This is a genomic window from Thalassotalea euphylliae, from assembly GCF_042682785.1.
Lineage (GTDB): Bacteria > Pseudomonadota > Gammaproteobacteria > Enterobacterales > Alteromonadaceae > Thalassotalea_F > Thalassotalea_F euphylliae.
In genome coordinates, this window is sequence record NZ_JBHUIB010000004.1 from 1 (window position 1) to 57,163 (window position 57,163).

General features: G+C 42.3%; 59 protein-coding genes and 2 rRNA genes (1 of these 61 cut by a window edge). 38 read left to right on the forward strand and 23 right to left on the reverse strand.

What is annotated here, in order from left to right; all coding sequences use genetic code 11:
• The 4 genes from rrf (ACFSJY_RS13135) to ACFSJY_RS13150 form a co-directional block, all read left to right on the forward strand.
• Positions 1-105, forward strand: a 5S ribosomal RNA gene (rrf, locus tag ACFSJY_RS13135); the annotation flags it as partial.
• Positions 106-208: 103 nt separating this feature from the next.
• Positions 209-323: ribosomal RNA gene (gene rrf / locus ACFSJY_RS13140) — 5S ribosomal RNA — on the forward strand.
• A gap of 50 nt (positions 324-373) precedes the next feature.
• Positions 374-1,339, forward strand: a complete 966-nt coding sequence (gene epmA / locus ACFSJY_RS13145) for an elongation factor P--(R)-beta-lysine ligase (protein ID WP_386035045.1) — start codon at positions 374-376, stop codon at positions 1,337-1,339.
• Between the two features lie 75 nt (positions 1,340-1,414).
• Complete coding sequence (locus ACFSJY_RS13150) at positions 1,415-1,798, forward strand: MerC domain-containing protein (protein WP_386035047.1); 384 nt, start codon at positions 1,415-1,417, stop codon at positions 1,796-1,798.
• Between the two features lie 14 nt (positions 1,799-1,812).
• On the opposite strand, the gene glnG is transcribed toward ACFSJY_RS13150, so the two are convergent.
• From glnG to glnA, 4 genes are all read right to left on the reverse strand, one after another.
• Positions 1,813-3,213 carry a nitrogen regulation protein NR(I) gene (glnG, locus tag ACFSJY_RS13155; protein ID WP_386035049.1) on the reverse strand — a complete coding sequence of 467 codons (1,401 nt, stop codon included), beginning with the start codon at positions 3,211-3,213 and terminating at the stop codon, positions 1,813-1,815.
• Positions 3,210-4,277, reverse strand: coding sequence for a nitrogen regulation protein NR(II) (gene glnL / locus ACFSJY_RS13160; protein WP_386035051.1), 1,068 nt, complete (start codon positions 4,275-4,277; stop codon positions 3,210-3,212). The genes glnG and glnL overlap by 4 nt, the downstream gene beginning before the upstream one ends.
• Positions 4,278-4,375: 98 nt before the next feature.
• Complete coding sequence (locus tag ACFSJY_RS13165) at positions 4,376-4,885, reverse strand: DUF4124 domain-containing protein (RefSeq protein WP_386035053.1); 510 nt, start codon at positions 4,883-4,885, stop codon at positions 4,376-4,378.
• Positions 4,886-5,025: 140 nt separating this feature from the next.
• The gene (gene glnA / locus ACFSJY_RS13170; RefSeq protein WP_386035055.1) at positions 5,026-6,432 is read right to left on the reverse strand and encodes a glutamate--ammonia ligase; all 1,407 of its coding nucleotides are present in this window, start codon (positions 6,430-6,432) and stop codon (positions 5,026-5,028) included.
• A gap of 328 nt (positions 6,433-6,760) precedes the next feature.
• Between glnA and typA the strand changes: the two genes are divergently transcribed.
• Entirely contained in the window at positions 6,761-8,578 is a 1,818-nt protein-coding gene (typA, locus tag ACFSJY_RS13175; protein ID WP_386035057.1) for a translational GTPase TypA, read from the forward strand.
• A 323-nt stretch (positions 8,579-8,901) separates the two neighbouring features.
• A complete protein-coding gene (locus ACFSJY_RS13180) occupies positions 8,902-9,105 on the forward strand; it encodes a hypothetical protein (protein ID WP_386035059.1) in 204 nt (67 codons plus the stop codon).
• 13 nt (positions 9,106-9,118) lie between these two features.
• Here the strand turns inward: ACFSJY_RS13180 and ACFSJY_RS13185 are convergent, their stop codons facing one another.
• Complete coding sequence (locus tag ACFSJY_RS13185) at positions 9,119-9,778, reverse strand: DUF2959 domain-containing protein (RefSeq protein ID WP_386035061.1); 660 nt, start codon at positions 9,776-9,778, stop codon at positions 9,119-9,121.
• A 2-nt stretch (positions 9,779-9,780) separates the two neighbouring features.
• Positions 9,781-10,002 (reverse strand): hypothetical protein, encoded by a 222-nt coding sequence (locus ACFSJY_RS13190; protein ID WP_386035063.1) that lies wholly within the window; start codon positions 10,000-10,002, stop codon positions 9,781-9,783.
• An 88-nt stretch (positions 10,003-10,090) separates the two neighbouring features.
• On the opposite strand from ACFSJY_RS13190, the gene ACFSJY_RS13195 reads away from it, so the two are divergent.
• From ACFSJY_RS13195 to ACFSJY_RS13220, 6 genes are all read left to right on the forward strand, one after another.
• Positions 10,091-10,975 carry a virulence factor BrkB family protein gene (locus tag ACFSJY_RS13195; protein ID WP_386035065.1) on the forward strand — a complete coding sequence of 295 codons (885 nt, stop codon included), beginning with the start codon at positions 10,091-10,093 and terminating at the stop codon, positions 10,973-10,975.
• A gap of 33 nt (positions 10,976-11,008) precedes the next feature.
• Positions 11,009-11,980 carry a prolyl aminopeptidase gene (pip, locus tag ACFSJY_RS13200; RefSeq protein ID WP_386035067.1) on the forward strand — a complete coding sequence of 324 codons (972 nt, stop codon included), beginning with the start codon at positions 11,009-11,011 and terminating at the stop codon, positions 11,978-11,980.
• Positions 11,977-12,414 (forward strand): D-aminoacyl-tRNA deacylase, encoded by a 438-nt coding sequence (dtd, locus tag ACFSJY_RS13205; RefSeq protein ID WP_386035069.1) that lies wholly within the window; start codon positions 11,977-11,979, stop codon positions 12,412-12,414. The genes pip and dtd overlap by 4 nt, the downstream gene beginning before the upstream one ends.
• Positions 12,415-12,520: 106 nt before the next feature.
• Positions 12,521-12,859 carry a hypothetical protein gene (locus tag ACFSJY_RS13210; RefSeq protein WP_386035071.1) on the forward strand — a complete coding sequence of 113 codons (339 nt, stop codon included), beginning with the start codon at positions 12,521-12,523 and terminating at the stop codon, positions 12,857-12,859.
• A 414-nt stretch (positions 12,860-13,273) separates the two neighbouring features.
• Positions 13,274-14,341 (forward strand): uroporphyrinogen decarboxylase, encoded by a 1,068-nt coding sequence (hemE, locus tag ACFSJY_RS13215; RefSeq protein ID WP_386035073.1) that lies wholly within the window; start codon positions 13,274-13,276, stop codon positions 14,339-14,341.
• 280 nt (positions 14,342-14,621) lie between these two features.
• Positions 14,622-15,293 (forward strand): alpha/beta hydrolase, encoded by a 672-nt coding sequence (locus ACFSJY_RS13220; protein ID WP_386035075.1) that lies wholly within the window; start codon positions 14,622-14,624, stop codon positions 15,291-15,293.
• 140 nt (positions 15,294-15,433) lie between these two features.
• Here the strand turns inward: ACFSJY_RS13220 and pyrE are convergent, their stop codons facing one another.
• Both pyrE and rph read right to left on the reverse strand, forming a co-directional pair.
• Positions 15,434-16,075 (reverse strand): orotate phosphoribosyltransferase, encoded by a 642-nt coding sequence (gene pyrE, locus ACFSJY_RS13225; RefSeq protein ID WP_386035077.1) that lies wholly within the window; start codon positions 16,073-16,075, stop codon positions 15,434-15,436.
• A gap of 23 nt (positions 16,076-16,098) precedes the next feature.
• On the reverse strand, positions 16,099-16,812 hold the full coding sequence (gene rph / locus ACFSJY_RS13230) for a ribonuclease PH (RefSeq protein WP_386035079.1): 714 nt from the start codon (positions 16,810-16,812) through the stop codon (positions 16,099-16,101).
• A gap of 139 nt (positions 16,813-16,951) precedes the next feature.
• On the opposite strand from rph, the gene ACFSJY_RS13235 reads away from it, so the two are divergent.
• From ACFSJY_RS13235 to ACFSJY_RS13280, 10 genes are all read left to right on the forward strand, one after another.
• Positions 16,952-17,425: a thioredoxin family protein gene (locus ACFSJY_RS13235; protein ID WP_386035081.1), complete on the forward strand. Its 474-nt coding sequence runs from the start codon at positions 16,952-16,954 to the stop codon at positions 17,423-17,425.
• A 3-nt stretch (positions 17,426-17,428) separates the two neighbouring features.
• Positions 17,429-18,070, forward strand: coding sequence for a gluconate 2-dehydrogenase subunit 3 family protein (locus tag ACFSJY_RS13240; RefSeq protein ID WP_386035083.1), 642 nt, complete (start codon positions 17,429-17,431; stop codon positions 18,068-18,070).
• Entirely contained in the window at positions 18,067-19,779 is a 1,713-nt protein-coding gene (locus ACFSJY_RS13245; protein WP_386035085.1) for a GMC family oxidoreductase, read from the forward strand. Before ACFSJY_RS13240 ends, ACFSJY_RS13245 begins: the two co-directional genes overlap by 4 nt.
• 75 nt (positions 19,780-19,854) lie before the next feature.
• Entirely contained in the window at positions 19,855-20,718 is an 864-nt protein-coding gene (locus ACFSJY_RS13250; RefSeq protein WP_386035087.1) for a YicC/YloC family endoribonuclease, read from the forward strand.
• A gap of 425 nt (positions 20,719-21,143) precedes the next feature.
• Entirely contained in the window at positions 21,144-21,500 is a 357-nt protein-coding gene (locus ACFSJY_RS13255; protein WP_386035089.1) for a helix-turn-helix domain-containing protein, read from the forward strand.
• A 154-nt stretch (positions 21,501-21,654) separates the two neighbouring features.
• Positions 21,655-22,023, forward strand: coding sequence for an ImmA/IrrE family metallo-endopeptidase (locus tag ACFSJY_RS13260; RefSeq protein ID WP_386035091.1), 369 nt, complete (start codon positions 21,655-21,657; stop codon positions 22,021-22,023).
• Between the two features lie 173 nt (positions 22,024-22,196).
• Positions 22,197-22,325, forward strand: coding sequence for a hypothetical protein (locus ACFSJY_RS13265; protein ID WP_386035093.1), 129 nt, complete (start codon positions 22,197-22,199; stop codon positions 22,323-22,325).
• Positions 22,326-22,505: 180 nt separating this feature from the next.
• Positions 22,506-23,138 carry a hypothetical protein gene (locus ACFSJY_RS13270; protein WP_386035095.1) on the forward strand — a complete coding sequence of 211 codons (633 nt, stop codon included), beginning with the start codon at positions 22,506-22,508 and terminating at the stop codon, positions 23,136-23,138.
• Positions 23,139-23,313: 175 nt separating this feature from the next.
• The gene (locus ACFSJY_RS13275; protein ID WP_386035097.1) at positions 23,314-24,687 is read left to right on the forward strand and encodes a reverse transcriptase domain-containing protein; all 1,374 of its coding nucleotides are present in this window, start codon (positions 23,314-23,316) and stop codon (positions 24,685-24,687) included.
• 156 nt (positions 24,688-24,843) lie between these two features.
• Entirely contained in the window at positions 24,844-25,440 is a 597-nt protein-coding gene (locus ACFSJY_RS13280; protein WP_386035099.1) for an SLATT domain-containing protein, read from the forward strand.
• 192 nt (positions 25,441-25,632) lie between these two features.
• Here the strand turns inward: ACFSJY_RS13280 and ACFSJY_RS13285 are convergent, their stop codons facing one another.
• Positions 25,633-26,385: a class I SAM-dependent methyltransferase gene (locus tag ACFSJY_RS13285; protein WP_386035101.1), complete on the reverse strand. Its 753-nt coding sequence runs from the start codon at positions 26,383-26,385 to the stop codon at positions 25,633-25,635.
• Positions 26,386-26,427: 42 nt separating this feature from the next.
• Between ACFSJY_RS13285 and ACFSJY_RS13290 the strand changes: the two genes are divergently transcribed.
• From ACFSJY_RS13290 to ACFSJY_RS13300, 3 genes are all read left to right on the forward strand, one after another.
• Positions 26,428-27,324: a bifunctional GNAT family N-acetyltransferase/hotdog fold thioesterase gene (locus ACFSJY_RS13290; RefSeq protein WP_386035103.1), complete on the forward strand. Its 897-nt coding sequence runs from the start codon at positions 26,428-26,430 to the stop codon at positions 27,322-27,324.
• The gene (locus ACFSJY_RS13295; RefSeq protein ID WP_386035105.1) at positions 27,324-28,124 is read left to right on the forward strand and encodes an NAD(P)H-binding protein; all 801 of its coding nucleotides are present in this window, start codon (positions 27,324-27,326) and stop codon (positions 28,122-28,124) included. The genes ACFSJY_RS13290 and ACFSJY_RS13295 overlap by 1 nt, the downstream gene beginning before the upstream one ends.
• Before the next feature lie 65 nt (positions 28,125-28,189).
• On the forward strand, positions 28,190-28,498 hold the full coding sequence (locus tag ACFSJY_RS13300) for a hypothetical protein (RefSeq protein ID WP_386035107.1): 309 nt from the start codon (positions 28,190-28,192) through the stop codon (positions 28,496-28,498).
• A gap of 77 nt (positions 28,499-28,575) precedes the next feature.
• On the opposite strand, the gene ACFSJY_RS13305 is transcribed toward ACFSJY_RS13300, so the two are convergent.
• The 3 genes from ACFSJY_RS13305 to hutC form a co-directional block, all read right to left on the reverse strand.
• Positions 28,576-29,277 carry a helix-turn-helix domain-containing protein gene (locus tag ACFSJY_RS13305; RefSeq protein ID WP_386035109.1) on the reverse strand — a complete coding sequence of 234 codons (702 nt, stop codon included), beginning with the start codon at positions 29,275-29,277 and terminating at the stop codon, positions 28,576-28,578.
• A 144-nt stretch (positions 29,278-29,421) separates the two neighbouring features.
• The gene (locus ACFSJY_RS13310) at positions 29,422-31,032 is read right to left on the reverse strand and encodes a GAF domain-containing hybrid sensor histidine kinase/response regulator (RefSeq protein WP_386035111.1); all 1,611 of its coding nucleotides are present in this window, start codon (positions 31,030-31,032) and stop codon (positions 29,422-29,424) included.
• 178 nt (positions 31,033-31,210) lie between these two features.
• Entirely contained in the window at positions 31,211-31,921 is a 711-nt protein-coding gene (gene hutC / locus ACFSJY_RS13315) for a histidine utilization repressor (protein ID WP_386035175.1), read from the reverse strand.
• A gap of 209 nt (positions 31,922-32,130) precedes the next feature.
• Here hutC and hutI point away from each other — a divergent pair, with 209 nt between their 5' ends.
• Positions 32,131-33,363, forward strand: coding sequence for an imidazolonepropionase (hutI, locus tag ACFSJY_RS13320; protein WP_386035113.1), 1,233 nt, complete (start codon positions 32,131-32,133; stop codon positions 33,361-33,363).
• Positions 33,364-33,456: 93 nt separating this feature from the next.
• Positions 33,457-35,598, forward strand: a complete 2,142-nt coding sequence (locus ACFSJY_RS13325; protein ID WP_386035115.1) for an EAL domain-containing protein — start codon at positions 33,457-33,459, stop codon at positions 35,596-35,598.
• Here ACFSJY_RS13325 and rraA read toward each other — a convergent pair.
• On the reverse strand, positions 35,584-36,069 hold the full coding sequence (gene rraA / locus ACFSJY_RS13330; protein ID WP_386035117.1) for a ribonuclease E activity regulator RraA: 486 nt from the start codon (positions 36,067-36,069) through the stop codon (positions 35,584-35,586). The two genes, ACFSJY_RS13325 and rraA, sit on opposite strands and share 15 nt — an antisense overlap.
• Before the next feature lie 182 nt (positions 36,070-36,251).
• On the opposite strand from rraA, the gene ACFSJY_RS13335 reads away from it, so the two are divergent.
• Both ACFSJY_RS13335 and ACFSJY_RS13340 read left to right on the forward strand, forming a co-directional pair.
• Positions 36,252-38,261, forward strand: a complete 2,010-nt coding sequence (locus ACFSJY_RS13335) for a putative bifunctional diguanylate cyclase/phosphodiesterase (protein WP_386035119.1) — start codon at positions 36,252-36,254, stop codon at positions 38,259-38,261.
• Between the two features lie 73 nt (positions 38,262-38,334).
• Entirely contained in the window at positions 38,335-40,194 is a 1,860-nt protein-coding gene (locus ACFSJY_RS13340; protein ID WP_386035121.1) for a methyl-accepting chemotaxis protein, read from the forward strand.
• A gap of 63 nt (positions 40,195-40,257) precedes the next feature.
• Here ACFSJY_RS13340 and ACFSJY_RS13345 read toward each other — a convergent pair whose 3' ends face one another.
• From ACFSJY_RS13345 to ACFSJY_RS13365, 5 genes are all read right to left on the reverse strand, one after another.
• Positions 40,258-40,620, reverse strand: coding sequence for a hypothetical protein (locus tag ACFSJY_RS13345; protein ID WP_386035123.1), 363 nt, complete (start codon positions 40,618-40,620; stop codon positions 40,258-40,260).
• A 22-nt stretch (positions 40,621-40,642) separates the two neighbouring features.
• Complete coding sequence (hslU, locus tag ACFSJY_RS13350; protein WP_386035125.1) at positions 40,643-41,971, reverse strand: ATP-dependent protease ATPase subunit HslU; 1,329 nt, start codon at positions 41,969-41,971, stop codon at positions 40,643-40,645.
• A gap of 17 nt (positions 41,972-41,988) precedes the next feature.
• The gene (gene hslV / locus ACFSJY_RS13355; RefSeq protein ID WP_386035127.1) at positions 41,989-42,522 is read right to left on the reverse strand and encodes an ATP-dependent protease subunit HslV; all 534 of its coding nucleotides are present in this window, start codon (positions 42,520-42,522) and stop codon (positions 41,989-41,991) included.
• Positions 42,523-42,619: 97 nt separating this feature from the next.
• Entirely contained in the window at positions 42,620-43,177 is a 558-nt protein-coding gene (locus tag ACFSJY_RS13360) for an SPOR domain-containing protein (protein ID WP_386035129.1), read from the reverse strand.
• Positions 43,178-43,261: 84 nt separating this feature from the next.
• Positions 43,262-45,463, reverse strand: coding sequence for a primosomal protein N' (locus ACFSJY_RS13365; RefSeq protein WP_386035131.1), 2,202 nt, complete (start codon positions 45,461-45,463; stop codon positions 43,262-43,264).
• Between the two features lie 254 nt (positions 45,464-45,717).
• On the opposite strand from ACFSJY_RS13365, the gene rpmE reads away from it, so the two are divergent.
• The 6 genes from rpmE to alr all read left to right on the forward strand — a co-directional run bounded on the left by rpmE (position 45,718) and on the right by alr (position 50,713).
• Positions 45,718-45,930, forward strand: a complete 213-nt coding sequence (gene rpmE, locus ACFSJY_RS13370; RefSeq protein ID WP_386035133.1) for a 50S ribosomal protein L31 — start codon at positions 45,718-45,720, stop codon at positions 45,928-45,930.
• 191 nt (positions 45,931-46,121) lie between these two features.
• Positions 46,122-46,664 carry an RNA polymerase sigma factor gene (locus ACFSJY_RS13375; RefSeq protein ID WP_386035135.1) on the forward strand — a complete coding sequence of 181 codons (543 nt, stop codon included), beginning with the start codon at positions 46,122-46,124 and terminating at the stop codon, positions 46,662-46,664.
• Between the two features lie 2 nt (positions 46,665-46,666).
• Positions 46,667-47,158 (forward strand): hypothetical protein, encoded by a 492-nt coding sequence (locus tag ACFSJY_RS13380; RefSeq protein WP_386035137.1) that lies wholly within the window; start codon positions 46,667-46,669, stop codon positions 47,156-47,158.
• Between the two features lie 10 nt (positions 47,159-47,168).
• Positions 47,169-48,101: a DUF4097 family beta strand repeat-containing protein gene (locus ACFSJY_RS13385; protein WP_386035139.1), complete on the forward strand. Its 933-nt coding sequence runs from the start codon at positions 47,169-47,171 to the stop codon at positions 48,099-48,101.
• Between the two features lie 103 nt (positions 48,102-48,204).
• Positions 48,205-49,623 carry a replicative DNA helicase gene (dnaB, locus tag ACFSJY_RS13390; protein WP_386035141.1) on the forward strand — a complete coding sequence of 473 codons (1,419 nt, stop codon included), beginning with the start codon at positions 48,205-48,207 and terminating at the stop codon, positions 49,621-49,623.
• A 10-nt stretch (positions 49,624-49,633) separates the two neighbouring features.
• Complete coding sequence (gene alr, locus ACFSJY_RS13395) at positions 49,634-50,713, forward strand: alanine racemase (RefSeq protein WP_386035177.1); 1,080 nt, start codon at positions 49,634-49,636, stop codon at positions 50,711-50,713.
• 39 nt (positions 50,714-50,752) lie between these two features.
• Here the strand turns inward: alr and ACFSJY_RS13400 are convergent, their stop codons facing one another.
• Both ACFSJY_RS13400 and ACFSJY_RS13405 read right to left on the reverse strand, forming a co-directional pair.
• Positions 50,753-51,172 (reverse strand): secondary thiamine-phosphate synthase enzyme YjbQ, encoded by a 420-nt coding sequence (locus tag ACFSJY_RS13400; protein WP_386035143.1) that lies wholly within the window; start codon positions 51,170-51,172, stop codon positions 50,753-50,755.
• Between the two features lie 137 nt (positions 51,173-51,309).
• Positions 51,310-51,735: a VOC family protein gene (locus ACFSJY_RS13405; RefSeq protein WP_386035145.1), complete on the reverse strand. Its 426-nt coding sequence runs from the start codon at positions 51,733-51,735 to the stop codon at positions 51,310-51,312.
• 196 nt (positions 51,736-51,931) lie between these two features.
• Here ACFSJY_RS13405 and soxR point away from each other — a divergent pair, with 196 nt between their 5' ends.
• Positions 51,932-52,402 (forward strand): redox-sensitive transcriptional activator SoxR, encoded by a 471-nt coding sequence (gene soxR / locus ACFSJY_RS13410; RefSeq protein WP_386035147.1) that lies wholly within the window; start codon positions 51,932-51,934, stop codon positions 52,400-52,402.
• 77 nt (positions 52,403-52,479) lie between these two features.
• Here soxR and ACFSJY_RS13415 read toward each other — a convergent pair whose 3' ends face one another.
• Together ACFSJY_RS13415 and zur are read right to left on the reverse strand one after the other, a co-directional pair.
• Positions 52,480-52,941 carry a chemotaxis protein CheX gene (locus tag ACFSJY_RS13415; protein ID WP_386035149.1) on the reverse strand — a complete coding sequence of 154 codons (462 nt, stop codon included), beginning with the start codon at positions 52,939-52,941 and terminating at the stop codon, positions 52,480-52,482.
• 287 nt (positions 52,942-53,228) lie between these two features.
• Positions 53,229-53,663 (reverse strand): zinc uptake transcriptional repressor Zur, encoded by a 435-nt coding sequence (gene zur / locus ACFSJY_RS13420; RefSeq protein WP_386035151.1) that lies wholly within the window; start codon positions 53,661-53,663, stop codon positions 53,229-53,231.
• 157 nt (positions 53,664-53,820) lie between these two features.
• On the opposite strand from zur, the gene ACFSJY_RS13425 reads away from it, so the two are divergent.
• Entirely contained in the window at positions 53,821-54,069 is a 249-nt protein-coding gene (locus ACFSJY_RS13425; protein ID WP_386035153.1) for a DUF6482 family protein, read from the forward strand.
• A gap of 31 nt (positions 54,070-54,100) precedes the next feature.
• Here the strand turns inward: ACFSJY_RS13425 and ACFSJY_RS13430 are convergent, their stop codons facing one another.
• Positions 54,101-55,012, reverse strand: a complete 912-nt coding sequence (locus tag ACFSJY_RS13430; RefSeq protein WP_386035155.1) for a CE1 family esterase — start codon at positions 55,010-55,012, stop codon at positions 54,101-54,103.
• A gap of 133 nt (positions 55,013-55,145) precedes the next feature.
• Between ACFSJY_RS13430 and ACFSJY_RS13435 the strand changes: the two genes are divergently transcribed.
• Positions 55,146-57,163, forward strand: the 5' portion of a protein-coding gene (locus tag ACFSJY_RS13435; protein WP_386035157.1) for a winged helix-turn-helix domain-containing protein. Its footprint extends 31 nt past the window's final position; only the first 2,018 of its 2,049 coding nucleotides appear in the window; its start codon is at positions 55,146-55,148; its stop codon lies off the right edge, out of view.

Below are 57,163 nucleotides of genomic sequence, written 5' to 3' on the forward strand. Positions count from 1 at the left end.
ATAGCGTTATAGAACCACCTGATCCCATGCCGAACTCAGAAGTGAAATGTAACTGCGCCGATGGTAGTGTGGGAGGTCCCATGTGAGAGTAGGTCATTGCTAGGCACTTATTACGAAGAGCCCGCTTAATGAGCGGGCTTTTTACTTTAAGCTTTTATTGTTTAATAACATGCTTTTAACGCCGATATTAACCAATAACAGTTTTATTACTGGCAACCATAGCATTGTAGTACCACCTGATCCCATGCCGAACTCAGAAGTGAAATGCAATAGCGCCGATGGTAGTGTGGGAGGTCCCATGTGAGAGTAGGACATTGCCAGTATCCTATTTAAGCCCTAGTCTATGACTGGGGCTTTTTTGTATGGAAAAAAAATGGATTGGAAAGCATCTCAGACATTTGAACAGGCAAGGCTAAGAGCAAACTTAGTTAATAAAATACGTAATTACTTTGCTAAACAAGACGTAATCGAAGTTGATACCGCATTGCTTTGCCAAGGAACCATTACTGACCCATATATAGATGCAATTCAATCGACTTATGATTGGCTTCCTGAAGGCAGTAAGACCTTCTATTTACAAACTTCGCCTGAATATGCGATGAAACGCTTATTGGCTTCAGGGTATGGCGATATTTATCAGGTTTGTAAAGCGTTTCGACATGAACCTTACGGCACGTATCACAATGCCGAGTTTACGATGCTTGAGTGGTACCGGTTAGGCTTTTCGATGCATGACTTAATTGATGATGTAATAGGTCTGTTGAGCGTGACTTTAGATATTAAGAAGGTAGAGAAGATGACATATGAAGACGCCTTTATTAAATACCTTGATATCAACCCGCTAGAAACATCCTTCGATAAATGTCTCGAAAAATTGTCTTTATTGGGCGGCATTGAACCATGGCTGGCCGAGTGCAATGATCTTGATACCTTATTACAATTTATGTTTGCCACCTATGTAGAATCCAACATAGGGCAAACTTGTCCAGTTGTTATTTATAACTTTCCATCTAGCCAAGCGTCACTTGCAAAGATAGACAGCAAAGATCATAGAGTCGCAAAGCGATTTGAGGTGTATTTTAAGAATGTAGAGTTGGCCAATGGATTTGAAGAGCTAACGTGTGCACAAAGCCAACGTTTGCGCTTTAAAGAAGACAATCTTAAAAGAAAAAAGCTTGGTCTTGAACAGCGGCCGGTTGACGAAAAATTCTTAGCTAGCTTAGAAGCCGGACTACCAGATTGCTCTGGTGTAGCGTTAGGTGTTGATAGGTTAGTAATGTTAGCGACAGATACACATCATATTAGCGAAGTCATACCTTTTTGTGTTGACAAAACGTAACAAGATTATATGTGACGATATCACAGCATGTGATATAATCTCATTCATTGGTATAACGTTTAACTGGGTAATTTTGTGTTAGATAGAATTGGTATTGCAGCTACTTCTCTTTGTGCATTGCACTGTATTTTGCTGCCTATTTTATTACCTGCTTTACCATTATTGGGCTTGACGTTTCTGGCTGATCACACGTGGGAACATGTGTTTCTTATACTCACAGCAGTGTTAGGTACTATTGCGCTTTTTTCAGGATTTAAACGCTATCACAAACGTTTATACCCTTTTTATTTGCTCTATCTAGGTGTTGCTGTGTATTGGATTAAGCATGATTTCCCAGAAGAGTACCAGCCTATCTTTATTATCTGTGGTGCATTGTTAATTGTAGGCGCACATTTCATAAATATGAAACTCTGTAATAGCTGCAAACAATGCTGTACAGACCATGACTGTACAGCATAACTGCTAAACGTAATCTACAGTTCCAAATCTTTAAGTTTCCGAGTTAATGTATTTCGGCCCCAACCTAGTTTTTTAGCCGCTTCTTGTTTATGACCGCCAGTGAAAATTAACGCTCTTTGTAGCATGATTTTTTCGAACTCAGGTGTCGCTTGATCGAGTATATCATTTCGGCCTTTTGCTAATTGTTCGTCCATCCATTGACTCAGTAACACTTGCCAAGTATCAACGCCATTAATTTCCGTTACTGGCGACTCGTTAAGCTCTTCAGGGAGGTCTTCAGGGAGTATCTCTTTACCGCTAGCCATTACGGTTAAGAAACGGCATATATTTTCTAATTGTCTAACGTTACCTGGCCAATTACTTTGCATTAATTTTACGAGTGATGATTTGTGCAGTGTTTTCGGCTCTACGCCCAACTCTTCAGCGGCCAATTTCAAAAAGTGATTGGCGAGTTGTTCTATGTCTTCTTTTCTTTCGCGTAATGCCGGTAGCTGGATACGAATAACATTTAGGCGGTGGAATAAATCTTCTCGAAAGTCTCCTTCCTTTACCTTTTCTTCTAAGTTTTGATGTGTTGCTGCAATAATGCGTACATCGACCTTTATTGGCGAGTGGCCGCCAACTCGATAAAACTGACCATCAGCTAGAACACGTAAAAGCCGAGTTTGAACGTCAAGTGGCATATCGCCTATTTCATCAAGGAAAAGTGTGCCATTGTGTGCTTGTTCAAATCGACCTTGGCGTACGGTATTTGCACCCGTAAATGCGCCTTTTTCATGACCAAATAATTCAGATTCAATCAGATCTTTTGGAATTGCTGCCATATTGAGGGGGATGAAGGTCTCATTTGCTCTAGGGCTATGCATATGAAGCGCATGTGCCACTAGCTCCTTACCTGTGCCAGACTCACCGTTGATTAGGACGCTGATACTCGAGCGTGATAAGCGCCCAATTGCTCGAAACACCTCTTGCATCGCAGGAGCTTCGCCAATGATGCCTACAGCACTAGATTGTGGTTGTTTCTGCTTTGCTTTAGCACTTTGCTCTCTTGCATGTGAGAGGGCCCTTCTGGCTAATGAAACAGCATCATCAATATCAAACGGTTTAGGCAAGTATTCGAAAGCACCACCTTGGTAGGCATTTACGGCACTATCCAAATCTGAATGTGCTGTCATGATAATCACAGGGATATCTGGATATTGGCTGCTGATGTTATTCAGTAATTCCATTCCGTCCATATTGGGCATACGGATATCTGAAATAATAATTTCTGGTTGGCCGTGGTCTAAAGCTGTAAGCAAGTTATTGGCGTTTTCAAAAGAGGCACAACTAATTTCTTCGCTATTCAATGCTTTCTCTAATACCCAGCGAATTGAGCTGTCATCATCTACTATCCATACTTGTTCAGCTATCATATTGTCGTCTCTTCAGAAATTGGTAATAAAATGGTGAATTCCGTGCGCCCTGGGCGGCTTTGACAAGAAAGTTTTCCTTTGTGTTGATTAACGAGTGTTTGAGAAATGGATAAGCCCAACCCTGTACCGTTTGAGCGTCCTGATACCATGGGGTAGAACAATGTATCTTGAATATCTTCTGGAATGCCCGGTCCAAAATCGATGATGCTGACGACGATACAAAGCTTGATGCGTTTACCATTGATGGTCTGGTTGCTTGCTACACGTGTTTTTAAGGTGATTTTGCTACCAGGCTCAATGGCTTGAATAGCATTGTTAACGATATTCAAAATTGATTGCAGCATTTTGTCAGCATCAAAGGCGATGTCTGGTATAGAAGGATCGTAATCCCTTACTAATTCGACATTTTTCTCGTTATCGTATTTGATTAGTTGAGTGACCTTTTCCAGCACTAAATGAATATTTTGCACTTCCATTTTAGGTAGTTGGTTAGGTCCTAATAAGCGGTCAACTAAATTACGCAGTCTATCCGCTTGCTCGATAATCATTGAGGTGTATTCTTGCTGTTCGTTATTCAACTCTTTCGTTAACAGTTGTGCTGCACCACGAAGACCTCCCAGCGGGTTCTTTATTTCATGCGCTAAGCCACGGATCAGATCGCGTGCTGATTCCCACTGCTGTTGTTGGAAGCTTTCTGCACTGATCTGCTTTTGCTGATCGATTTGTTTAAGTTCTAACAAAATGTGTGGCTTACCGTTAAACTCAGCACTTGAAGCGGTGACTTCTGCGGTAAACTTGTAGTGATCATTTAATTGAATGGTGACATCACTATCACTGAATTCTTGACCGCTTTCGATAACTTGCTGCAAGCGAATCGCATCGATGGTGCAATCGGGCAGCACATCATTGAACACAACGTTATGTAGCTTATTAAAGCTCTTGATTAATAGCGCTTCAGCGGCAGGGTTGAGGTACTGAATCGTTAGTTTTGCGTCTAATACAATGACCGCAGTAACCAGCTGGTTCGCTAATTGCTGTTGGTATAAAAGTTTGTGAGTTTGCAAATCGGCTCGCTTAAACAACAGTATACTCCGCTTGCACCAAAGTTGTGCATCATAACTGTAACTATACGTTTAAACCTACTTATTTGCACGCTTGTGGGCTAGTTAACAGAAGCCCTGTGCATATAGAAGGTCACTGTATCTGACGATGCAATAACCTTGCCTTTATCATTGATTAATTCAATTTTAACTTGATGTTCGCCGCGGTCTACATTTCGTAGTGCAAACATGGAGTGGGTTTGTGGTGCTTGGTAGGGTTTTCCATCGAGATAGAGCTGCACTCGAAAACCTCTTTTGAAGATAGGTTTGATACCACCGGCAACATACACTGAACCGCTGTTATCCCGTATAGTTGCATTCTGTTCAGGCTGTGTAATGACAACGTGGTATTTGTCTTCAATGACTTTAGGTTTTATGTCGAGTATCGAGGTATCGACGGAAGGTAACACTGCAACTTCTTCTTTAACTTCAACTTCTTCAGCGCCAGGTCTAGGGCTGTCAGAAAACACAAGCACACCATTTTCGTCTCGCCATACGTAGACTTTCGCTTGTCCTGCCCACACGGGCATAGACAGCGCTACGCTGACTAATAAAATGACTAAGTGCTTCATATGCTTAACAAGTTGCTCCTGCAGTGCCTACTAGTTAATCTAAACAAAATATACAATTTCTGCCACAAAAAAAGCCCGCCTAGGCGAGCTTTTTAAATTTAAATTGTCTGTTAAATTTTATATTAACAAACTATTTACAACTAAACGCTGTAGTACATTTGGAACTCAACTGGGTGAGTTGTCATGTTTAGTCTTTCAACTTCTTCGCGCTTCAGGCCAATGTATGCATCAATCATGTCTGCATCCATTACACCGCCTTCCATCAAGAATTCTTTGTCAGCTTCTAGTGCATTAAGCGCTTCTTCAAAAGATGATGCTACTTGTGGAATAGCTGCAGCTTCTTCTGCTGGTAAGTCGTATAAGTCTTTATCCATTGCATCACCAGGGTGGATCTTGTTCTTGATACCGTCAAGACCAGCCATAAGCATTGCTGTGAATGCTAAGTATGGGTTAGCTGTTGGATCAGGGAAGCGAACTTCGATACGACGTGCCTTCGGAGAAGGAACTACTGGGATACGGATTGAAGCAGAACGGTTACGTGCTGAGTAAGCAAGCATTACAGGTGCTTCGAAACCAGGAACTAGACGCTTGTATGAGTTAGTAGACGCGTTAGTGAAAGCATTGATAGCTTTAGCGTGCTTAATAATACCGCCGATGTAGTAAAGTGCAGTTTCAGAAAGACCGCCGTACTTGTCACCAGAGAATAAGTTAACGCCATCTTTTGCTAACGATTGGTGACAGTGCATACCTGTACCGTTATCACCAACTAGTGGCTTAGGCATGAATGTAGCTGTTTTGCCGTAAGCGTCTGCAACGTTGTGTACTACGTACTTGTAGATTTGAACTTCATCGGCTTTGCTAACCATAGTGTTGAATCGACATGCAATTTCGTTTTGACCACATGTAGCAACTTCATGGTGATGCGCTTCTACAACTAAGCCCATTTCTTCCATTACAAGACACATTGCTGAACGAAGGTCTTGTGAAGAGTCTACTGGAGCTACTGGGAAGTAACCGCCTTTAACACCTGGACGATGGCCTTTGTTGCCGCCTTCGTAATCTGTGTCTGAGTTCCAAGCAGCCTCTGGATCATCAATTGAGTACGAAGCGCCTGACATGTCTGCTTTGAATTTAACGTCTTCAAATACGAAGAATTCTGGCTCTGGACCGAAAAGAACGGTATCAGCAATACCTGTTGAACGCATGTAGTCTTCAGCACGCTTTGCAACAGAACGAGGATCACGGCTGTAACCTTGCATAGTTGCAGGCTCAACGATGTCACAACGTACATTTAAAGTAACTTCTTCAGTGAACGGGTCTAAAACAGCAGTAGATGCATCTGGCATTAAGATCATGTCAGATTCATTGATACCTTTCCAACCAGCAATTGAAGAACCATCGAACATTTTACCTTCTTCGAAGAAGTCTTCGTCGATTTGGTGGTGAGGTAATGAAACGTGTTGCTCTTTACCTTTCGTATCAGTAAAGCGAAGGTCAACGAACTTAACGTCGTTTTCTTTAATCAAATCTAAAACTGCTTTTGACATTGATAGTCTCCAGTGAAGTTATCTTACTTTATTTAAAATGCTTTGCATTCGGCTTGGCAGAGTATTAGCTATTATCGTGCCAAGCCTTCAGCGTAGTAAAAATGGGCAGTTCAAGGACTTCTGCTCATCGTGATGCACAAAAATGGTGCGATCGTGGTGCCAAAATGGTGCAGAATGAGTGTAGTGAACAATTTTGCCTTATACCAGTGCAATAGTGTGAAACTTTATATCCAGAGTGTTAACAAATGGCTAAAAGGTCGGATTTAATTTATTTGTACTATCGAGTGCTGTACAATACGCGCCCAATTGAAGTCTCAGAGCAAAGCCCGTGTTAGATAAATTACGTAATATTGCCATCATCGCCCACGTTGATCATGGTAAAACCACATTAGTAGACAAGTTGTTAGAGCAATCTGGCACTCTTGGTGACCGTTCAGATCATGACGAACGTGTTATGGATTCAAACGATATTGAAAAAGAGCGTGGTATCACGATTCTAGCTAAGAATACGGCTATTAATTGGAATGATTACCGTGTGAATATTGTCGATACTCCGGGTCACGCCGATTTTGGTGGTGAAGTAGAGCGCGTAATGTCAATGGTAGACTCTGTGTTACTGATCGTTGATGCGCAAGAAGGTCCTATGCCACAAACGCGTTTTGTTACGCAAAAGGCATTTGCTCAAGGTTTAAAACCAATTGTTGTTATTAATAAGATTGATAAGCCAGGTTCACGTCCTGATTGGGTAATGGATCAAGTATTCGATTTATTCGATAACTTAGGTGCAACTGATGAGCAGTTAGATTTCCAGGTTGTTTATGCATCAGCAATTAATGGTTGGGCGACTACGGAAGAAGGTGCTACCGGCACAGATATGACACCGTTGTTTGAAACAATTATTGACCAAGTACCTTCACCAGACGCGGATCCAGAAGGCGCTTTCCAGATGCAAATCTCACAACTAGATTACAGCTCATACTTAGGTGTAATCGGTGTTGGTCGTGTAACACGTGGTTCAGTAAAACCAAATCAGCAGGTAACCGTGCAAACGGCTGGTGGTCAAGTTCACAACGGCAAAGTAGGTAAAGTATTTGGATACTTAGGTCTTGATCGCCATGAAGTTGAGAAAGCAGAAGCGGGTGACATTATCGCGATCACCGGTTTAGGTGAACTTAAGATTTCGGACACGATTTGTTGTCCAAATGAAGTGGCACCATTACCGCCACTTTCTGTTGATGAGCCGACAGTAACTATGACGTTCCAAGTAAATACGTCACCGTTCTCAGGTCAAGAAGGTAAATATGTTACATCGCGTAATATTAAAGACCGTTTAGATCAAGAGCTTATTCATAACGTAGCATTGCGTGTTGAACAGCAAGATGACCCTGACAAGTTTAAAGTATCTGGTCGTGGTGAGCTTCATTTAGGTATTTTGATTGAAAACATGCGCCGTGAAGGTTACGAATTAGCCGTATCTCGCCCTGAAGTTATTATGCGCGAAGTGGATGGCCAGCTTGAAGAACCATACGAAACCGTAACCATTGATGTTGAAGAAGAGCATCAAGGTTCAGTAATGGAAAAAATGGGCCTTCGTAAAGCTGAACTTACTGATATGGCACCAGATGGGAAAGGTCGTATTCGTATGGACTTTATCATGCCAAGCCGCGGTTTAATTGGCTTCCAAACTGAGTTTATGACATTAACATCTGGCTCGGGTCTTATTTACCATACGTTCTTACAGTACGGTCCTCATAAAGGTGGCGAGATTGGCCAACGTCTAAACGGTGTACTCATTTCAAATGCACAAGGTAAGGCGCTTACAAACGCACTATTTAACTTACAAGAACGTGGTCGTTTAATGATTGGTCATGGTGTTGAAGTCTATGAAGGTATGATTATTGGTATTCATAGCCGAGACAATGACTTAACAGTGAATGCTCTTAAAGGTAAGCAACTAACTAACGTACGTGCATCTGGTACTGACGATGCGCAAGTACTAACGCCACCAATCAATATGTCGTTAGAACAAGCGTTAGAGTTCATTGATGATGATGAATTAGTGGAAGTAACACCAGAGAACATTCGTATTCGTAAGAAGTGGCTAAAAGAGTCAGATCGCAAGCGCGAGAGCCGCTCTAAGAAGTAGTGTTTAGTCACTAATTACCGTAAAAAGCCAAGCATTTGCTTGGCTTTTTTATTTCTAGTTGGGTTTCTATTCACGTACAAACTTTCCAAAAACTTCCATCTTTTTTGTAAGACATCTCTCAAACATCTGTAGGTTTACGCATTATCAAAAGTCATAAGTCGCTTAGCCCGCGGGCTAACACACTGTTTATTTGAATAATTTTTGAAAGGTTACAAACCTGTAAACAATTTGAACGAATTTTTACAGCTGGATAACAGAACAAGCGGGCAGTCGCTGCTAGAATTTACATTATGTTGATAACTGGTTTTAGTGGAGTGAGTAGTATGGAAACAAGCAAACTTAGCCGCATGAACTTACTTTTTGAAAAAGTCATGGCAAGTAACGCAAACTTGAAGGAACAAGCAGAGCTAAAAGCGTTATACAAAGAATTTATTGACGATGGTCGTTCGGTTATCGATCCAAGTGCCGTGCATCAGTACTATGCAGAGCGTACTGAATCACACGGCATCTTTAGTTTGCTAGGTTAAGTTGATACAACCTCTAGCCTTCTTCACTGTTTAACAATGATAAGAAGTATTCTGATTCTTTAATTGCTGTATTCATTTCACCAATCAAGGCGTTAATATCAGCTTTAATATCGTTATATTCGCCTTCAAGTGAGCCTATCGCTTTCGCGTTTAAGTTATGCTTGAGAAATAGCGTATTGTCTTTTAATGCAGCCAACACAGGGTCCATTTTACTCTCAGCGCGCACCATAGCTTTGACTAACCGGTCATATTTACGGCGTGTATCTTTCATTTTCACGCGGCTTTGGCTTTTTAGTTTTGCACTGGAGTACTGTTCAATTTCATCAGCCCATTCATCAAACAACGCATCACCAACATCTTGAATGTTTTTAATGCGGTTAGACACTTCAGCAGCAGCATCTTCACTCGCTTCATAGTTCGCGAGCGTCGCTTCATACTGATCTTGTAAGTCACCGCCATCAAACTCTATCAATACTGATAATTGTTCTAACGCGCTAGTGAATTGTTCTTGGGCGTCTTGTTGCGCTTCCTGAGCGTTCTCGACTTCGTCGGCCAATAAGTCTCTTTTGTGTTTGCCAAAACTCTCCATCGCGGAGTAGTACGCAGATTGACAACCTGACAGCAAAACGAAACAGCACAAAATCCAAAAAGGTTTTGTTAGTGGCTTAAGCATTATCAGCCTCCCTTATATTTGGCCGCGTCAATAATGCACCAAAGATAAACTATTGGTACGAGTAACCACCCTATAGCAATCCATACTAGTATCCAAGAAATAGCCATACCAACAAAAAACAATATCGCGGCTAACAACCTACCTTGAACTAATTGACCCAAACCGGGAAGGAAAAAACTACAAATAGCGGCTAATACGTTGCCACCTGAACCCTGACCTGACATAGTGATATCCTACTAATTATGTTATATTTTCTAGGCTTACATGCCTTTAAAGCATAGTATAAACCTAATATAACCAAAATCGCTAATAATGAAACCGATGACCCATTTAGCAAGCCTGTTTCAACACTCTGTCGTGAAAACAATGATCGCGTTTATGCAATATTTGTATGGGCGCTTACATAAAGAGCAAATTCATGTGGTTGCAGGTTATCTATCCTATGTGACGCTAATGTCATTGGTCCCATTGGTTGTGGTTATGCTTTCAGTGATGACAGCGTTTCCTATTTTTGCCGACATTCGCACAACTATTGAAAATTTCGTCTATAGCAACTTTTTGCCAGCGGCAGGTGATACCGTTCAGGTGTATCTCACGGGGTTTGTTGAAAACGCATCAAAAATGTCCGCTATCGCAATTACTTTTTTGTTTTTGTTTGCCTTGTTGCTGATTTCTGCGATTGATAAGAGCTTAAATCGTATTTGGGGAGTCACTGAAAAGCGCCGAATGGTGACTTCATTTTCCATGTACTGGATGGTTTTGACGCTTGGCCCTGTTTTAGTGGGCAGTAGTATTGCTGTGACAAGTTACATCGTTTCCCTAGTGTCTTTTGGTGATAATGATCTTTTTGGTTTTAGTAGTTTCTTCTTACGCCTCTTGCCGCTATTGATATCTGCGTTCGCGTTTCTGGTGTTGTATTTGTTAGTGCCTAATATTAACGTGCCCGCTAAGCATGCTGCCGTTGGAGCGCTAGTGGCCGCAATTCTTTTTGAATTTGCGAAAAAAGGCTTTGCCCTTTATGTCACGCAAATTCCTTCATATCAGGCAATTTATGGTGCACTCGCTGGTGTTCCTATTCTATTTTTGTGGGTTTACTTAAGTTGGCTTGTCGTGCTGTTAGGTGCGTTATTAACAGCGTCGATGCAAAGTTTCACTGAGCAACAAGCTACCGAGTGCAATTCGACGCAGAGCGACTAAACTAAAGGGATTAGCGAGCAGGAAGCAAAATGCATGTCTCGAACCCTTTACCCTAAAATATCACCTACACATACCCAGCTTTTAGAAGTCGGTAATCAGCACAGCCTTTATGTTGAGCAAACGGGTAACCCTGAGGGTACCCCCGTTATATACATTCATGGTGGTCCAGGAGCCGGTTCAAGTGAAAATTATCGACGATACTTCGACCCAGAGCGTTATCACATTATATTGTTTGATCAACGCGGCTGTGGTCGCTCTATGCCCTCTCCAAGTATTGAAGCAAATACATTGTGGGATTTGGTCGCCGACTTAGAAAGGATTAGAGAAGCGCTTAATGTTTCAAAGTGGCTCGTCACTGGCGGTTCATGGGGAACTACTGTAGCGTTAGCTTATGGTATTAAATACCCTAATCAGTGCCTGGGCTTTATTTTACGTGGTGTATTCTTGGGGGAACAACAAGAGCTAGACTGGCTTTATCAATCTTCGGGAGCTGCTCGATTCTTCCCTGAATATTATCGTGAGTTTACGGAGATGTTGAGCTTGGATTCTCGTTCCGAGCTGCTCGAAGGCTACCACCAACTTATACATTCTGAGAATGAAATAGCAGCCACTGCCGCGGCTAAAGCGTGGTTTTTATGGGAGCTACGTTTAAGTTCAATCGAGCATCATCACGTCGATAAACGCCAAATCCAAGACAGTCACCAAGCTTTGTGTATGGCCAAGCTGTCAACTCATTATTTCGTTAATAACTGCTTTATGTCTCCAAGCTATTTGCTTGCTAATGTTGATCAAATAAGTCACCTGCCAGCGATTGTATTACATGGCCGATATGACATGGTTTGCCAGTTAGACAGTGCTTATAAACTCGTTAGCTCATGGAGAAACAGTAGCCTGCAAATACTGCCTTGTGCAGGACATAGTGGTTTTGAAACGCAAACAATAGATGCATTTTGCAAAGCGGCGGATACAATGGCATCTTTTTTTGATGAATCTACACCTGAATGATTGCTTTAATACAACGTGTTTCTCATGCCAATGTTGTGGTTGAGGGAGAAGAGGTCGGCGCGATTGAAAAAGGGCTGCTGGTATTACTGGCGGTAGAGCCAGAAGATAGCGAGGCCAAAGCGAAACGGCTGGCTGAACGAGTTGCAGGTTACCGTGTGTTTGAAGATGAAAACGGCAAAATGAATCGTAATGTCGAACAAGCCGGTGGTGACATATTAGTGATTTCGCAGTTTACCCTTGCTGCCGATACCTCAAGTGGTATGAGACCGAGTTTTACTGGGGCAGCGGCGCCAGAATTTAGTAAAGGACTGTATCAATATTTTACAAGGCAATTAAGAGAAAAAGGATTCGAAGCGCCAACTGGGGTATTCGGTGCAGATATGAAAGTTTCTCTGCTAAATGATGGCCCGGTAACCTTTCAACTCACCATATAGCGAATTTCTGCTTGTCTTTAACATCGTGGTTACAAATCGTAACAGGCCCGCTATAGATTTAACGCTAGAATACGCGCCCAAAGCATAGATGAGTAGTGGTGTTTTTATGTGGTTGTTTATTAGTGTTGTGTTTGTTGTGATTGCAGCAATTTTTGCGACGGTGTCATATCGTGAGAATTTAAAGATGAGAGCGACGGTCTACTTGATTGTGCGTGACCAATATAAACAATTAAATCCAGCGCGCTGGAATGAAAAAGTTGATTATATTTGTGCACAGCCGAAGCAAGATGTATTGGCTTTTATCAATCAAGCAAACTCAGATAAATTGCAAAGCGATACGTTTTTGATTATTCAATTAGCGTATGCAGCGGGCTTCAATGCTCGTCCAGCAAAAGCAACCAAAGTGTTAACGTCGAATGAGCTAAATGATTCATCCGTTCGTTAGGCTAGATAATTGATTAGCAAGAAGCTGTTTTTCAGGCAATAAAAAAGCCTTACCGAAGTAAGGCCTGAAATGCTCGCTGTATGGTCTTGTTGAACAAGCTTCTTGTTATTTATTTCTTAACTAGCGCGGTAGTTTTATAACAAAGCCATTTTGCGATTGCAACAAATTGGTAAAACTTTAATAGAGTAACTACACTACGTTGTTTTTCGTATTTTAGCGTGATGTTCACCGATATTCGCAGCAAAGTCCTGTTTTGCTTCATAATCACTTTTCTAACATTTTGATTATTCTTCAATAAACATAACGTTCATAAATTGCGCTTGATCAACAGAGTGCGTCTTTTGGTCACGGTTCATAGATCTATTCTGGGGGCAGTGGTAGAATGCGCGCACGCAAATTGAAGGTCTGAATTTAATGACAACTTTACAAAACGACACTTATTTACGCGCGCTTTTGCGTGAACCTGTAGACTACACGCCAGTATGGATGATGCGTCAAGCAGGCCGTTATTTACCTGAATATAAAGAAACGCGTAAAGATGCTGGCGATTTTATGTCGTTATGCCGTAATACAGAGTTGGCGACTGAGGTAACGATTCAGCCTTTACGTCGCTTCAAACTTGATGCGGCTATTTTGTTCTCAGATATCCTTACGATTCCAGATGCAATGGGACTAGGCCTTTATTTTGAAACGGGAGAAGGTCCTAAATTTGAGCGCCCGATCACCTGTAAAGCGGACGTGGAAAAAATTGGTCATCCAGATCCAGAAGGCGAACTGCAATACGTGATGAATGCTGTGCGTTCAATTCGTAAAGCGCTAGACGGTCAAGTACCACTCATTGGTTTCTCAGGCAGCCCATGGACGCTAGCAACATATATGGTTGAAGGTGGCAGCTCAAAAGCATTCACTAAAATCAAAAAGATGATGTATGCAGAGCCTCAAACGCTACATTTGCTTTTGGATAAGCTAGCAGATTCCGTGATCAGCTACTTGAACGCACAAATAGCTGCAGGCGCTCAGTCTGTGATGGTGTTTGACACGTGGGGTGGTGTGTTGTCGCCACGTGATTACAAAGATTTCTCATTGCAATACATGCATAAAATTGTTGATGGCTTAACGCGTCATAACGATGGCCGCAAAGTGCCTGTGACATTGTTTACAAAGAATGGCGGTATGTGGTTAGAGTCGATTGCAGCTACGGGTTGTGATGCATTGGGCCTAGATTGGACCATTAATATTGAAGATGCAAAGGCACGTGTTGGCGACAAAGTTGCGTTGCAAGGTAATATGGACCCGTCAATGCTTTATGCGCCTAAAGAGCGTATCGAAGAAGAAGTTGCTACGATTTTGAAAGGTTTCGGTGACGGTGGCACAGGACACGTATTTAATTTGGGTCACGGTATTCACCCAGATGTGAACCCAGAGCATGCAGGTCACTTTATTGAAGCGGTTCACCGCTTAAGTAAGCCTTACCATAAGTAAATGCGAACAAGGTTGTTATTGTCTCGATTTTAGCAACCAGATAATCATATTGATAAAAGGTCGTTGGCTACGGTTAATGGCCTTTTTTATTGGACTATCTTAAAGGCTTACTTGTTGCCTGTACTCGGTAATCTATTATCGAATGTACTAATCACCCACCCAAAGCACCACTTAATTTGCGTACCTCCCACCCAAAGCAATAAGGGCTGGCCTGTTCTTTCCGAGAGGGGATTGCTATCATCGCTAGTCTTTCGTTTATTGATGTTTCAAGGTAATCACTATGTCTGTATCTGCGTTAGAGCGCATCGTCGTCGAGCCAAATGTTCCCGCTACCACCTGCGTTATTTGGTTGCATGGGTTAGGCGATTCAGGTGAAGGATTTGCGCCTATTGTGCCGGCATTTAATTTACCAGCCAACCACGGTATTCGCTTTGTGTTTCCTCATGCACCAATGCAACCTGTCACGATAAACCAAGGTTACGTAATGCGTTCTTGGTATGACATAAAGAGCATGGATTTGCACAATCGTGCAGATATGGAAGGTGTGCTTGAATCGGAAGTACTTATTAAGGAATTGATTCAAGAACAAATAAATGCGGGTATTCCCGCCAATCGTATTGTGCTAGCAGGGTTTAGCCAAGGCGGTGTATTAAGCTTGTTTACTGGCTTACGCTACCCAGAAACATTGGCAGGCATTTTGGCGTTGTCATGTTATTTGCCAACAAGTGACCGCCTTCCAGAAGGTTGCCATGACGCCAACCGTGATACAAAAATTTTGCAGCACCATGGCGAGCAAGATGAAGTGGTGCCGTATATCGCAGGGCAAACTGCATATCAGCTATTGGCAGGGGCAAACTATAAGACCCAATGGCAAAGCTATAAGATGGGACATAATCTAGTACCACAGCAAATCAGTGATATCGCCAACTGGCTTAAAGCTCGCTTGCTATAGTATTTGCCTTGGAATTGTTTTAGTTACATGAGCTTGTAGGTGTTTAGCTAGTCCTAAAACAAAAAAGCACTTGGCTATAGACCAAGTGCTTTTCAATTTGCTCCCATTGAGGGCAAATGTGCGCGTAAAACTGGTTTAACTTAAATGCCGTAGTCTTCGCGGTATTGCTTAATCGAGGTGAGTGCTTCTGCCATATCACCTTTTTCTTCTAAATAGGTGATTAAGTCGCCTAAAGTGACGATAGAAATAACCGCAGTACCAAAGTCACGTTCTACTTCTTGAATCGCTGACAATTCACCTTTGCCTTTTTCTTGGCGATCAAGTGCGATTAATACACCGCTCAACTCTGCACCATTGGCCTTGATGATTTCCATCGATTCACGAATAGCTGTGCCCGCAGTGATAACGTCATCAACTAACATGACTTTGCCTTCCAGTGCAGAACCAACGAGGTTACCACCTTCACCGTGCGTTTTAGCTTCTTTACGGTTAAAGCAATATGGCACGTCTTGATTATGATGATCAGCTAATGCAACTGCTGTAGTGGTTGCAATAGGGATACCTTTGTATGCAGGACCAAATAATAAGTCAAAGTCGATACCGCTATCTGCTAAGGCTGCAGCGTAGAAACGGCCTAAACGCGCTAAATCTCCGCCGGTGTTAAACAAACCAGCGTTAAAAAAGTATGGGCTTGTGCGTCCAGACTTTAAAGTGAATTCGCCGAAACGTAAGACTTGTTTGCTCAGTGCAAACTCAATAAATTCGCGTTGATAATCTTTCACGTTATACCTTTACTTAAATCGATTTAGTTTAGTGCTGCTTTTTGAATGTCGAATAGCTCGTTAATGCCTTGCTTTGCCAGTTGCATCATTTCTTGCATTTCATCAAAGCTAAACGGCTCTTCTTCAGCAGTACCTTGAACTTCAATAAGTTTGCCCGTTTCTGTCATAACAACATTCATATCAGTTTCTGCTTCCGAATCTTCTAAATATTCCAAGTCAGAAATTGGCGTACCTTTGTAAATACCTACAGACACTGCAGCGATCATGTGCTTAAGTGGGTTGGTTTTAATGATGTCTTTCGCACGCATATAGTTCAGTGCTTCAACGAGTGCAACGCAAGCACCTGTAATTGATGCTGTGCGCGTGCCGCCGTCGGCTTGAATCACATCACAGTCAATCGTGATTGTATTTTCGCCTAGCGCAGCTAAGTCTACCGCCGCACGCAATGAGCGAGCGATTAAGCGTTGGATTTCCATGGTGCGACCACCTTGCTTACCACCTGCCGCTTCACGACGCATGCGCGTGTGAGTTGAACGAGGTAACATGCCGTATTCAGCAGTAATCCAGCCTTTACCTTGGCCTTTTAAAAAGCGTGGTACACCTTCTTCAACGCTGGCGGTACAAATCACTTTGGTCTCGCCGAATTCGATAAGAATAGAACCTTCCGCGTGAGCGGTAAAATTGCGCGTAATGGTGACTGGGCGAATCTGGCCCGGCGTTCTGCCGCTTGGTCGCATATTGAATCCTTAGAAATATAAAATTGCTGCGCATTATATAGCCTCTAGTGCTAATTTGACATAATGACGCGCCAAAGATTTTGAAATATAGTTAATTGATATCAGGTCTGTTGGAATATCGAATTAATAAGGATAGTCCATGAAGCATATTCTTTTTTCTGCGCTGGCATTAGTGTTGTTCAGTTGGCCAGTAGTAGCGGCTAATGATTTACCGCTTTACAGCAAAATTTACGACGACAAGCGAGACCCATTTAAAGATGCGATGGCAGCTATTGAGCTTGCGCAACAGTCAGAGCGTAATGTTTTAATAGAAATTGGTGGTAACTGGTGTACGTGGTGCCACAAAATGGATGCTTTTTTAGAAAAAAATCCAGATATTTATCAAAAGCTTCACCAAGAGTTTGTGGTATTGAAGGTGAACGTCAGCGATAGCAATGAAAACGAAGCGTTTATGAAAGCCCTACCGCCTGTGCTTGGCTACCCTCACATGTATGTATCTACTGCTGCAGGTAAAATGGTGTTGTCGAAAGATACCGCAGAGCTTCAGCAAGATGGTCAATATTCACGCGAGCGCTGGTTAAGTTTTATTGAACAATGGAAGCCGAAAGCCTAAGTTATGTCATTTTTTGATCCCCTATACCAAACACCCAAATGGCTGTCTCGCAAACTAACGCGGAGACAAGCTTTAAAGTCAGCGGCAGGTGTAAGTGCTATAGCTGCTATGCCTTTACCGATGACAGCTTTAGCGACTTCAACGCTAGATTCATTAAAGAAAAGTGACCCATGGTTAACGTTAGACGCGGTACTCAATCATCTGTTACCAAGTTCGGAATCTGGTCCTGGCGCGCAAGACATTCAAGCCTTGGCTTACCTTTACAATGTGGTTGATGAACAACCGCTAGATTCTGAAGAAAAGGCTTTTATTGAAAAGGGTGTTGGCTGGCTAAACGGTTTTAGCAATAGCCAGCTGAATAAACCATTTGTCGAGCTATCCACTCAAGATAAAGAAACGATATTGCGCAAAATAAGCGGCTCGCGAGCGGGGCATAACTGGATAAATACACTGATTAACTATCTCTATGAAGCCATGCTTTCGCCACCCGCATACGGTGGCAATCCAAACGGGATTGGCTGGAAATGGCTAAACCACAAAGCGGGCTTCCCATTGCCGGATAAAGGCAAACGCTTTTATGAAATACCGGGTAGATACCGAATTTCAGTGAAAAATCTATCAACAGAGGTTAAACGCAAAGCATGATGTACGATATTTGTATTGTTGGTAGTGGTGCAGGTGCATCGCCGGTGGCTTATACGTTAGCAAAAGCAGGAGCGAAAGTGCTCGTGCTCGAAAAAGGGCCTTGGCTAACGGAAAAAGAGTTTTATAAAGATGAACTGGCCATTAGCTTGCGAGATGCCTACAACCCCTCGTTAGCTGACGAACGTCACGTTATTGAAGAAGGATACGAACGAGACAACGGTTCAACTTATTGGCAAGGCGAAAACACGGAAAATTCTGGTTGGAGCTTTTGGAATGGCACAGTAGTTGGTGGCTCTTCAAACTTCATGAGTGGATATTTTCATCGGTTAAAGCCTGTCGATTTTAAATTGAAGTCGACATACGGTGAAGTTGAAGGGGCCAACGTCGAAGATTGGCCTATTAGCTACGATGATATGGAGCCTTTCTACACCATGGTGGATGAGTTGGTGGGTGTTTCTGGCCGTGTTGTTGACCACCCGCACCAAGAGCCACGCTCAAAAGATTTCCCATACCCACCCATTGCGGAACATGCGGTTTCAGGGTGGATAGATAAAGCTGCAAGTGATTTAGGTTATCACCCGATTCCAGTGCCAAGGGCTGTGTTGTCGCAGCCAGCGATGGGCAGAAGAAGTTGTGAGTATTCAGGTTACTGCAGCAGCTATGGTTGTTCATCAGGCGCTAAAGGCAGCGGACGCGCTGCGCTGCTAAACCATGCGGTAGCAACGGGTAACTTAACCATTAAGCCCAACGCTAAAGTGTTCAATATTGCCAGTGATGACAATGGCAAAGTAACAGGTATTGAATACTATGACAGCCAAGGTAAAAAGCACAAAGTGGACGCAAACTATTACGTGGTTGCGTGCCAAGCTGTTGAAACATCAAGGCTATTATTGGCATCTAAAGGACCTAAATTCCCAAATGGTCTTGCCAATAATAATGGTCAAGTAGGTAAGAACTTAGTGTTTAGCGCCGGCGGTACAGGGCGTGGCGATTTTAATTTCGACCAACTTACTGAACAGCAAATTTCACAAATTACGCAAGTAGGCCCTTTTGTGAATCGTGCATTACAAGATTGGTATGAAATAGACGATAAGTCATTCGAAGGAGCTAATAAAAAGGGTAAAGCTAAAGGTGGCACCATCGACTTCCTTTTCCACCAAAACCCAATTGCTCGCGCTATGGGCTCACAGTATGACGACGATGATGAACTCGTTTGGGGTGAACAGCTAAAACAAAATTTAAAGCAAGAGTTTACTACCTATCGCACTCTGCGCTTTGAAGTATTCAACGATTGGATGCCCAACGATGATTGCTTCGTATCGTTAGACGATGAGGTCACTGACAAGTGGGGTGACCCGGTAGCAAAAGTGAGAATTGGCTATCACGAGCAAGACTTAAAAGTGGGTGAATACATTGCTGCGAAAGCAGAGACGGTATTGCGAGAGCTGGGCGCAACCAATGTCTATTCCTCTGTGAGTAGTTATCCTCCAACAAATTTAATGGCAGGTGGGTGTCGTTTTGGTGATGATCCTAAAACCAGTGTGTTAGATAAAAACTGCCAAGCACATGAAGTCGCAAACTTATATGTTACCGATGGCTCCTTCATGCCTACCGGTGGCAGTGTGCCTTATACCTACACAATATATGCAAACGCATTTCGTGTAGCGCAGCACATTAAACAACAATGGCAACAAAGTCAGTCAGCATAATTGCTGGCTGACTCTGCGTTTGTCAGGCATAATTCACGCAGTTCATTCTTATAAAATCCGTTAATAGGAAAGATCATGATTCACAGTATGACTGCGTTTGCTCGCCACGAGATAAAAGGCGAGTGGGGTAATGCCGTATGGGAAATCCGCTCGGTAAACCAACGATTTTTAGAAACCTACTTCCGTCTTCCAGAACAATTCAGAGGCATTGAACCTGTATTGCGTGAACGCTTTCGCAAAGCATTAGCACGTGGCAAGGTTGAATGCGCCTTACGCTTTACCGCGAACCCCGCAGCGAAAGGCACGTTAAGTTTAAACACACAACTTGCTGAGCAACTTATCGCACATGCACAAACCATTGCCGGAAAGCTTGAACAAGCGCAAGTGAACCCGGTTGAGATCATGCGTTGGCCTGGCGTAATGGAAGCTGAAGAAGCAGATATGGACGCTATTCAAGCAGATATGCTTGCGGGTTTTGACCAAGCGTTGAAAGACTTCATTGCTGCACGAGCGCGTGAAGGCGAAAATATGAAAGCGCTTATTGAGCAACGATTAGAAGGTATTGTTGTTCAAGCCGAAACGGTTAAAGCGCACATGCCAGAAATTATCCAGTGGCAGAAAGACCGTATTATTGAGAAATTCAATGATGCAGGTATTGAACCTGAGTCTGGCCGTGTTGAACAAGAACTCGTATTACTTGCCCAAAAAATGGATGTAGACGAAGAAATCGATCGCCTATTCAGCCATGTGAAAGAAACGCAAGGCATCTTGAAAAAAGGCGGGCCACAAGGTCGCCGATTAGACTTTATGATGCAAGAGTTTAACCGCGAAGCTAACACGCTGGGCTCCAAATCAATAAATGCCGATATCACCAATGCAGCTGTTGAGTTGAAGGTGCTAATTGAGCAAATGCGAGAGCAGATCCAGAATATTGAGTAGTAATTTGGATTGTAAATATTTGTAGTTAAATTTTAATAAAGCCTCGTTTTTACGGGGTTTTTTGTTATTTGGTGTTAAAAAGCAGGTTTATTTAAATGGAAATTTGGATTTTGCAGATTTGGATTTTCAACTAGCGATTGCCAACTATTAGAGCATTTAGCTTGTTTTAATTGCCAAAAGTCAGAATTATTAAGGCTTTCATAGGGGGGGGAGGTAAAATCGCTACAGCCTTTTTGGTTCTGACCGTCCCCCCAGCCTAATTTTTGTGTGCGCGAATTAAAAAGTTTTTAACCCTGCCAAGATCGGAACTTACACTTTATAAAAGTAACCGGTTAAAAAAAACAACCAAAAAAGGTTGAATTCATTTTTGTTTTAGGTTTTAATGAATATGGGAGCAAAATGCTTCTAGCCCAAACGAGGATAAAATGATGAAAACTACAGCCTTTGGCCGCTTTTTGCGTAAGTTGAGAATTGATCACGGAATGATCATGAGAGACTTAGCTAAGGTATTAGGTGTTAGTTCTGCGTTTGTGTCTGCTTTGGAGTTAGGGAAAAAAGCAATAACAGAAAAACATATAACAAAAATTGTAGAGTACTTTGAGCTAAGCAACGCAGAAACTAGTGAATTAAGGAAAGCCGCCGAGCTTTCGCAACCGTCACTCAAATTGGAATTGAATGACAAAACCATGGAGCAAAGGGAGTTAGCTGTTTCATTTGCAAGGAATTATCAAAACATGAGTAAAGAGGATCAGATAAAGCTAATGAAGTTATTAGAAGGGTAAGTCTATGGCTTATAAGCGTAAACTTGGACACAGAGTAAGGCCTCTCAATACTGCGACTATAGAGGCCGCTGCTCGAAAATGTAGAGATTCTTTTAAGTTAACAAACCCATATGTAAATATTTGTGGGCTATTGGAAGCTTTAAGGGAGATGAATGTGCTCGATTTCACTGTTGTTGATGATGAAGAGCTAGGTAGTGAAGAAGCACGGACGTATCCAAATGAAAAGCACATACTAATTTCCAATTCAGTCTATGAGGGCGCTGCCGATTGTGATGGTAGAGATAGGTTTACTATTGCACATGAAATAGGGCATTTAGACCTTCATAAAGGGCAAACACCTATGTTTTCTCGTGGCGATCATCAAATATTTGAAGATAGTGAGTGGCAAGCTGATACGTTTGCAAGTGAATTTTTAATGGACTCACGACACATTACGCCTGCCGATACCGTGGAATCGTTAATGAAAAAATTTGGTGTAAGCAAAACTGCGGCAGGATTAAAGCTCAAAAAGATGAGGAAATAAAAAAGGAAGACTGCGACATCTTCCCATTTTATAACGTTAATACAAAGGTAAAACAGCTAGGCAACTCTGCCGCCTATATGTCTAAGAAAGTATGCATAAACGTAAACTTGACAATTTAATTTTATGCGTAACTTCCTTAGTTTGTCAAGGCAGACTTTAGGAGGAAATAGGCTATGGCTTCTTTATCAAAAGATGTTGTTGTTATTTTTCGTCCATATATCACAAGAAATGGAAAAAGAATTTTCCGTAAAAATGGTGGTATGTGGAGAATCGAAATCCCTAAAGACAAGTATAAGGCGTAAAACCTAATACTATTTTCATGCAAGCCCATGAAAATGGGCTTTTTACCTAATATTGTTGCTCTTTGTAAATGGGAATGGCTATTGATTTAGAGCGCCTTATTTTCTGCTGGCTATATTCGACTATCTCTCAATTTAATTAGTCAGTTGCAAACTAAAGCTATCATAAAGTGGAGTAGTTATATGAGTAACGACAATGACGATAATGGCAAAAATAATTCGGTAGATATTTCTGGGACAGTTACTGGATCGAATATCTCAATTAATCAAAATCAAGATGGGAATCAAGCCATCAGTGATACGGAGATTGAATACAAAATAGATGAAAACACTTACAGAGAGGTGAGTGGTGAAACGTATAAAAAGTCAGCTAATGTATTCTACATTTCATTAGGGCTTCTAGCATTAGGAGTATTAGCAGACTTCGCTGGAATCTTGGCTTATCTAGGTTTTAATCAACCAGTAGTACTTCTTGTTTTGGCACCAATCTGTTGGTTAATTGCAAAGATTACCGAAGATGACCGCTGGGTCAACGGGTTATCACAAGATAATAAATCATATTATCGTGAAGGCTCGTGGTATGAAAAACTGCCAAATGGCAATGTGGCTATTTATGATAAGAGAGCAAAATGCGTCTACCCAAGGTGTGAAGGGACTATTAATATTGTACCAGCGCCTCCTAGGGAGAGACCAAATCACTCATTAATTGGAAAATGCAGTTTATGTGGGGTTCAGCATACATATACCGTTGATTATAACGGTATAGGCTACCCTCAAAAGTTTGATTGGAGACCTCAACCGCAAAATATCAGGTAAGAGGTAATGATTTTGATGGCTATAAGAATAAATAATCATTGGCTGAACAACATTTGAATCAAATAAAGCAGTGCCGTACTGCATAGTAAACAATTACTCCTCTACTAAGATGGAGGAGAATTTAACAAGCATGTATAAGCGGAACTGAGGGCAAACGTTATAAAGGACTATCAATATGCTTTTTGAAGAGAGTTTCTCAGTAGAGAACTTGCAGGCAATTTTCTTAGAAAATATTAAAAATAAGTCAGGTAAGGGAATAGATGGTATTAGTTGTGAGAAATTTGATCGAGACCTAGCTCAATTAGTTGGTAAGATTAGTAGTAAAGCTGAGTCATGTAGTTATAGGTTCAGCCCTTATTTGGAAATAGTCAAATCAAAGGGGAGAGGAAAGCAGCCAAGAATCATCTCAAAACCGACAGTTAGAGATAAATTAGCATTAAGCGCACTCAAAAATATCCTACATGAAAACTACCCTGATTGTGTACAAAATCAGCTTCCTAATAAGTATATTAGGGACATCAAATCTGTTGTTTCTAAGCATGACATAGAGGAATTGTACTATTTAAAGATCGATATTAAGGGCTTTTATGACAACCTAAATCATAAGATTTTATTAGATAAATGCCTTAGTGAATTAGATGATAAAAGGGTCTTATCCTTAGTTAGAAGGGCTATCATAAATAAAACTGTACCAAAGAATTACAAAAGGTCTAACTCTAAACAGTACCAGAATACCGTTGGTGTTCCGCAGGGGTTATCTATATCTAATGTGCTTGCTGGCATATATATGAGAAAATTTGATCAGATGTTCGAAAATATTGGTATTAAATACTTTCGTTATGTTGATGATATTTTGATTCTTGCCAAAGAAACTGAGTTAGACGAAATTGAAAATAAAGTAGAAAGTGCACTAATTGAAATAGGTCTTGAAACTAACGACAAGACTGAAAAAGGGAAGTTTACCAAGCCATTTGATTATCTTGGCTATGAAATTTCATCTAGTCACATATCTGTTAGAGAGTCGACAATAGATCGATATATCACTTCGATTATCGCCAAGATTACAGATTTTAAGTCCAACTATAATCACCGTGTGAATAATTCTAAATGGTTATCTGCTGATCAAATTAAAGAACTATTTATTCTTAATTTAAATGAAAAAATTACTGGTGCAATTACTGAGAAGAAACGTTACGGCTGGATATTTTATTTCATAGAAATATCTAATGTTCATTTACTTCATAAAATAGATGCTATTATTCGTAGTCAATTCTCTAGGCTTAGTATGTTTGAAAATAAGCCCCCTAAAGAGTTAAAAAGTCTCGCTAGAAGTTACTACGTAGCAAAATATTCACCCTTTAATGGTTATATACATAACTACAGCTCCTATGATACAACGGCCAAAAAAATTCAATTTCTAGTCAAGTTTGGTTATATCTCAGAAAATGATTCAAAGGAATATACCGTTGAAGAAATCGAAAGAAGGTTTGAGGCAGCAAAAATGTCTCACCTAGTGAAATTAGAAGAGGATATTGGTAACATATCTTAGGTACCCCCTTTGTACTATGTACAAGTTCGCATCTTAAGATGCAGGGCTAAGGTAATGAACTCTGCGAAAGCTGTTTCTAGTTTCTACCGAACATTTATGTTGGTTGAAAATTGATTACTTGATTCAATAAGGGGGTACGCCTCTTAGAAGGAAATTATGTCACAAGAACAAGAAAAACATAAGTTAAGCACAAGGATATGGCGAACTAAAGGAGCTAGGTTTAATGCGTACCGAAGGTTGTCAAAGAAAAACAGTGCTTTAACTTTCATAACTTCATTCTCTTCAATTCATCTTTTAGCGTTAGGGATATTACAGTTGAGTGGCATTGTTTCGATCTCACCAGATCAAGCAAAGTTACTAAATTTCATTGGGATGACCGTGTCACTTATTATTTTGGCATATAGCCTTATAGAAGGTGGCAAAGAGTATGGACTAAAATCAGAACGTCACCATTTGTGCGGAATTGAGCTGGATAATTGTTACTCGCAATTACAATTTAAAAACGAGCAAAGTGATATTGAAGCACTGGCGTCTAGATATAATGCTATTACCAAAAAGTACTTACTCAATCATGACACCATTGACGATGAGTACTTTAGGCTACAACACCAAGATGATTTTGCTTGTATGAAGAATAGTAGCTGGCTTAATAAAGCCGCCGTAAATTTTAAATACAAGCATTACGACAGATTTAAGGCATTTATTTTTGCCAGTGTGCCACTGAGTGTTTCTATTTATATTATTTGGTTTTAGTTGAAGAGCAAAAGAAATCATTCTACTGGTGGGCTAGTTGGTGGGCAAAGGGTTTATTTGTGCTGTCGATCATAATTAAATGCCAATTAAAACAATTGCTTGCTGTTTTTGTTCAGTAAGCAGATCCAGAATATTGAGTAGTCAGTGCAACTCGTTTTACGAAAGCCGCTAATTTAGCGGCTTTTTCTTTATCTATACATCGTAAACTAAGTTTTTTGTCAGTGACTGATAGCGACGCAACTGCAATATGCGCCTCTGAGGCTTACCACGTTCTTCTGCTGCGCCTTGTGTTGACCTACCAATAAGATGAATAACAACGTTTTTATACTGTGGCACGGCTGTAGTAAAGTGTTGGTGTGATGTTTTCTGGGCAATCAAGCCAAGCCAATAGTCGACTTCCTTGTGAGTCGGTGCGGGAAGGTTGATGGTAAGGTGTGATTGTTGTGGCAATCTAGCGATTAACTGCTGCAGTGAAGCATTGAACCTGTCTTCACCAAATCGTCTTGGTTGATAAACGTCGTAAATATACCAATCAGCCACTTTCTTTGCTGTTGTGCTGAGCCAATTTTCAACGCTATTGTGTGATATTTCATGTACATGTTTTGAAAGTTCGAAGTAATGAGCGCAGGCGTTGATAATCGATTGATTATACTCAATAACGCGGTAATCAATATCGGGGTATAGTGCATGAATAAAGCGCCTATGATTGCCTCCTCCTAAACCAAACTCGATAATAGATCTTGGTGTTGAATACAGAAGCGGCAACATCATTGCCCATTGGTGAGGTAAGGTTAACCGATGAGGTAAGCGGCGGTGCATAGCACTTTGAACAACATCGCCTATAGTAAGCCAGCGAAAGTGTTCGTTTTGGTAAACGCTGATTGCATCTTGATCATGAGTAAAATAGAGTAGACGCCCTTGGCTGATGTGATGGCTTAACCGCATATAAACAGCTGTTTTATTTCAATAATCAATTAAGCATAGACAATGTTTTTTGTAAAAACGCCCGAATCAAAAGAAGAATTCCGCCAGTATTATCATTTTCGCTGGCAAACATTACGTGCACCCTGGCGACAGCCAGAAGGCAGTGAACAAGATGAGCTGGAAGCGCAAGCCACCCATCGAATGATAGTCGATGATTCTGGACGTCTTGTCGCTGTTGGCAGGCTTCATAAGGTGAATCAGTTCCAAGCACAAATTCGCTACATGGCCGTTGATGAGACAATCCGTGGTCAGGGCTTGGGACGATTAATGATTGACGCGTTGGAATTACAAGCGGCAAAGGAAGGCGTTACGGAAATAATGCTGAATGCTCGCGAAGTCGCCGTCAATTTCTATCGTGCACTTGGTTATGACACTGTCGAAAAAACACATGTGCTGTACGGAGAAATTCAGCACTACAGTATGCGGAAAAATATTTCCTCGAACCCTCAACATCAACAAGCACTAAGTGATGCATTAACGGATACATGGCACAACACTATTCCACTAAGTAAAGCGATGAATATGCGGGTGAGTCATTATGATGATGAGCAGATGATTACTACTACTGATGTTGCTTTTAATAAAAATCTTCATAACACCATGTTTGCTGGCAGCATTTATACGCAAGCAACGTTGACCGGATGGGGGTGGGTCTATTTCCAGCTAGCTAAAGCGCAATTAGCTGGTGATATTGTATTAGCTGACGCACAGATCAAATATTTTTCGCCGATTGCTGGTCCTGCTTCAGGTGAAGTGATGCGTGACCATGTTGAAGGTGACTTATCGCGACTTTCAAAGGGGAAAGCGGCGCGCATGAATATTAACGTCAATATGCGCTGTGGCGATAAAGTCGCGGCTACCTTTTCAGGCAAATATGCGATTAAGCCGGGGCATAAATAATGAAAAAAGTCGCGATCATTGGTTGTGGTTGGGTTGGGCAAGCACTTGCTCAGCATATGGTCTCACAAGGTCTTCAAGTTATTGGTACAGGTAGAACCCCGCAAAGACTTGAAGAAATTAATGCAACAGGTGCAGAAGCACAGCTTTTTGAACTACCGAGCGAAACAAATGATATTCCAACATGGTTAAACGGCTGTGATGCAGTCATCATTGCGATAACGCCGCAATTTAAAAGCGGTAATACGGATTACCCCAAACGAGTGAAGCAAGCCGCTATGCTCGCTCAACAAGCACAAGTAAACCAGCTTGTGTTGTTAAGTAGTACTGGTGTTTATCAGGGCTTAGACGGTACAGTGAATGAAGAGGCTGACATAGATATTAGTCAAGTCAAAACCGCGCTGTTGGCTGAAGCCGAACAAAGTGTTTTGTCGTTGCAGGGCACCGTATTGAGGCTTGCAGGACTCATCGGTCCTAAGCGTCACCCATCTCGATTCATGCAAGGGAAAGAAAACCTGGCGGATGCCGAAACACCGACAAATTTGGTGCATCAAGCGGACGTCGTGTCAGCCATTACGTTCGTGCTCGAGGAAGGTTCGCCATCTTCGATATATAATGTCGTTAGTTCAACGCATCCGACACGCAAAACGTTTTATCAATTGGCTTGTCAAAGTCAGCAGGCGCCTGTGCCACAGTTTGGTAGCGCGCAATCACCGCAGCGACGGGTGGTATCGAATGCAAAGCTGATCAGTCTTGGCTGGCAACCTATGCACCCTGATTTACTCGCTTGGCTCTCTGAGTAATGGCGACGCGTCGATCATTACGCTAAGCAGAAATTCCCTGTTATAATTTTACGTTGGATTTATTGATGACAATTCCTTCAGCAATGGAACGTTACAAAAGCGCACTATTTTTTCTTGTTATTTTGCTACATATCGCCCTTCTAAACTTTGCGTTTATGGATGAAAGTGGGTTGAATTTTATGCCAGAGGAAAACCTTCGCTGGTCAACACAGCTTGTGCATTTAGGAATTGCTTTTGTCACTTTAGCGGTATTTTTAGTGACTGAAGCATTTTTAAAGCTAAGGAAAGAAGGAAAAATTGCGATACGAGAGCCAATTTTAATCGTGTGTTCGCTTTCAATGTTGATATCGATAGGTTTTTTATTGATGGATTAGTGGCTAATCCATCAATTATCTAGTCTGATACTGCTAACCAGACCGCATGAATGAGCGGTAGTGTCGGTGAGTAAGTACTACTTAGTTGTTATTTCATCTAGTTCGCCAACGCTTAGTTTGGTGTAAAGCGGCCTTAAAACACCTTCAGCAAAAATAGCGGCGTACAGCAATATCAAAAGATTGACAGCCCAAGCGGCATTAAACGCTACAATTGATTCAATACTAGCTTGGTTCGACAAAATTGATATGCTGCCCACCAAAAACGCAACGAAAGAGCCAGCATAGACAAATACGAGTTGTTTGCGGAATATAAAACGTAAATAGCGGGTTGAGGCTGACGGTGTCACTTGAGAAGTTAACAAATACTTCAACCCAATAACTGACTTGCCAAGTCCATGCGCACCGAATGAAATAACGGTGCACGCATACATAAACATCAGTAAAAAAACAGCACCATAAATATCGGCGAACATGCCTAAGTCGCCTCCAAGTAGCAGTAGCATGATAATAGCGGCCGCAACCACAAAAAGCGCGAGTAAATTTTGCATAATATTTCTCCATTTCCAAAAAGCTTCTATTTGACTGGAAACATGAAGTAGCTCTGTTTGTGATTTGTTGAGTGCAGCAGCGATGGACAAAAGCGTTTCGCTTGATGCATTGCCGTCTTTTTCAACCCGTTGAATAGTTCTCAAACTGAGACCGGATGCTTTTGCTAAGACCTCTTGCGACCAGCCATTTTCTTTGCGGAAAAACTTAATTTTCTCTGGCGAAATTTGCATCTTAACTACTCCTAATGTGCAACTTCAATTTCCGCCAAACAAGATGCTGTAATTGGCAAAAGTATGGAACAAAATCGACACGCCAATTAGCCGACATTGATATGACAATACTTTAAAAACAGTAGGTTACAATTTTCTATTAGTCTAATGTCGGCTGATACTGCGCAAGCAATTTTCTAATTGTTCTTTTACAATTGGCTTTGTTAAGAACTGATCAAAAGAAAACTTAGCATGTTTGCCCGATTGGTTTTGAAAAATATCCGCAGTTAACGCGATGATAGGGGTTTTGATACCCATTTCACGAATTTTAATTGAGGCTTCGATGCCATCAATACCCGGCATATGAATGTCCATAAAAATAATATCGTAGGTATTGTGCTCACAGAGTTCTAGGGATGTTTCCCCATCTTCTGCAAAGCTTATATTTTGCCCTAAACTGTCGAACATCACTTTTGCTACTTTTCTATTGATAGGGTTGTCTTCAACAACTAATACCTTGAGTTGTGGTAGATGCGTTGTCGATTTGGGTGTCTGCAAGAATTGCTCTGGTACAGCTTGATCTGTTAATGGCAGAGTCACTATAACGCGGGTACCAACGTTGAGTTCGCTGGAAAGGCTAATGGTGCCATTCATTAACTCTACCAAGCTCTTTGTGATACATAAGCCTAAACCAGTTCCTTCGCCTGAACGATTTTCACCGACTTGTTGGTACTTGTTGAATAACTTACTTTGTTCACTTTTAACAATGCCAATGCCTTCATCTTCAACTGCAATGCGCAGCTGACCGCTTTCTGCTGTGATAGCAACAATCACCTTCTTATGCTTTGGCGTAAATTTAACAGCGTTGTTAATAAGGTTAATCAATATCTGACCAACTTTTCCCTCGTCAAAAAAGAGGTAACTTGGTACATCATGATCGACAGCAAATCGCAAATAAACACCTTTGTCACGTGCATTAATCTGCATCATGCCATCTAGATTGGACAAGAACCGTTGCGCATGGAACCAAATGGGAGAGAGCTCCATTTTTCCTGATTCTATTTTGCTTAAATCAAGCACCGAGTTGACGATGTGCAGCAAACGCTGTGCGCTAAAATCGATCTCATTGATGTATTCAGGGATTGGTTCGGGCAGTTGATGATTGTTGATTTGTTCAGTCAACGCTCGGCTAAAACCGGTAATTGCGTTGAGAGGCGTTCGGATTTCATGGCTGATATTTGATAAAAACTCAGTTTTGAAATCACTGGCTTTTTTTAGCTCTCTCAGGTTCTTACGCAGTTCCATCTGTGCGACAACTTCGCGACTTAAAATCTCTAGTGCTTTGCGTTGGTGATTGTTTAACTTTTTGGGTTTATCACTGATAGCGCATAGGGTACCTATCGCGAAACCTTCTGGCGTCATGAGTTGTGCACCCGCATAAAAACGGATATTGGGCTCTTCTGTCACCAGAGGATTATCTGCGAATCGTTCATCTTCAAGTGCGTTGTTGATTTCAAATATTTCCCGCTCATGAATAGCATGTGCGCAAAAGGCTATATCACGGGGAGTTTGCTCAGCATCAATACCAACGGTAGATTTAAACCACTGGCGCTCAGGGTCTATAAGACTGATAAGTGCAATAGGGGTTTCACATATTTCGGACGCTAGTAGCGTCAGATCATCGAAGACTTTTTCTGCTTCCGTATCGAGAATATCGTATCCGTATAAGGCTTTAAGGCGTTCTTGTTCATCCGGTGTTAGCGGTGCACTTTTCATAGAAATGTTAATCTGTTAGGTCTTAATGAAAGCATAGTGCTTTAAGCGGTAGAAAGACAAGAAAAAGGGGAGTACTCAACACACTGTGAATATGAGTACTCCCAAGCTAGATAACAGGTAGAAAGTGACTAGGATGGAGTGGATTCAGACAAACCTACTTATTTTATCGCTCAATTCATCACTCTTTTTCGATGATTATGTGTCCACCTAAACGGTATTTTTGCCCCGGCGAAGTCAGTATTGCGACACTGACTACTCCCTGACTTGCCCAGGTCCTACGTTTAACACGAAGGCAAGGCTGTGAAGGCTCTATGCCTAATAGCTCACACTGTACTTTATCAGCGACAACTGCTTCTATTTCGTGTGTTGCCTCTGTGAGTGGCGCTACGGCTGACAAATATTCGTGCGGCGTCACTGTGTTAAAGTTCTGCTTTAAGTATGTAGGTACTAACTTACTGTTTACAAACCTTTGTTCAAGTTGAATGGGTTCTCCATTTTCAAAATGTAGCAATTCTGAGTAGAAAACAGGCTTGTCGCGTTCGCAATTTAATAGGATAGCTAACTCTTCATTAATTGGCCGACTTTCCAATACTAATTGAACAGACCTATATTCATGCCCTCGGCTTTCAACTTCATCGGCGATATTTTTAATTTCTAACAATGAGGATTGTGATTTAAACGTCGCGACAAATGTGCCAGCACCTTGAGAGCGTACCAGCAGCCCTTGCTCCGTTAGCTCTTGTAAAGCGCGTCTAGCAGTCATCCGGCTGACTGCAAATTGCTCAGCTAATTCGTTTTCTGAGGGGACTTTGGTATGTTGCGGCCAATTCCCTGACTCTATGTTGTCGCAAATATGCTGCTTAATGACGGTAAATTTCGGAATAGCCATGTCAACGTGCGCGATAGGTGTCGCGTTATTTTGTGATATTTTCACATAAGATCTCATGAAATGTTGTCAAAGGCAACGCTTGTATATACAAGTGTTGCCTTGCTGAGGTTATTCGCGTAAATTTCGTGTCACCAACTATAGTCAGGTACGGCACCTTATTTTGTAACTACGTGCCGACATTCCATTTCACATTGATTAAGGGGCACTCCATGACAAACACAGATAACTGGCAACTGCTGATCACCAATGTGAATCTAGCAACAATGACTAATGGCGGCCAAGACTATGGGACGATTAATGACGCCGCAATTGCTGTCGCCGAAGGAAAAATTGCGTGGTTAGGTAAAGCGTCGGAGTTGCCTAACCTTGACTCTTGCCAGTTTGAAGTCATAGATGGTGAAGGGGCATGGCTGACACCAGGCCTTGTGGACTGTCACACACACCTTATTTACGGTGGTAATCGCGCGAATGAATTCGAAATGCGCCTGCAAGGGAAGAGCTACGAAGAGATTGCTAAAGCTGGCGGTGGCATTGTTTCAACAGTTGCAGCGACAAGAGCCGCCAGTGAGCAATCGCTTGTAGATAGCGCTGCACCAAGGTTACAAACCCTATTTGAACAAGGTGTCACTACGCTAGAGATCAAATCAGGTTACGGGTTAGACACTGATAACGAGCTAAAAATGTTGCGCGCTGCCAAGACATTGTCTAGCCAGTTTCCAGTAACTGTTAAAACGACATTTTTGGGAGCCCATGCTTTACCTACTGAGTATGCCGGTCGCGCGGATGATTATATTGAGTTGGTTTGTCATGAGATGATACCTGCTGTTGCTGAACAGCAGTTAGCGGATGCTGTCGATGTGTTTTGCGAAGGTATTGGATTTGATATTAAGCAAACTGAAGCCGTATTCAGTGCAGCAAGGTCACATGAGCTGCCTGTAAAGGTCCATGCTGAGCAATTGTCTAACCTGGGAGGCACGGCATTAGCGGCTAAATACCAAGCCCTTTCGTCAGACCACGTCGAATTTTTGGATGAAGCGGGGATCTCTGCAATGGCAGATGCCAACATGACTGCAGTGCTTCTTCCAGGCGCATTTTATTTCTTGCGTGAAACCCAGCTGCCACCGATTGATCTGCTTCGAAAACACAATGTTGATATGGCGATAGCTACTGATGCAAATCCAGGCTCGTCGCCGATTAACTCTATCCAGCTGATGTTAAATATGGCTTGTACGTTATTCCGTCTAACGCCTTCAGAGGCGCTAGCTGGCGTTACATGTCATGGTGCAAAGGCACTGGGCTTAGGCGATAACAAAGGGAAGCTTGCCGTTGGCTACGATGCCGACTTTGCTTTATGGCATATTCAACAGCCTGCAGAGTTATGTTATCAGTTTGGTGTTAATCCGTTGAAATCACTCTTTATTAGTGGCCAAAAAGTCCACTAATTACCTGGGCTAAAACGGGCAATTTGGCTGTACAAATTGCTCGCTATTTATTAGTCTACCGCTATCACTAAGGTTTGGGTGTGGTAGAGGTTTATGGAGTTTCTCAACCGTCGTTGTTTTCTTAATAACAAGGTCTTATGTGGCATCTTGATGATGCTAGGATGCAGTTTCCCTGCCTACGCCGCCAATGATATTTTCTCATACCTAGAGTTTACCATCGCTTTTGTGCTGGGTCTGAGCTTACCCATCTTGCTTCTCTCAGTACTCGTACGCAAAGTTGCGCCTAACGGTTGGTGGTATTTTGGTATGCTGATGCTCAGCGTACTTGGGTTGCTTTATTCGTTAATATATCTCACCCATTTTCAGGCACCGGCTGTCCTCACTTTCTCCATAGCAACAATTACTTTCATGTATCTTTGGGCGTTTAAGACCAACATGTTAGCGATTATTGATGCGGAAAATGAATACTTTAACCACTTTAGGCTCGGTGAGCGATTTTTGCTGCTGTCAGGCGCATTATATATTGCGTTGATTTGGCTGGCTCCCGGTTTAGATGCCTACATTGGTTGGATGATTTTCGCCTCCATTGTTTTGCTGTGCGCGGCGATTCACATTGCCATTGCCGCGAAAATCGCACCTAACCAAGTCGTCCGTCTAGTAGGGCAATGGCTGTTGGTGAGTGCCTTTGTCGTGGTGACATTTTTTTATCTGCATGCACAAACGAGCCTACTTTGGTTGGTAAGTGTTTATGTCGCAAGCTTCCTGGTTGCGCTCATCAATGGTAACTGGGAGCTGACTCAACGTATTTTCCAATTGATCAGTGACAATCAGTCAGCGAAACAGCCTTTATTAACACCTGAACAACTTTTTTCGTTTACTCATGACCCTGCGACAAACTTGCCGTCTTATCAGCAAGCGCTTATGCGTATGGAGCAGTTAATGAAACAAGAGAGTCAACCTAAATACGCGGCTATTGTGTTTAAACCTAAAAATTTTGAACATGTTAATCGTGTGCTTGGGCATCAGAACTCGGATATTTTGTTGCTGCAGCTTGCGTATTGCTTAAAGCGTGAGGCAAGCAATTACCCTTATTTGGTGAGTTTTGATTTTGGTAATGTGAATGCCAAGGTAGCGCGCCTGCCGAGCCTACATTTTTTGGCGATTCTAGATCTTAATCAGATTGAGTTTGATGCAAAACATGTCATCAATGAGTTGTGCAAAAGTATGTCGGACGCGGTACCGCCAGCAATGAGTTTCAAGAGCTTTTCGTTACGATTCGAGCTAGTCGGTGGTGTGGCATACACTAACTTGCATGGACAAGTGATCACAGACGTAATATCAAGGGCTGAAGATGCTTTACTGGAAGCGGAAAAACAAGGTGAATTGTGGCGAGAGTTTGATCACAACGTCGCTTTATATACAGAGCAACAACTGCGAAAAATGGAGCAGCTCAAGCAAGATATAGAGCATGATGGTCTTACTTGGCATATTGCGCCACAAATCGATATGGCAAGCCATCAGATAAAAGGCTTTTCTTTGGTACCTAAATGGCGGTTCAATGCTGAGGAGCTTAGCCTTGCTGACTTTATTGACGTAGCAGAGCATAGCGGTGAGGTACACAACTTAACCAAGCAAATGATTGTGATGGCGTTTAAGACGTTATTTGAATTGCGTAAACATAACGTTTTCCAACCCATTGGCATCCACTTAAACAGTCAAGAGCTGCTTGAACCTGATTTGGCCGACTTTATTGAAAAGCAAATTGCGACTTACAGCATTTCTGCCAAGTATTTGATGGTACAGATGAGTGAGCGTGTCATGCAGCTCGCCTGTGAACGTGCCAAAAGCTTGATAGATCAACTCAAGTCCATGGAAGTCGGTATTTGTATTAGTGAATTTGACGGGAGTTATGAATCATTGCGCTACATTCGCCGTTTGTCAGTTGATCAGCTACAAATCAATTGTGCACGTTTGTCTGATGACGAAAATGCAACCGCAGAAAAAGCAATTGTTAATTCTTTAGTGAGCTTGTCACGTACCATGAAATTAAACTTTATTGGTACACACGTGAACACCAAGCAGGCGCAAAATATTTATTCGTTAATGGGCGGTCAAATCATTGAGGGGGATATTGTTACCCCTAGCATCAACGTGAACGCCTTAGAAGAATGGTTACAAGGTTGGTTTAAGCAACATCCTAGCGCAGAGAAACGTCAGTCATCACTCGATGTCTAAAGGCTCAGGCGACAATATTATGCCTGTATTATCAGCATAAATGTGGTCGTCGGGTAAAAAGGTGACACCTGCGAAATTCACGGCTAAATCACTTTCACCAACGTCACTGTCTGTTGCGCCTACTGGGATTGAAACTAACCCTTGGATACCAATATCGAGCTCTTCTAGCAAGTCGACATCTCGCACGCTGCCATAACACACAATACCTTCCCAGTTATTGCTGACCGCAAGCTCTGCGATATCTATGTCAATCAGCGCTCGTCGCGTTGAACCTCCACCGTCAATGACTAGCACGCGGCCCGTACCATCTTCACATAACAAGTCGCGAATAAGGCCATTGCTTTCGAAGCACTTTAAGGTGACCACTTTGCCGCCAAAAGAGTTACGACCTCCGTAATTACTGAAAATCGGCTCCAAAACGTCAATTAAATCGGCGTAAATGTTACATAGCTCAGACGTGTTGTATTCCATAGTTATCTCTCTTGAACGTGCTTCTTAAATCATAAAGCGAGGCTTCGTTTGTTATTGTAGCCTATCAAGGAGTGCCGTCTAGCGCTATTTGTTAATGGATTGTTTATTAAGCTGATTGTTGCTTGAAATCAAATAAAAAACGCTATTAAATGGTGGCAAGTAGTTCCATCGCCAAGGTGCTCATGAACGAGCAATTAATCGCAAATACTTTTCTGTACATCACGAACGCGATTGTCTTTGGCACGCTCACTTTTTTCTTGTGGCAGTTTTTTCGTGGTTATGGTCGCGAATATGTAAAGTATTGGCTATTCAGTCTTAGTTCGCTATGCCTGAGCCAACTTGCGCTAGCGGCAAAAGCTGCCACGGTACTCTCTCCGGTAACGTCTATACAGCAAGTATCGTTTCAAGCGCTGTATTTAGGCAGCTATTTCTGTTTTGTCACGTTTTTCATTGTGGGCTTGGTTAGCGCACAAAAAAGAGCAAAGTTTAAACGCAAGAAGGTCTTGTATACATCATTCGGTGCCATTGGGTTTGGTGTCGGTTTTAGCATGATTTGTGCGTTTGCAGAAGGCCACAATTTTGATCGCTTCTTTATGCGCGAGACAATACCCTCCTTTATGTATGGCTTGGTTTATCTGGGTGCAAGTTTCTTTTTATTTCGTACGCCCCCCGATCATTTTTCGTCGCGCATAATGACTGTGCTGACCGCGATGTTAGGGTTGAGATATCTATTGTTCTCACTCATTTCAACCTTTGCGATAGCCGAAGTATGGTTTGAACAAGCGATGCGTTTTGTCCAGTTTTTTGATGTTGGTACGCATGCTGTTATTGGCTTTAGTATGCTTATTTGGATGCAAGGCGCAGAAAGAAGCGCTGCTGCCATAGCGCGCAGTAAAGCGAGTTATCTTGGTAAGCATGATCCGCTGACTGGCTCGTTAAACAGGGAGCAGGTGTTGGAAAAAATGCCAGAGCATATGGCTGAAGCAACACAACGTGGCACAAGTCTCGGTATTTTCTTGCTAGATATCAAACGTTTTAAATTCGTTAATGACACTTACGGATTGAAAACGGGGGATTATGTATTAGGCGTTATTGCAAAACGTTTGAAAGACAGCTTGTTTAAACCAGTAATTGTTGGACGTTTGAGTGGTGATTCGTTTGTCTTTATCTATGAATTTACCAAGCAAGAACAAGTGCCTCGCACCGTTCAACACCTTCATCAACTGATAGCACAACCATACTCCCACGATGGGCAAGAAATCAGCTTACAGTGTTCTATTGGTTATAGTTTTTTTCCCGAACATACTGACAATGCTGAGAGCTTACTGCAATTCGCTAATTTAGCGCTTTTTCATGCAGAGTCGCGCAATGAGCCAAGTAAACAATTTAGTCATGACATGAAGGTACAAGGCCGCCATCTTCTTGAAATGGAAACGTCGATTAAAGTGGGCATGCGCAAGGATGAATTTGAGCTCTACTTCCAACCACAACTAAATCTGCTTACCAATAAATTGGAAGGTGTAGAGGCGCTCATTCGATGGAATCACCCTGAAAAAGGGCTATTAACGCCTGATAAATTTTTGCCTGATGTTGATGCTCTTGCTCTCAATAGTGAATTTGATAATTATGTCCTTGAGAAAGCCTGTAAAACCATCAAACATTGGTATGAAACATACAATCGCCGTGTAGCAATTGCGGTCAATATCACGGCAGTAGAATTTCAAGATCCTAAACTTATTTCTAAAATTCAGAAACTACTGATTAAATATGACGTTCCACCTAAGTACTTAGAACTCGAAATCACTGAAAATGTTGTGATGACCGATTTAGCATCAGCGATGAATACTATTGTTGTACTGCAAAATATGGGGATTAAAGTATCGATTGATGATTTTGGGACAGGGTATTCGTCACTGGCATATTTGCGTAAGTTACCAATCGACAAAATTAAAATTGATCGCAGTTTCGTCCAAGAAATGGCAGAAAATGACTCAGATTTCACCATTGTGAAGTCTATGATCAAACTTTCACATGGATTGGGTAAACGTGTTTTGGCGGAAGGTGTTGAAACCAAAACCCAATTGGACATCTTAAGAAATCTAGATTGTGATGCTGTACAAGGTTACTACATTAGTAAGCCCGTCAATGAAGCCGCATTAGTGAAATATTTCAGTAAAAAGTCACCCACCTAATTCTGGATATCTCATTTATTAAATCATTGTCTATACTCAAATTAATGCACTTTGGTTGTATAGGAAAAAGTAAATGCTGATCAAACAAAAACTCATAATAAACACCGTGATTTCGATTGTTAGTATGTTGTTTATGTTGGGCCTTTTGTCTTTTACCGTATCGTCGCTTGAAGAGAACATTGAAGTGGCGCGTGAAATAGGTGGTGTTGAAGCATCTATTTTGCAGTTACGGCGACATGAAAAAGATTTTATCGCCCGCAAAGACCTGAAATACCTAGATAAATTCGATAAAGAAGTAAAATCGCTTAACCAGCTTCTCAATGTACTGGAAGGGCAGCTTCTTGATGCGGGTATGGATGTGCCTGAAGTGACAGGGATGAAAAACGTGATTAAAGACTACAACGCAGCATTTGTCGCGCTTGTAGAGTCACAAAAAACCATAGGCCTTAACCCGAAAGATGGATTGTATGGCGCTTTGCGTTCAGCGGTTCATGATGTGGAAACCCTGATAGGTAAGGACGATTACCTTTTGTTGAGCGGTATGCTGCAGCTGCGCCGTAATGAAAAAGATTTTATGCTTCGCATCGATGATAAGTATGTCACGCGGCTACAAAATAATACCGCAAAGCTTATTGATGAAGTTGGGGCAAGTGAATTTGACAGTCAGAAACAGCAAGAAATTATTAACCTACTGGGCACCTATCAAACAGCGTTTCTGAATCTGGTTAACGAACAACGCAACCTTGGCTACGACGCGAATAGCGGATTGCTAGGGAAAATGCGCTCTGACATACATAAAGTCGACAAAATGCTCGCCACGTTGATGGCGAAAAGCAAACAGGAAGTGGAGAATTATACTACTCAGGTTGATGTGATTGCGTTTACGGCCTTTTTCATTATTTTGGCGGTTGCAGTAGCACTCGCTTTCTACATTATCCGTAGTATTTTAGATTCAATTAAAGCACTTCAGCAGACGATGTTGGAAATATCTAAAACCAATGATCTGACGATACCGGTTGACACTTCAGGCACCGATGAACTTGGTGATATGGCGAGGGTCTTTGATGATATGGTCGCGAGCTTCCGCAATTTAATTGTAGAGGTAAACCATTCGGTTGTTACGTTGAATGAAGCTACGCAAACGGTGGCTGAAAATATCGCAATAACGACAACCGGCGTGGAGTCGCAAATTCAAGAAACCGACATGGTGGCCACTGCGGTGACGGAAATGGTGGCGACGGTTGACGAAATTGCAAATAACACGAAAGAAGCGGCTCACAAAGCGGAAGTAACCAATGATAATGCCGGTAAAGGCAAAATTGGTGTTGATGAGACTATCAGCCAAATAGACCATTTGTCTCAAAAACTGATTGATTCTGAAAACGTTGTTCAAGAATTGGCAAAAGACAGCGAAACCATCGGCTCAGTGCTTGACGTGATTCGAGGCATTGCTGAGCAAACCAATTTGCTGGCGCTAAATGCTGCTATAGAAGCTGCGCGTGCTGGTGAGCAAGGTCGGGGTTTTGCGGTGGTTGCTGACGAAGTGAGAACATTGGCGAGCCGCACACAAGATTCGACGCAAGAAATCGAAAGTATTATCTCGGCACTGCAAACGCGCACCCAGCAAATTGTTGAACATATGGCGACATGTCGTCATCAGGGGGACGAAAGTTCTGAGCGTGCAGGCTCAGCCGGAGAAATGCTTGAAGAGATTACGCATGATGTTTCAACCATTATGGAGATGAATACTGCCATTGCTACGGCTATTCAGGAACAAAGCGCTGTTGCATCAGAGGTTAACAAGCATGTGGTATCGATACGCGATGTAGCGGAGCAGTCAGGGCAGATGGCACATCAAAATGCACAAATGAGCGAAGAATTATCACAACAGGCTGATGTACTTCGTTCTGAAGTTAACCGCTTTGTGGTGTGATAATGATTACAGGCTGAGACGTAAATTGCCGCGCAGAAAAGAGGCGCTAAGTATCGCAACTGGTTACAGCTGCTTGATGTCTATATTTGCTTCTCGGCTCAATTTTTGTTCAGCCAAAGCATCAAGGTAGGTTTGCCAGATAGTATCGTGGTGCTGATGTAATTGAGCTAACTCGTGTTGGTTGTAGATAACCTCAAAGCCATCATCAAAACAAAAGCGGTAGCCGTGTTTTGCTACCGCTTCAATACGCACTAACTCGACTAACTTTTTATTGCTGACTAGCTTGGTGTTGCTGTCTAAGCCAGCAACGCGCAAATATTCAAAACTAAAATGCCATGTGTTCTCAATACTGGCGTCATCAGATGTCAGTGTCACATCGAGTGCAAGGGCATGTTTGTGTATTGTAAATTGCGTGATGCTCAGCATAAACGTTAGCCTTGGTCTCGCTTTATAAAATAAAGCGACTTAGGTCCTCGTTTTGTACCACTTCTTCCAACGTGTTTTGCACGTAAGCAGTATCAATCACGATTGTTTCGCCACTGCGATCATTTGCGTTGAATGACACTTCTTCCATGAGGCGTTCCATCATCGTATGTAGACGGCGCGCACCAATGTTTTCAGTGGTTTCGTTAACTTGCCATGCGGCATTAGCGATAGCTTTTATGCCATCTTCTGTAAACTCGATATGCACGCCTTCTGTTTTCATTAGCGCAATATATTGTTCAGTTAACGAAGCATTTGGTTCGGTTAAAATACGTACAAAGTCTTCCGTAGTTAAAGCTTTTAACTCTACGCGAATTGGTAGACGGCCCTGCAATTCAGGTATCAAGTCTGAAGGCTTCGCCATTTGGAACGCGCCTGAAGCGATAAACAAAATATGGTCTGTTTTTACCATACCGTGTTTGGTACTTACGGTTGAACCTTCAACAAGTGGCAGTAAATCACGTTGTACACCTTCACGAGAAACGTCAGGCCCTGAGCTGTCGCCACGTTTACAAATCTTATCGATTTCATCGACAAATACGATACCGTTTTGTTCAACAGCCTCTAACGCTTTCGCTTTGATGTCGTCTTGGTTAACAATTTTCGCCGCTTCTTCTTCTTGAAGAGACTTAAATGCGTCTTTGATTTTAAGTTTGCGTTTCTTGGTTTTGTCACCCGACATGTTTTGGAACATGCTTTGCAGTTGTGAAGTCATGTCTTCCATGCCAGGAGGCGCCATGATTTCAACGCCCATTTGAGGTGCAGCGATATCGATTTCAATTTCTTTATCGTCTAGCTTACCTTCGCGTAATTTCTTACGGAATACTTGGCGAGTACTCGCGTTGTCAGTGGTTTCTTCATTGCCAAACGTATCGCGTGGATTTGGAATTAACACGTCTAGAATGCGCTCTTCAGCTGCTTCTTGTGCCAAATGTTCAACGCGTGCCATTTCTTGCTCTTTGGTCATCTTTACAGCCATGTCAGCAAGATCACGAATTATTGTTTCAACCTCCTTGCCTACATAGCCCACTTCAGTGAACTTTGTTGCCTCTACTTTGATGAAAGGGGCGTTGGCAAGTTTTGCTAAACGACGTGCGATTTCGGTTTTACCCACACCTGTTGGACCGATCATCAAAATATTCTTCGGTGTCACTTCAGTGCGCAGCTCTTCGTTAAGCTGCATACGGCGCCAGCGATTACGCAAAGCAATAGCTACTGCGCGCTTGGCGTCGGCTTGACCTACAATGTGGCTGTCTAACTCGTGAACAATTTCACGTGGCGTCATATTCGACATAGATAATTCCTTACTGCTTATTCTGCGTTTTCTGACAGTTCGTCAATGACATGTGTTTGGTTGGTGAAGACACAAATATCACCAGCAATCGTTAATGACTTCTCAACGATTTCACGTGCAGATAATTCGGTATTTTGTAAAAGGGCAAGTGCCGCGGCTTGTGCATAATTGCCGCCACTGCCAATAGCTATGAGATCGTGTTCTGGCTGAACAACATCACCATTACCGGTAATAATCAGTGATGCGGTTTCGTCAGCAACGACTAACATCGCTTCAAGTTTGCGTAACGCTCGGTCACTGCGCCAGTCTTTGGCAAGTTCAACGGCAGATTTTGTTAAGTGACCTTGATGCATTTCTAATTTGCTTTCAAAACGCTCGAAAAGGGTGAACGCATCCGCCGTGCCACCAGCAAAGCCTGCTAACACTTTGTCGTTGTATAAGCGACGAACTTTACGCGCATTGCCTTTCATTACGGTATTGCCAAGCGATACTTGACCATCACCACCGATGGCAACGTTGCCATTACGTCTTACTGAAACAATTGTAGTCACAAGAAACCTCAAACCATTGGCTGTCAGAGCTGACAGCATTTTCTAACTGTAGTTTAAGATGGGTGTAGCTACCTTATTTTCAAGGGCAGGAGCGCAATTAATTCCAAAGCCAGATTTGGCAAGTGGTGATACCGTTACGCTTTAATTTGTGTTTATCTTTTTCGGCCATACGCTTTTTCGGGTATGGGCCAAGAGCAACTTTGAACCATGTTCCATTTTTGCCTTGGCTTTCTGATACTTTTGAGACCAAACCTGAAAACGCAATTTGTGCTTTCATTGATTCCGCTTGATTACGTGTTCTAAATGAGCCACATTGCATTTTGTACGGGCCCTTTTCTTCAACCTCGTAATGGCCACCTTCAATGTCGTTACCGTTTTTCAACTTTTCAACATAATCCCATTTTTCTTCTGGTGGCTTAGGTAAAGCGTTTTCAGTTTTTGGCGCTGTCTTTGTTGGTGCGCTAGTGGGTGCTTGAACAGGCTCTACGTCTTTCAAAAACCATAAAAAATAACCGGCGCCGGCCAGTAGCAATATCGTTAGCAACGCGATCAATTTAACCTTCAACGGCATACCTGTAGCTTCGGCTTGCTGGTTTTTCTTGTATGGGTTTTTCTTTTTGCTTTGAGAGCGAGAAACGTAATCCTGAGGCGCCATATAGGTGGAAATACTGGTAATACTATTGTCGGCTATTGTAGCGAAACAAAGTAAAAATAAAAGGATAATTACAGCGAGATTACACTACCAGCTAAAGTCTTGAGGATCGACATCGACAGACCAACGAACTTTCTTCGTTAATTCATGCTGTTGGAGAAACAGGATCAGTCCGCCCAATTGTTTATGCAAGTCACGTCGATTTGTGCTTTGTACAATGAGGTGATATCGGTATTTGCCTGCCTTTTTTTCCATAGCCGCAGGAATCGGTCCGGCCATTTCACAGCCTTCTAATTGAAGCTCGGCGGCGGCAGACAAGAACTTTATTGGGTATGATGGATAATTCGCTTCCGCTCTTATAAGTACTTGATGGGTGAACGGCGGTAAATGCGCTTGTTTGCGTTCACTTAACGTATAATCCGCGAAGTGACGGTAGCCGTTGTTCACTAAATCTTGTAGTAACGGATGTTGAGGATACTGGGTCTGAATAAGTACTTGCCCGGGTTTACTCGCCCGGCCAGCGCGTCCTGAGACTTGCACTAACTGCTGAGCCATCTGCTCTGCCGCGCGGAAATCAAAACTAAACAAGGCACCATCAACATTAAGAATCACCACTAACGTCACGTCAGGGAAGTGATGTCCTTTAGCGAGCATCTGTGTGCCTACTAAAATATCGTGTTCTTTATTGTGAATGGCTTGGAGTAGTTTATTGAGCTCGCCTTTTCGTCGTGTAGAGTCTCTATCTATACGCACAACGCTCTTATCGCTAAACCATTCTGCAAGGTGTTGCTCAAGTTGCTCTGTTCCCTGTCCAACCGGCGCTAGCCGAATACTGCCGCATTGTTCACATTGTTTGACTAGGCGTTTTTGATTACCACAATGGTGACACACTAACAATTGGTCGTTCTGATGCAAGGTAAACGGCTTGTTGCAGCGATTACAATCTGCCACCCAATGGCATTCTTGGCAATTTATCGCAGGTGCAAAGCCTCGGCGATTAAGGAATATCAGCACTTGCTCATTTTTAGCTAAAGTATCCGCGATAGCTTTTTTTACTGTGCCGGACACGCCATTAAACATTTGTTGCTGACTGACATCTATCAGCGAGAGTTTCGCTTTAACGCTATTGCCTGCACGTTTAGTTAATTGGTGATAATGATATTTGCCCGTCAGTGCGTTCTGCAGTGTTTCTAAACTTGGCGTTGCACTGCCGAGCACAATCGGGATGTTAAGTTGGCGAGCACGCAAAATAGCGCAATCTCTGCCATGATAGCGGAAAGAGTCCTGTTGCTTTAATGAGGCATCATGTTCTTCATCAACGATGATGAGGCCAATATTGTCTGCTGGTGTAAAAATAGCAGAACGTGTACCAATGATTATTCCGGCATGTCCCAAATAACCTGCACGCCACGTATCCAAACGCTCTTTATCATTGAGGCCTGAATGATGCAGATAAATTGGAACATCAAACCGTTGTTCGAAGCGGCTTAATGTTTGCGGGGTTAAACCAATCTCTGGGACGATGACTAACACACTTTGGTCACTAGCCAGCACGCTTTCCATGGCTTGCAAGTACACTTCTGTTTTTCCGCTACCGGTAACACCATCAATTAAATGGCAGTGAAACTCCCCTGCACCTTGGTTTATTGCTGACACAACAACCGCTTGTTCAGCTGACAGGGCTAAACGATTATCTCTAATAAGCGCCGCCTCATGCCATTTATAGACGTCGGGCACTGCTTCTGTCGCCGTCACTAAGGCTTTATCTTCGAGCGACGAAAGCTGCTGTTTAGTAAACCCTAGCGTTCTAAGCTCTGGCCAACTAATGCCATTGCTATGGGCTATCAGCTCGTAAAGTTCATGTTGTTTCTTTGCACGAGCAGACAGTGAGGATACATTGCCATTGTCGGTTGAATACCAGCGGGATTGAAAAGAGAGGTCTGGCTGGTCTATTTGTCGCAGTAGGACTGGCAGAGATTGCTGACAAATATCACCGAGCGGATGGTGGTAATAATGACTTAAGGTCGTCAAAAAGTTCAGCATTGAAGGTTTTGTTGGGTAATTGTCTTTTACGCGACTAATGATCTCTTTTAGCTTCGATGTGTCCAGTGATGTACTGGTATCGATGTCAGTAACAATACCCACTAATTGTCGTCCAGCAAAGGGCACGATGACTCGTTCACCAACTTCAATGACAGGGTGTTGCAGTGCTTCAGGTACCCGATACGTAAAAAGCTGGCGCATTGGTACAGGAAGAGCGATATCAATGAAAAAGTCGGAGTTTGCCACGTAAATTGCGCTAGATAAGCTGTGCTAAAATAAAGAGACATTTTGACGCGTTGCAACTCAACTGCCAAGCCTAAGATTGCAGTAATGTCCGACTGTGGAAAAAATCGGTTATTTTTTTAGCAAATTTACCCTTAGTCTATTGCAGTAAAGGGTAGGATCACATACAATTCGCGACCGTTAATTTTAACTCGTATGGTGCTTAGCAGTTAATACGGACTGACTAGGTGGCGATACGGCCTATATTGAGGTTTCCCATGAAAGAAGGTATTCACCCTAATTACGTTGACATCACGGCGACTTGTTCGTGTGGTAACGTAATCAAAACACGTTCAACAGTAGCTAAAGACTTACACTTAGATGTATGTTCTGAGTGTCACCCGTTCTACACTGGTAAGCAAAAAGCTGCTGAGACCGGTGGTCGCGTTGACAAATTCAACAAGCGCTTTGGTGTGCTTGGCAAGAAGTAAGCAATACTTCTTGGAAAAAGCGCCTTTTAGGGCGCTTTTTTTATGTCTATCAAAAATACCGCAAAAAAATTTTCTTTTCTTTTAAACCCTTTTTGCCACTATCACATCTAATCTAATAAACGCTAAGATAGCGTGGAAAAACAACAACGTTTAACGGATATAACGAGAGTATACCTTTGGAAAGCCATCACGTGATACAGGCCAGCCAACGATTCGTGACTGATGAAGAGCAGGCATTGATAGATAGCGCAAAAGCGGGTGATCAACACGCGTTTTATCAGCTATATGAGCGCTATCACAAAAAAGTGTATGCGTTGTGCTGGCGTATGTTAGCAAACAAAGACAGTGCAGAAGACGTGTGTCAGGAAGTGTTTGTCCAAGTATGGCAAAAACTAGAAAACTTTCACGGCAACAGTAAGTTTTCTACCTGGTTACACAGCGTCGCTACAAATATTGTACTGGGGCATATCCGAAAAAATAAAACGTGGCTGCAAAAGGTCTTTAGTATCGAAGAGCAGCCAGTCGAAGAAGCGGGCCAAGAAATGCAGGAGATATCCGAACTGGATAAACATATTCTGCAACTGCCTGAAAGAGCGAGGTTGGTGTTTGTGTTATTTGCAGTTGAAGGTTATCGACATGAAGAAATTGCCACTATGTTGAATATGGCAGTTGGCTCAAGTAAGGCACAGTATCACCGGGCAAGAACATTATTACGAGATAAGTTGGAGGCCTAAAGATGAGTATTTCTGATAAACAGCTTCAACAGCATATTGACCAACTTGATAAAGAAATTTCCCCAGAGCGAGAGCTTTGGACAGGAATAGAGAAAGCGATAGCGCAGCCAAGTATTGAGCCTAAACAAGGTAAGCAGCCATGGGTCCCTGTTGCATGGGCAGCATCAATAGTTGCGGCAGTACTACTGACTTGGATAAATGTTCCGGGTGAATCACAGCCAAGCTTAGCACCAAGTCTCGTTGCGTCGTTAGATGCGAATTTTCAGCACGAAAAACAATTGATGTTGGCAAGCTTTGGTACGCCAGATTTAGCTAAATTGCCAAAACCCATGCAGGAAGAATTAGAGAAGCTTGCCAGTGCTAGAGCGTCGATAGAAGCAGCGCTGGAAGAAGATGAAAACAACACAGATTTACTGAATTTACTACAGTGGACTCAACAACAAGAGTTGGAGCTACTAAAACGTTTGTTCACACCGCAATGGCAAACGATCTAGGGGTTTAAAGATGAGAATAGCGACGATTTTATCTATCACCAGTTTACTTTTGCCGACCAGTGTTTTTGCAGGGCAGCGAATAGACGAATCAATCTCAGCTGAGGGAATTGCCTTGGTTAATATTGAAAACATTCGAGGTGAAATCACCATCATCGGTGCTGACACAGACACGATTACCGCGAAAGGTGAAATTGAAAAGAATGCTAAGCGTTTTGTTTTTGAGAAATCAGGCAACTTGTTACGAATTAAAGCTGATGTTCGAAACAGTAACAATGGCAGAGGAAGCGAGTACACAGTTAGGTTGCCTAATGACGTAAGAGTAAACTTTGACGGCGTATCTAGCGACGTTAAAGTAGAAAACATAACCGGTAGCACAGAAGTCTCAACGGTTAGTGGTGATATAGAAGCCGAAAATTTAACGGATAATGTTGAACTAAGTACCGTCTCGGGCGAGATCGACAGTAAGAATTTATCGGGCAAAGTACGTTTATATACGGTGAGCGGAAGCATTGATGATGAAGGTTCGTCAGGCCGCATTCATATGAAAGCAGTCAGTGGTGATGTTCGTACAGAGTCTAGCGCTACTGAGGTGACATTGGGTGTTGTATCAGGTGATATTCGCTTCAGATTGGGTGAAGTTGAGGAGCTGCATATTACCACTGTTAGTGGCGATGCAGATGGCTCCTTATCACTCACCGATAATGCATCAGTAAAAATGTCAGGTGTTAGTGGTGATGTAAGCTTGAATTTTACTTCTGAAGTGAACGCAAGTTTTAATTTGAGTGCGACGGCAGGCGGCGATCTAAAAAACAGGATTACGTCAGACAAAGCACGTCGTGCTAAATATGGGCCGAGCTCAAAGCTTCAGTTCACGGCAGGTAACGGTAGTGCCTCGGTGAAGGGCAGCACAGTGAGCGGTGAAATTAGTGTCTCAAATCGTTAAACACATTCCTCTGCTATGCTATTTTTGATAGCATAGCCCATTATCGCAAATCTAATGAAAGTAGCGCTAGTCGCTACTTTTTCGTGTAAGCAAGGTAGTAAGCATGGCCGAGGTCAAGGCAAAAAATTTCTCGAATAAGCAGAAAGAAAAACGAGATCAACAACTTGATGATTTAAAAGTACCTCCACATTCGCTTGAAGCAGAGCAATCGGTACTCGGTGGCTTATTGCTAGACAATGAAACGTTCGATCGTGTGAGTGAACGTGTTGTTGCACAAGACTTTTACAGCCGTGCCCACCGCCTTATCTACGAAACGATCAGTGCATTGATTGAGCTAGGTGAACCCGTTGATTTGATCACGCTATCGGAAGGCTTAGAAAATGAGCAAAAGTTAGATGACGTGGGTGGTTTTGTTTATCTCGCTGAGATGATGAAGAATACACCTAGTGCGGCAAATATCACGGCTTATGCTGACATTGTACGTGAACGTGCGGTGACGCGTGAAATGATCAGTGTAGCCAATGAAATTGCAGAAGCGGGCTACGATACGCAAGGGCGTACTAGTGCCGACTTACTCGATTTTGCCGAAACAAAAGTTTTCCAAATTGCAGAAGCGCGCGCCAATAAATCAGAAGGCCCAGAAAATATTCATACGGTATTGGAAAAGACCGTAGATCGTATCGAGAAGCTTTATCAACAACCTCATGACGGCGTAACCGGAGTGTCAACCGGGTTCTCAGATCTTGATAAAATGACGGCAGGCCTACAGCCATCAGACCTTATTATTGTTGCCGCACGTCCTTCAATGGGTAAAACGACGTTCGCGATGAACTTATGTGAGGCGGCAGCGATGGAACAAGACAAACCTTGTCTTATTTTCTCGCTAGAGATGCCTTCAGAACAGATTATGATGAGGATGTTAGCGTCGTTGGGCCGCATTGACCAAACCAAAATTCGTACCGGTCAATTGGATGATGAGGATTGGGCACGCTTATCATCAACGATGGGACTGTTGATTGAAAAAGGAAAAATGTACATTGACGATGCTGCAGGTTTGACACCGACAGAAGTGCGCTCCCGTGCACGACGTATCGCTCGTGACCATGGCGGGTTAAGTATGATCATGGTGGATTACTTACAGCTAATGCGTGCGCCTCAATTTTCTGACAACCGTACCTTAGAAATTGCCGAAATTTCTCGCTCATTAAAAGCGTTAGCAAAAGAGCTGCAAATTCCTGTTATTGCGCTTTCACAGCTAAACCGTAGCTTGGAGCAACGTGCTGATAAACGACCTGTTAACTCGGATCTTCGTGAATCAGGCTCTATCGAGCAGGATGCCGATTTGATCATGTTTATTTATCGTGATGAGGTTTATCACGATGATTCTGAATTTAAAGGCATGGCGGAAATCATTATAGGTAAGCAGCGTAATGGTCCGATCGGACGTGTACCGTTAACCTTTAATGGTCAATGGTCTCGTTTTGATAACTACGCGGGCCCACACGTACTAGAAGAAGATTAAGTTTATGTCTTTGCGCACGGCAACGGCAACCATTGACCTTGCTGCACTTATTGATAACGTTCATCACATTAAAGGCTTAGCCCAACAAAGTAAGGTCATGGCTGTATTAAAAGCTAATGCTTATGGACATGGCCTAGAGCGCATAGCTAAGGCGCTCAAAAATGCACCTGTAGATGCCTTTGGTGTTGCTCGTTTGGATGAAGCGCAAGCGTTACGCGCGTGTGGAGTGGTAAAGCCAATCGTATTAATGGAAGGCTTTTTCAGTGAAGAAGAGTTACCTGTGTTGGATGTGAATAACTTACAAACGGTTATACACAATGAACAGCAGCTTCAATCGCTACTAAATAGTCAGTTAGATAAGCCGATTAAAGTATGGCTTAAAGTAGATACTGGCATGCATCGCTTGGGTGTTGAACCCCATCAGTTTTCTTCATTCTATAATGCGCTAAAGGCTTCTCCCAATGTACAGAGCGACATTGTAATCATGAGTCATTTAAGCTGCGCAGATGATACCCGTAACGGAAAAACTGAGCAGCAAATTGCTTTGTTCACTGAACTTACTGACGAGCTCTCTGAAGAAATGTCGATGGCAAATTCTGCAGGTATTCACAGTTGGCCCAATAGCCACTTACACTGGATACGCCCAGGTCTTATTCTTTATGGCGTTAATCCCATGTTATCTCCCAAGACAGACGCGCACTTAAAACCTGTTATGACCCTACAATCAAGCTTAATTGCTAAACGTGTGGTGAAAAAAGGCGAGTCCGTTGGGTATGGTGCTGCGTGGACTGCAGAGCAAGATACAACCATTGGTGTTATTGCTATTGGTTATGGAGATGGTTACCCACGTCATGCTCAAAATGGCACTCCGGTGCTCATTAATGGCCGAAGAGTGAAATTGGCTGGTCGAGTGTCTATGGACATGATTACGGTTGATTTAGGTCAACATAGTCGAGACGAAATTGGCGATATCGCTACCCTTTGGGGGGAAAACTTACCGATTGAAGAAATCGCAGAGTGGGCGACGACCATTCCCTACGAGTTACTTTGCAATATTACTCGACGTGTCAATATGACCATTTCTGCCTAATACTTTTCAAGTGCGGTAAACGTCTTTAACAGACAAAAATTACTCGCCTTGAATAGTGGCTACAAGTGTTCGGCTACCTGCATGATCGCGATGTTCGCCTAGGTAAATGCCTTGCCAGGTGCCCAAGTTCAACCGCCCATTAGTGATGGGCACTGATATACTTGAACCTAGTGTGCTCGCCTTAATATGGGCTGGCATATCGTCTGGCCCCTCATACGTGTGCTGATAATAGGCGGCATTCTCTGGTACAAACTGATTAAAATGCGCTTCCATATCTGCACGTACAGTGGGGTCTGCATTCTCATTGATAGTTAACGATGCTGACGAATGCTTGATGAACAGGTGTAATAGTCCACATCGGATATCGCCTATCGCTAACTCGCTCTCCACATTGTCGGTTACAAGGTGAAAGCCACGTTTTTTGGCTGGAAGTCTAAATTCTGTTTGTCGCCACATCATGCAAAGCCTCATGTCATCAGAGTGCAAAGCCTATCTGATTCGGCTAGAGATTCAAGTGTTGATATTAAGACTAGCTACTCCTTTTAAGCAGATTGCTCATGTAGCTAGTCTAAGTATGTAAAGGGGATGAGTAAGCTTTAAAGGTCGTCTCCAGCGTTTCGCTCAGACGGAACATCAGATAAATATTCGACGAACTCGACTTCAAAACCGGCTGGGTCTAAATAATAAGCATTTTTTCGGTAAAGATGCTTTGCTCCTGGTTTAGCTACTTCATAACCTGCATCAGATAACCGTTTTATCATGGCATCTAAGTTACTGGTTTCAAAGCCTATGTGGGCCAGTCCTATCTGATGCCCGGTTAAGTCTCTATTACTATCTTCACCGTCATCACTAAATGACAAATACATGGTGTCATCACCAAAGTGAAGCCAGCGTCGAGGCTTTCCGTACCATTCGCTTTCACCTTGCATGCGAATTTGCCAATGTGGAAAAGCGGCATGATAAAAATTAAGGCTAGATTCAATATCGTTAACGACAAGGTTTAGGTGTTCTAGACGCATCATACTCTCCTATTTATTTTGCATCGTGCCGGCAAATAGCTTTAAAAGTGTTGAAATAAATAATTGGTGGTGTTGGCGGTTCTTAAGGCCAATAAAGTGAAAAAGATTGGTCATAACATTCTCCTTTTGCTTATTTGTTGACTATCCTAAAACCTCAAGCTAACTTGAGGTAAAGTTCTTTTTGTAGATTTTTTAAAAAATGTTGGAAGAAGCAAAGTTAAGTGTGGGGCAGGTTGCTAAGCGCTGTGGAATAAAAGTGTCGACGTTGCACTATTACGAGCAAATAGGTTTGCTACGTAGCTGGCGTAATGCTGGCAACCAACGTCGTTACAAACATGAAGTATTACGACGTGTATCAGTCATTAAAGCGGCACAAAAAATGGGTATAGATTTGGAAAGTATCAAGAAGGCGTTTGCTTCGCTGCCTGATAATCGTACTCCGACCAAAAAAGACTGGCAGTTACTTTCAAAACGCTGGCAGCAGCAATTAAACGAGCGAATTCAATATTTGATTACTCTTCGAGAGTCGCTGGATGGCTGTATTGGCTGTGGCTGTTTATCGCTGAAAAGCTGTCCTATATACAATCCTGAAGATATTATGGGTCAGCAAGGTGATGGGCCAATATTGCTTGAGCGTAATGTGGAAGAAAGAATAAATGAGAGCAATTAGCGGATATGCCCGCAGGTAAATGACAGAAAGTAAAAAGCCCCTCTTGAGGGGCTTTTTACTTTGATAAATCTGTTTGTTTAGTCGAAGCTAAATTCAATATATGCTTTGCCGTGTTCAGAACTAAGAGGAATAATAACAACAGGACCTTCTGCTTTGTGGTTTATTGTGTGGTTGGCACCCGATACAACCATCGGCGTTGCCATGTCAAACTCAAAGCCCTTTTCGCTTAACATTCTTTTTGCACCACCAGTAACCATATTAGTAATTTCGCCTACTAAGTCGGTGATTTCTTCGTTTACTTCATCAGGACCTTCACCGACCATATTCTTCATTGTCGCGATGGCTAGAGTGCCCTCAAAAGTGATTGAGAGTGAGCCTTTTGCTTGGTCACTTACCATACCTATCAAACCAGAAACGTCACCCTTGGCGACCTCTCCCTGCTTCAACTTCGGCTTCTCCGGTGTCAATTCCATCATCGCCATGGTCGACATAACATTCAACATCGAAGATAAGAAAGGGTTAATAAACTCTACATTCATGAACTGTACCGGGCCTTGTTTTACGACAGTGCGAAATAATGGCTACTAATTTAGCATAATTTTTTGATTTCGCACTAGTTATTGTTATCAATTGTGCCACACCTTGTGACCATATCTTCCGTTATGCAACTACACCATTAACTGCTTAATAACGTATCGGCAAGAGCTAACTTAACTTAAGTATCGACGAGTAAACGTGTTTTTACCACTATTCTGTAGAAAAAGTTTTGTCTATGACTTGTTGAATTATGTGAACTTTACGCCCACTTGGTAAAATTCATTCAGTCTTACTGGCACTTTTGGCAGCGTCCGTGTGCTTCTACGATTTGATGGCTTATTGAAAAGCCACTTGCATCGGCCATTGCACGAATAGCAAGGTCTAAGTTGTTCGACTGAATTTCTTCTACATGGCCACATTCATCACAAATCAACAGCTGTACTGGATGATTACACTCGCTGATATGGTGACACATAACGAATGCGTTGATTGATTCAATTTTGTGAACAAACCCTTGTTTACTTAAAAAGTCTAATGCGCGATAGATCGTGGCGGGTTTAGCTGCACTGTCTAGCTTTTGCAGTTCAGCAAGTAAATCGTAAGCGCCAACCGCACCGTCGTGATTCGCCAGTAATCCCAGTACTTGTTCGCGCGTTCTTGTTAATCGTGCACCGCGCTTTTGGCAAACTTGATGCGCTTGTTCCAATAAAGAAGAAGTGTCCATAGACTCAATATTTATAGGGTTTTTATCAGTTTAACATAGCATGGTTAGAGACCATAGCGGGTTTAATGCTTGATGCCAAGCCTAACCTGCGTAGGACGTTCAATGAGCCAACTTTGGTCAAGCTTCGTATTGGAGTTTAATGCTAACGGAGGTAAGTATGGATCTTTATATCAAATCATTTGAAGGTAACATTTACTTTGCTGAACAAAAGCAAGGCTCAACAAAGCGTATTGTTAGAGATAGCCAAAACCAGCCAATGCGTTTTGACAGTATTAGCAACGTTAAAGAGCACTTTAAAGACCAGTCGTTTGAGAACGTTTGGCTAGAGCATGACAGTGCCTACGATGAAATGTGTGGTTTAGGTGGCAAGTGCGGCCCTATGGTAATGCCGCTGAACTGGAAATAAAAAGGCCCCGAAAGGGGCACATTAATTTTAACTATTCAAACATGTATTCATAGGTAGCCATTAACTGGCTAGCTTGATAATCAGCTTCGTGTTGAACGCCAGACATAATAGAAAGCGTCAACGAGTGTGTGCAGCCATCATACGTATTGTGCTCAGTACGGTCACTGCCCTCGGTCATTCCCGGCCCGGTGCTTTGCGTGAACAGGTCACTACAGCCATTTTTTACTTTCCATAAAGCTATTGTGTCGTCTACAGAAGCGATGTTACCGTTACTTCTACCGTTATAAGGGACATCAGCATCGACTGGGCTATGCAAATGATGAATACTTACCGGAGTAGCGGTGGAACATGCTTCCAAATCGCCTCTGTATTGCCCTGCCAATGATACGATACCTGAAATACGTTCAGGGATTTTACATGCTAATTTGTAGGCCATAAATCCTCCAGCTGAGTATCCAAATACAAATAAATCAGTATTTATCTGACTATTCTCAGCCTGAACTTGGTCAATCAGCGCTAGGATATAATCGATATCTTTGTTGGCGTTGTCAGCGGGTATATTTTGACTATCCCACTCGTAAAGTGATTTGTTTCCTTCTGGGGCAAGCACAATGAAATTGTGTTTATCTGCAATCGCTTTGGCATCGAATATATTCATTACTTTATTAGCGGAACCAGGTGCACCATGCAGAAATAAAGCTATTCTTGTATCTTCATTAACGGTAGTCGGTATATATGATATCGACTCTCGCTCATCAATTGTTATGCAACTGAACACATTAGAAATTTGCGCTCCAGTGCACGTCGCAGTATCTTGTTGAGGTGACTTTTTTGAAGTACCGGAAGAATTACTACTTCCTCCTCCCCCACACGCAGAAAGTCCTGCAATTAGTAACGAATATATAACGGAATAAATGGCTCGTTGATTAAGTATGTTTTTCATATAGCTTGCTCGTTTTTGAGAAAATTAATAAAGTCGAGCAGAGCCTGTTTTACTTACGTGATATTGGCAATGATGAACACATAATATAATGATAATGGAATGATAATGTATAATAAAAACAGGGGGATAACTGTTGTCTAATTTCAGGTTTGAAGAGTTTTTGCTTGATTCAAATGCACAATCTTTGACGCATAACGGACAAAAAATCCTACTTGAACCAAAGCTTTTAAAGTTGCTTGTATTCTTTTGCGAAAACCCGCATCGAGCTATAAGCCGAGATGAGTTGTTAGAGCATGTTTGGGATGGCCGTATTGTAGGTTCAGCAGCAATAAATCGCGCCGTGGGTGAGTTACGAAAAGCGATTGAAGAGGATGTTAAAACACCAAATCTCCTCGAAACAGTGAGTAAAGTAGGGTATCGGTTTACACCGCAAGTCGACGTTATTTCCGAGGAAAATCAAACTCAGCCTGCCATTACCGATACCGAGAGAAAAAATGCGTTGCGGTGGTGGCTTCAAGCTTTATTAATCCTTGTGTGTTTAATATTGATAATTGTGCTGACGGTAAACGACAGACGGGACCCGAAGAATAATGAAGTCACATGGTTGGATAGGCCATTAACGACAGATAAAGGTGTTGCTTTTAAACCTGATGGCCATAGAACAAGTGCAGATATTGTTTACCTGTACCGCCCTTCATCCGATGTAAAGCTGCCGCAGGTATGGTTGAAACCAGAAAATCAACAAGCGTATGCGCTAACTTCAGATAATTTTTACTATACCGCTGTGATGTTATCGGACGATAGGAGGATATTTGCCAGTCGATTCAATAATCTAAAAGAGCGAAAATGTGAAATTGTCGAAATCAATCCATCAACAAAATCACTTAACGTTATTACTGGTTGTGCATCACGAGCACTGACTCAGCTAGACTATTCATCCGACACACAAAAAATTTATTTCAATACACGTGCTGCGGTCAACCAACCGTTCCATATTGCAAGTCTGCAACTTAACACTAATCGTTTAGAACAAATTACGTTCTCTGATGGTCAGGGAAATAAGCGAGGCGACTATTTATTCAAGCTATCACCGCATCAAGATAGATTGGCTGTCGTGCAATATGTAGATACAAACCATGGCCAAGTTAGATTAATTGATCTGGCAAATAAAGAGAGCAAAGAACTCAAAGTTAAATTAGCAAATTTATCTGCTATCGACTGGTTTGATAAAGATACCTTGGTGTTGTCGGCGGATGGCAGTATCTATCAATTCCATATTCCGTCTCAAGCTATAGAACTATTGAGTCAGCAAGATGGTGCGGGTCAAATAGCTTTTAGTAATGATGGCGTTGCCTACGTTCTTGCCAAAGTAAGCCACAATATATACGAACTGCCTATAGACAATAGTGGTTCAAGAGAAGTGAAGAAGATGCCGCTTACAAATAGCCGTTACAGTAGCTATTTACCTGGATATGCTAACAACAGTAAGTGGCTAGTATTCTCTTCGGATAAAACGGGGAGTTGGAGAATATATCTACAAGATGCTGGCGGCAATAGAAGCGATATTGGTGCGCCTGAAGAGATTCATAATATTAACAATCTCCGGTGGAGCCAAAGTGACGAAATTATTTCTGCCTCTATCAATGGTAAAGCATATGTCTATAAATTAGCGTCAGAACAGTGGCACCAAGTTGCACATCATATTCAAAATATCCATTTCTTGGAGCCGCTTTCGGAAAGTCAGTTTGTAGTTAGTAGTGATCAGTCAGGAGATTGGCAGCTGTGGCTCGTTGATGAGGAATTAGGAACGCATAAGCAGTTAACAAGGTCAGGAGGCTATAGTGTAAGAGCGAATGGAAGTAGCTCGTTGTACTTTACTAAGTTTGCAGAAACAGGCCTGTATCAACTAGATTTGTTATCCTTGAAGGAGCGCCTAGTGGTGGCTGACTTTGCTATTACTGACTGGAATAGATGGTTTTTAACGGCAAAGCACTTGTATTACATAAGCGATAGTGGGCTCGTAAAGTTGGGCTTATCAGGCCGAACAGACGCTAAGTCAATCACATTGTTGGGCAATGCTGGCAATCACCTTTCAATTTCTCACAATGAAAAGCACGTTGCGGTCACCTTTCAAGATGAAGCGTGGGCTGA

Bases quoted from the DNA above. Each gene is read 5' to 3' on its own strand.
- epmA (WP_386035045.1), top strand. From the start codon at position 374: ATGGATTGGAAAGCATCTCAGACATTTGAACAGGCAAGGCTAAGAGCA.
- glnG (WP_386035049.1), bottom strand. From the start codon at position 3,213: ATGATAGCTGAACAAGTATGGATAGTAGATGATGACAGCTCAATTCGC.
- ACFSJY_RS13165 (WP_386035053.1), bottom strand. From the start codon at position 4,885: ATGAAGCACTTAGTCATTTTATTAGTCAGCGTAGCGCTGTCTATGCCC.
- glnA (WP_386035055.1), bottom strand. From the start codon at position 6,432: ATGTCAAAAGCAGTTTTAGATTTGATTAAAGAAAACGACGTTAAGTTC.
- ACFSJY_RS13180 (WP_386035059.1), top strand. From the start codon at position 8,902: ATGGAAACAAGCAAACTTAGCCGCATGAACTTACTTTTTGAAAAAGTC.
- ACFSJY_RS13185 (WP_386035061.1), bottom strand. From the start codon at position 9,778: ATGCTTAAGCCACTAACAAAACCTTTTTGGATTTTGTGCTGTTTCGTT.
- ACFSJY_RS13190 (WP_386035063.1), bottom strand. From the start codon at position 10,002: ATGTCAGGTCAGGGTTCAGGTGGCAACGTATTAGCCGCTATTTGTAGT.
- ACFSJY_RS13195 (WP_386035065.1), top strand. From the start codon at position 10,091: ATGAAACCGATGACCCATTTAGCAAGCCTGTTTCAACACTCTGTCGTG.
- pip (WP_386035067.1), top strand. From the start codon at position 11,009: ATGTCTCGAACCCTTTACCCTAAAATATCACCTACACATACCCAGCTT.
- dtd (WP_386035069.1), top strand. From the start codon at position 11,977: ATGATTGCTTTAATACAACGTGTTTCTCATGCCAATGTTGTGGTTGAG.
- ACFSJY_RS13210 (WP_386035071.1), top strand. From the start codon at position 12,521: ATGTGGTTGTTTATTAGTGTTGTGTTTGTTGTGATTGCAGCAATTTTT.
- hemE (WP_386035073.1), top strand. From the start codon at position 13,274: ATGACAACTTTACAAAACGACACTTATTTACGCGCGCTTTTGCGTGAA.
- ACFSJY_RS13220 (WP_386035075.1), top strand. From the start codon at position 14,622: ATGTCTGTATCTGCGTTAGAGCGCATCGTCGTCGAGCCAAATGTTCCC.
- rph (WP_386035079.1), bottom strand. From the start codon at position 16,812: ATGCGACCAAGCGGCAGAACGCCGGGCCAGATTCGCCCAGTCACCATT.
- ACFSJY_RS13235 (WP_386035081.1), top strand. From the start codon at position 16,952: ATGAAGCATATTCTTTTTTCTGCGCTGGCATTAGTGTTGTTCAGTTGG.
- ACFSJY_RS13240 (WP_386035083.1), top strand. From the start codon at position 17,429: ATGTCATTTTTTGATCCCCTATACCAAACACCCAAATGGCTGTCTCGC.
- ACFSJY_RS13245 (WP_386035085.1), top strand. From the start codon at position 18,067: ATGATGTACGATATTTGTATTGTTGGTAGTGGTGCAGGTGCATCGCCG.
- ACFSJY_RS13250 (WP_386035087.1), top strand. From the start codon at position 19,855: ATGATTCACAGTATGACTGCGTTTGCTCGCCACGAGATAAAAGGCGAG.
- ACFSJY_RS13255 (WP_386035089.1), top strand. From the start codon at position 21,144: ATGATGAAAACTACAGCCTTTGGCCGCTTTTTGCGTAAGTTGAGAATT.
- ACFSJY_RS13265 (WP_386035093.1), top strand. From the start codon at position 22,197: ATGGCTTCTTTATCAAAAGATGTTGTTGTTATTTTTCGTCCATATATC.
- ACFSJY_RS13270 (WP_386035095.1), top strand. From the start codon at position 22,506: ATGAGTAACGACAATGACGATAATGGCAAAAATAATTCGGTAGATATT.
- ACFSJY_RS13275 (WP_386035097.1), top strand. From the start codon at position 23,314: ATGCTTTTTGAAGAGAGTTTCTCAGTAGAGAACTTGCAGGCAATTTTC.
- ACFSJY_RS13280 (WP_386035099.1), top strand. From the start codon at position 24,844: ATGTCACAAGAACAAGAAAAACATAAGTTAAGCACAAGGATATGGCGA.
- ACFSJY_RS13285 (WP_386035101.1), bottom strand. From the start codon at position 26,385: ATGCGGTTAAGCCATCACATCAGCCAAGGGCGTCTACTCTATTTTACT.
- ACFSJY_RS13290 (WP_386035103.1), top strand. From the start codon at position 26,428: ATGTTTTTTGTAAAAACGCCCGAATCAAAAGAAGAATTCCGCCAGTAT.
- ACFSJY_RS13295 (WP_386035105.1), top strand. From the start codon at position 27,324: ATGAAAAAAGTCGCGATCATTGGTTGTGGTTGGGTTGGGCAAGCACTT.
- ACFSJY_RS13300 (WP_386035107.1), top strand. From the start codon at position 28,190: ATGACAATTCCTTCAGCAATGGAACGTTACAAAAGCGCACTATTTTTT.
- ACFSJY_RS13305 (WP_386035109.1), bottom strand. From the start codon at position 29,277: ATGCAAATTTCGCCAGAGAAAATTAAGTTTTTCCGCAAAGAAAATGGC.
- ACFSJY_RS13310 (WP_386035111.1), bottom strand. From the start codon at position 31,032: ATGAAAAGTGCACCGCTAACACCGGATGAACAAGAACGCCTTAAAGCC.
- hutC (WP_386035175.1), bottom strand. From the start codon at position 31,921: ATGGCTATTCCGAAATTTACCGTCATTAAGCAGCATATTTGCGACAAC.
- hutI (WP_386035113.1), top strand. From the start codon at position 32,131: ATGACAAACACAGATAACTGGCAACTGCTGATCACCAATGTGAATCTA.
- ACFSJY_RS13325 (WP_386035115.1), top strand. From the start codon at position 33,457: ATGGAGTTTCTCAACCGTCGTTGTTTTCTTAATAACAAGGTCTTATGT.
- rraA (WP_386035117.1), bottom strand. From the start codon at position 36,069: ATGGAATACAACACGTCTGAGCTATGTAACATTTACGCCGATTTAATT.
- ACFSJY_RS13335 (WP_386035119.1), top strand. From the start codon at position 36,252: ATGAACGAGCAATTAATCGCAAATACTTTTCTGTACATCACGAACGCG.
- ACFSJY_RS13340 (WP_386035121.1), top strand. From the start codon at position 38,335: ATGCTGATCAAACAAAAACTCATAATAAACACCGTGATTTCGATTGTT.
- ACFSJY_RS13345 (WP_386035123.1), bottom strand. From the start codon at position 40,620: ATGCTGAGCATCACGCAATTTACAATACACAAACATGCCCTTGCACTC.
- hslU (WP_386035125.1), bottom strand. From the start codon at position 41,971: ATGTCGAATATGACGCCACGTGAAATTGTTCACGAGTTAGACAGCCAC.
- ACFSJY_RS13360 (WP_386035129.1), bottom strand. From the start codon at position 43,177: ATGGCGCCTCAGGATTACGTTTCTCGCTCTCAAAGCAAAAAGAAAAAC.
- rpmE (WP_386035133.1), top strand. From the start codon at position 45,718: ATGAAAGAAGGTATTCACCCTAATTACGTTGACATCACGGCGACTTGT.
- ACFSJY_RS13380 (WP_386035137.1), top strand. From the start codon at position 46,667: ATGAGTATTTCTGATAAACAGCTTCAACAGCATATTGACCAACTTGAT.
- ACFSJY_RS13385 (WP_386035139.1), top strand. From the start codon at position 47,169: ATGAGAATAGCGACGATTTTATCTATCACCAGTTTACTTTTGCCGACC.
- dnaB (WP_386035141.1), top strand. From the start codon at position 48,205: ATGGCCGAGGTCAAGGCAAAAAATTTCTCGAATAAGCAGAAAGAAAAA.
- ACFSJY_RS13400 (WP_386035143.1), bottom strand. From the start codon at position 51,172: ATGATGTGGCGACAAACAGAATTTAGACTTCCAGCCAAAAAACGTGGC.
- ACFSJY_RS13405 (WP_386035145.1), bottom strand. From the start codon at position 51,735: ATGATGCGTCTAGAACACCTAAACCTTGTCGTTAACGATATTGAATCT.
- soxR (WP_386035147.1), top strand. From the start codon at position 51,932: ATGTTGGAAGAAGCAAAGTTAAGTGTGGGGCAGGTTGCTAAGCGCTGT.
- ACFSJY_RS13415 (WP_386035149.1), bottom strand. From the start codon at position 52,941: ATGAATGTAGAGTTTATTAACCCTTTCTTATCTTCGATGTTGAATGTT.
- zur (WP_386035151.1), bottom strand. From the start codon at position 53,663: ATGGACACTTCTTCTTTATTGGAACAAGCGCATCAAGTTTGCCAAAAG.
- ACFSJY_RS13425 (WP_386035153.1), top strand. From the start codon at position 53,821: ATGGATCTTTATATCAAATCATTTGAAGGTAACATTTACTTTGCTGAA.
- ACFSJY_RS13430 (WP_386035155.1), bottom strand. From the start codon at position 55,012: ATGAAAAACATACTTAATCAACGAGCCATTTATTCCGTTATATATTCG.